49 protein-coding genes (1 of these 49 only partly in view) are annotated in these 57,671 nt (G+C 64.1%); 33 read left to right on the top strand and 16 right to left on the bottom strand.

Annotation, left to right across the window (positions count from 1 at the left end; genetic code table 11):
• The 9 genes from otnC to hpaI all read left to right on the top strand — a co-directional run.
• Positions 1-599 carry the 3' portion of a 3-oxo-tetronate 4-phosphate decarboxylase gene (gene otnC, locus IEI94_RS18340; RefSeq protein ID WP_191168691.1) on the top strand. 61 nt of this gene lie to the left of the window's left edge, so 599 of the gene's 660 nt are visible here — the last part of the coding sequence; the start codon falls outside the window, past its left edge; its stop codon occupies positions 597-599.
• A gap of 24 nt (positions 600-623) precedes the next feature.
• Positions 624-1,415 (top strand): 2-oxo-tetronate isomerase, encoded by a 792-nt coding sequence (otnI, locus tag IEI94_RS18335; RefSeq protein WP_191168690.1) that lies wholly within the window; start codon positions 624-626, stop codon positions 1,413-1,415.
• A 59-nt stretch (positions 1,416-1,474) separates the two neighbouring features.
• Positions 1,475-2,443: a D-erythronate dehydrogenase gene (gene denD / locus IEI94_RS18330; protein ID WP_318153419.1), complete on the top strand. Its 969-nt coding sequence runs from the start codon at positions 1,475-1,477 to the stop codon at positions 2,441-2,443.
• A 282-nt stretch (positions 2,444-2,725) separates the two neighbouring features.
• Positions 2,726-3,733 carry a TRAP transporter substrate-binding protein gene (locus IEI94_RS18325; RefSeq protein WP_191168689.1) on the top strand — a complete coding sequence of 336 codons (1,008 nt, stop codon included), beginning with the start codon at positions 2,726-2,728 and terminating at the stop codon, positions 3,731-3,733.
• 55 nt (positions 3,734-3,788) lie between these two features.
• Positions 3,789-4,373, top strand: a complete 585-nt coding sequence (locus IEI94_RS18320) for a TRAP transporter small permease (protein ID WP_191168688.1) — start codon at positions 3,789-3,791, stop codon at positions 4,371-4,373.
• Positions 4,370-5,647, top strand: a complete 1,278-nt coding sequence (locus IEI94_RS18315) for a TRAP transporter large permease (RefSeq protein ID WP_191168687.1) — start codon at positions 4,370-4,372, stop codon at positions 5,645-5,647. Before IEI94_RS18320 ends, IEI94_RS18315 begins: the two co-directional genes overlap by 4 nt.
• Positions 5,648-5,659: 12 nt before the next feature.
• The gene (locus tag IEI94_RS18310) at positions 5,660-7,132 is read left to right on the top strand and encodes an aldehyde dehydrogenase family protein (protein ID WP_224750193.1); all 1,473 of its coding nucleotides are present in this window, start codon (positions 5,660-5,662) and stop codon (positions 7,130-7,132) included.
• A 42-nt stretch (positions 7,133-7,174) separates the two neighbouring features.
• Positions 7,175-8,071 (top strand): NAD(P)-dependent oxidoreductase, encoded by an 897-nt coding sequence (locus IEI94_RS18305; protein ID WP_224750192.1) that lies wholly within the window; start codon positions 7,175-7,177, stop codon positions 8,069-8,071.
• A 21-nt stretch (positions 8,072-8,092) separates the two neighbouring features.
• Complete coding sequence (gene hpaI / locus IEI94_RS18300) at positions 8,093-8,857, top strand: 4-hydroxy-2-oxoheptanedioate aldolase (protein ID WP_191168686.1); 765 nt, start codon at positions 8,093-8,095, stop codon at positions 8,855-8,857.
• A gap of 33 nt (positions 8,858-8,890) precedes the next feature.
• On the opposite strand, the gene IEI94_RS18295 is transcribed toward hpaI, so the two are convergent.
• Both IEI94_RS18295 and IEI94_RS18290 read right to left on the bottom strand, forming a co-directional pair.
• Entirely contained in the window at positions 8,891-10,309 is a 1,419-nt protein-coding gene (locus IEI94_RS18295; protein ID WP_191168685.1) for an FAD-binding oxidoreductase, read from the bottom strand.
• A gap of 13 nt (positions 10,310-10,322) precedes the next feature.
• Positions 10,323-11,486 carry a fumarylacetoacetate hydrolase family protein gene (locus IEI94_RS18290; RefSeq protein WP_191168684.1) on the bottom strand — a complete coding sequence of 388 codons (1,164 nt, stop codon included), beginning with the start codon at positions 11,484-11,486 and terminating at the stop codon, positions 10,323-10,325.
• Between the two features lie 167 nt (positions 11,487-11,653).
• Here IEI94_RS18290 and IEI94_RS18285 point away from each other — a divergent pair, with 167 nt between their 5' ends.
• The 8 genes from IEI94_RS18285 to nanR all read left to right on the top strand — a co-directional run bounded on the left by IEI94_RS18285 (position 11,654) and on the right by nanR (position 19,651).
• Entirely contained in the window at positions 11,654-12,418 is a 765-nt protein-coding gene (locus IEI94_RS18285) for an SDR family NAD(P)-dependent oxidoreductase (RefSeq protein WP_191168683.1), read from the top strand.
• On the top strand, positions 12,415-13,437 hold the full coding sequence (pdxA, locus tag IEI94_RS18280) for a 4-hydroxythreonine-4-phosphate dehydrogenase PdxA (RefSeq protein WP_224750191.1): 1,023 nt from the start codon (positions 12,415-12,417) through the stop codon (positions 13,435-13,437). Before IEI94_RS18285 ends, pdxA begins: the two co-directional genes overlap by 4 nt.
• Positions 13,434-14,612: a four-carbon acid sugar kinase family protein gene (locus tag IEI94_RS18275; RefSeq protein ID WP_191168682.1), complete on the top strand. Its 1,179-nt coding sequence runs from the start codon at positions 13,434-13,436 to the stop codon at positions 14,610-14,612. The genes pdxA and IEI94_RS18275 overlap by 4 nt, the downstream gene beginning before the upstream one ends.
• A 115-nt stretch (positions 14,613-14,727) precedes the next feature.
• Positions 14,728-15,729, top strand: a complete 1,002-nt coding sequence (locus IEI94_RS18270; protein ID WP_191168681.1) for a sialic acid TRAP transporter substrate-binding protein SiaP — start codon at positions 14,728-14,730, stop codon at positions 15,727-15,729.
• A gap of 56 nt (positions 15,730-15,785) precedes the next feature.
• Positions 15,786-16,322: a TRAP transporter small permease gene (locus tag IEI94_RS18265; protein ID WP_191168680.1), complete on the top strand. Its 537-nt coding sequence runs from the start codon at positions 15,786-15,788 to the stop codon at positions 16,320-16,322.
• 12 nt (positions 16,323-16,334) lie between these two features.
• The gene (locus IEI94_RS18260) at positions 16,335-17,714 is read left to right on the top strand and encodes a TRAP transporter large permease (protein ID WP_191168679.1); all 1,380 of its coding nucleotides are present in this window, start codon (positions 16,335-16,337) and stop codon (positions 17,712-17,714) included.
• 27 nt (positions 17,715-17,741) lie between these two features.
• Positions 17,742-18,818: an Ldh family oxidoreductase gene (locus tag IEI94_RS18255; RefSeq protein ID WP_191168678.1), complete on the top strand. Its 1,077-nt coding sequence runs from the start codon at positions 17,742-17,744 to the stop codon at positions 18,816-18,818.
• 101 nt (positions 18,819-18,919) lie between these two features.
• Complete coding sequence (gene nanR, locus IEI94_RS18250; RefSeq protein ID WP_191168677.1) at positions 18,920-19,651, top strand: transcriptional regulator NanR; 732 nt, start codon at positions 18,920-18,922, stop codon at positions 19,649-19,651.
• Between the two features lie 359 nt (positions 19,652-20,010).
• Here the strand turns inward: nanR and IEI94_RS18245 are convergent, their stop codons facing one another.
• From IEI94_RS18245 to bioA, 4 genes are all read right to left on the bottom strand, one after another.
• A complete protein-coding gene (locus IEI94_RS18245) occupies positions 20,011-21,651 on the bottom strand; it encodes a UxaA family hydrolase (RefSeq protein WP_191168676.1) in 1,641 nt (546 codons plus the stop codon).
• A 14-nt stretch (positions 21,652-21,665) separates the two neighbouring features.
• Complete coding sequence (locus IEI94_RS18240; protein ID WP_191168675.1) at positions 21,666-22,520, bottom strand: fumarylacetoacetate hydrolase family protein; 855 nt, start codon at positions 22,518-22,520, stop codon at positions 21,666-21,668.
• A gap of 41 nt (positions 22,521-22,561) precedes the next feature.
• Positions 22,562-23,314, bottom strand: coding sequence for an SDR family oxidoreductase (locus tag IEI94_RS18235; protein ID WP_191168674.1), 753 nt, complete (start codon positions 23,312-23,314; stop codon positions 22,562-22,564).
• A gap of 310 nt (positions 23,315-23,624) precedes the next feature.
• The gene (gene bioA / locus IEI94_RS18230) at positions 23,625-24,896 is read right to left on the bottom strand and encodes an adenosylmethionine--8-amino-7-oxononanoate transaminase (RefSeq protein ID WP_191168673.1); all 1,272 of its coding nucleotides are present in this window, start codon (positions 24,894-24,896) and stop codon (positions 23,625-23,627) included.
• Positions 24,897-25,187: 291 nt separating this feature from the next.
• Here bioA and IEI94_RS18225 point away from each other — a divergent pair, with 291 nt between their 5' ends.
• A complete protein-coding gene (locus IEI94_RS18225) occupies positions 25,188-25,565 on the top strand; it encodes a histone-like nucleoid-structuring protein, MvaT/MvaU family (RefSeq protein WP_191168672.1) in 378 nt (125 codons plus the stop codon).
• A 121-nt stretch (positions 25,566-25,686) separates the two neighbouring features.
• Here the strand turns inward: IEI94_RS18225 and IEI94_RS18220 are convergent, their stop codons facing one another.
• From IEI94_RS18220 to speB, 4 genes are all read right to left on the bottom strand, one after another.
• Positions 25,687-27,132 carry an aldehyde dehydrogenase family protein gene (locus IEI94_RS18220; RefSeq protein ID WP_191168671.1) on the bottom strand — a complete coding sequence of 482 codons (1,446 nt, stop codon included), beginning with the start codon at positions 27,130-27,132 and terminating at the stop codon, positions 25,687-25,689.
• Between the two features lie 444 nt (positions 27,133-27,576).
• Positions 27,577-29,193, bottom strand: coding sequence for a 5-guanidino-2-oxopentanoate decarboxylase (locus IEI94_RS18215; RefSeq protein WP_224750190.1), 1,617 nt, complete (start codon positions 29,191-29,193; stop codon positions 27,577-27,579).
• A 10-nt stretch (positions 29,194-29,203) separates the two neighbouring features.
• Positions 29,204-30,583 (bottom strand): YjiH family protein, encoded by a 1,380-nt coding sequence (locus IEI94_RS18210; protein ID WP_191168670.1) that lies wholly within the window; start codon positions 30,581-30,583, stop codon positions 29,204-29,206.
• Positions 30,584-30,639: 56 nt separating this feature from the next.
• Positions 30,640-31,590 carry an agmatinase gene (gene speB / locus IEI94_RS18205; RefSeq protein ID WP_191168669.1) on the bottom strand — a complete coding sequence of 317 codons (951 nt, stop codon included), beginning with the start codon at positions 31,588-31,590 and terminating at the stop codon, positions 30,640-30,642.
• An 803-nt stretch (positions 31,591-32,393) separates the two neighbouring features.
• On the opposite strand from speB, the gene IEI94_RS18200 reads away from it, so the two are divergent.
• From IEI94_RS18200 to IEI94_RS18180, 5 genes are all read left to right on the top strand, one after another.
• The gene (locus tag IEI94_RS18200; RefSeq protein ID WP_191168668.1) at positions 32,394-33,833 is read left to right on the top strand and encodes a sigma-54 interaction domain-containing protein; all 1,440 of its coding nucleotides are present in this window, start codon (positions 32,394-32,396) and stop codon (positions 33,831-33,833) included.
• A gap of 11 nt (positions 33,834-33,844) precedes the next feature.
• The gene (locus IEI94_RS18195; protein ID WP_191168667.1) at positions 33,845-34,132 is read left to right on the top strand and encodes a hypothetical protein; all 288 of its coding nucleotides are present in this window, start codon (positions 33,845-33,847) and stop codon (positions 34,130-34,132) included.
• Between the two features lie 102 nt (positions 34,133-34,234).
• On the top strand, positions 34,235-34,714 hold the full coding sequence (locus IEI94_RS18190; protein WP_191168666.1) for a hypothetical protein: 480 nt from the start codon (positions 34,235-34,237) through the stop codon (positions 34,712-34,714).
• A gap of 164 nt (positions 34,715-34,878) precedes the next feature.
• Positions 34,879-36,330, top strand: a complete 1,452-nt coding sequence (locus tag IEI94_RS18185) for an MBL fold metallo-hydrolase RNA specificity domain-containing protein (RefSeq protein ID WP_191168665.1) — start codon at positions 34,879-34,881, stop codon at positions 36,328-36,330.
• 134 nt (positions 36,331-36,464) lie between these two features.
• Complete coding sequence (locus IEI94_RS18180; RefSeq protein WP_191168664.1) at positions 36,465-36,929, top strand: REP-associated tyrosine transposase; 465 nt, start codon at positions 36,465-36,467, stop codon at positions 36,927-36,929.
• Between the two features lie 571 nt (positions 36,930-37,500).
• Here IEI94_RS18180 and IEI94_RS18175 read toward each other — a convergent pair.
• Entirely contained in the window at positions 37,501-38,121 is a 621-nt protein-coding gene (locus IEI94_RS18175) for a hypothetical protein (RefSeq protein WP_224750189.1), read from the bottom strand.
• Positions 38,122-38,507: 386 nt separating this feature from the next.
• Between IEI94_RS18175 and IEI94_RS18170 the strand changes: the two genes are divergently transcribed.
• From IEI94_RS18170 to IEI94_RS18140, 7 genes are all read left to right on the top strand, one after another.
• Positions 38,508-39,338 (top strand): hypothetical protein, encoded by an 831-nt coding sequence (locus IEI94_RS18170; protein ID WP_191168662.1) that lies wholly within the window; start codon positions 38,508-38,510, stop codon positions 39,336-39,338.
• A gap of 82 nt (positions 39,339-39,420) precedes the next feature.
• A complete protein-coding gene (locus IEI94_RS18165) occupies positions 39,421-41,052 on the top strand; it encodes a hypothetical protein (protein WP_191168661.1) in 1,632 nt (543 codons plus the stop codon).
• A 27-nt stretch (positions 41,053-41,079) separates the two neighbouring features.
• Positions 41,080-41,421, top strand: coding sequence for a hypothetical protein (locus IEI94_RS18160; protein ID WP_191168660.1), 342 nt, complete (start codon positions 41,080-41,082; stop codon positions 41,419-41,421).
• Between the two features lie 2 nt (positions 41,422-41,423).
• Complete coding sequence (locus IEI94_RS18155) at positions 41,424-43,952, top strand: Hsp70 family protein (protein WP_191168659.1); 2,529 nt, start codon at positions 41,424-41,426, stop codon at positions 43,950-43,952.
• Between the two features lie 4 nt (positions 43,953-43,956).
• Positions 43,957-45,348 carry an AAA family ATPase gene (locus IEI94_RS18150; RefSeq protein WP_191168658.1) on the top strand — a complete coding sequence of 464 codons (1,392 nt, stop codon included), beginning with the start codon at positions 43,957-43,959 and terminating at the stop codon, positions 45,346-45,348.
• Positions 45,345-45,818 (top strand): DUF805 domain-containing protein, encoded by a 474-nt coding sequence (locus IEI94_RS18145; protein WP_191168657.1) that lies wholly within the window; start codon positions 45,345-45,347, stop codon positions 45,816-45,818. Before IEI94_RS18150 ends, IEI94_RS18145 begins: the two co-directional genes overlap by 4 nt.
• 35 nt (positions 45,819-45,853) lie before the next feature.
• Entirely contained in the window at positions 45,854-46,951 is a 1,098-nt protein-coding gene (locus tag IEI94_RS18140; RefSeq protein WP_191168656.1) for a hypothetical protein, read from the top strand.
• 729 nt (positions 46,952-47,680) lie between these two features.
• Here IEI94_RS18140 and IEI94_RS18135 read toward each other — a convergent pair.
• Genes IEI94_RS18135 through IEI94_RS18115 form a run of 5 tightly spaced genes read right to left on the bottom strand, consistent with a single transcriptional unit; the run spans position 47,681 to position 53,159 of the window.
• Positions 47,681-48,931, bottom strand: coding sequence for a Zn-dependent hydrolase (locus tag IEI94_RS18135; protein WP_191168655.1), 1,251 nt, complete (start codon positions 48,929-48,931; stop codon positions 47,681-47,683).
• A gap of 1 nt (position 48,932) precedes the next feature.
• Complete coding sequence (gene argE, locus IEI94_RS18130) at positions 48,933-50,114, bottom strand: acetylornithine deacetylase (protein ID WP_191168654.1); 1,182 nt, start codon at positions 50,112-50,114, stop codon at positions 48,933-48,935.
• A 32-nt stretch (positions 50,115-50,146) separates the two neighbouring features.
• Complete coding sequence (locus IEI94_RS18125; protein WP_191168653.1) at positions 50,147-51,619, bottom strand: tripartite tricarboxylate transporter permease; 1,473 nt, start codon at positions 51,617-51,619, stop codon at positions 50,147-50,149.
• A 27-nt stretch (positions 51,620-51,646) separates the two neighbouring features.
• Positions 51,647-52,150, bottom strand: coding sequence for a tripartite tricarboxylate transporter TctB family protein (locus IEI94_RS18120; RefSeq protein ID WP_224750188.1), 504 nt, complete (start codon positions 52,148-52,150; stop codon positions 51,647-51,649).
• A 43-nt stretch (positions 52,151-52,193) separates the two neighbouring features.
• The gene (locus IEI94_RS18115) at positions 52,194-53,159 is read right to left on the bottom strand and encodes a Bug family tripartite tricarboxylate transporter substrate binding protein (RefSeq protein WP_191168652.1); all 966 of its coding nucleotides are present in this window, start codon (positions 53,157-53,159) and stop codon (positions 52,194-52,196) included.
• A gap of 179 nt (positions 53,160-53,338) precedes the next feature.
• On the opposite strand from IEI94_RS18115, the gene IEI94_RS18110 reads away from it, so the two are divergent.
• The 3 genes from IEI94_RS18110 to cysQ all read left to right on the top strand — a co-directional run bounded on the left by IEI94_RS18110 (position 53,339) and on the right by cysQ (position 57,632).
• The gene (locus IEI94_RS18110; protein ID WP_191168651.1) at positions 53,339-54,262 is read left to right on the top strand and encodes a LysR family transcriptional regulator; all 924 of its coding nucleotides are present in this window, start codon (positions 53,339-53,341) and stop codon (positions 54,260-54,262) included.
• Between the two features lie 718 nt (positions 54,263-54,980).
• The gene (locus tag IEI94_RS18105; protein ID WP_191168650.1) at positions 54,981-56,747 is read left to right on the top strand and encodes an SLC13 family permease; all 1,767 of its coding nucleotides are present in this window, start codon (positions 54,981-54,983) and stop codon (positions 56,745-56,747) included.
• A gap of 57 nt (positions 56,748-56,804) precedes the next feature.
• Entirely contained in the window at positions 56,805-57,632 is an 828-nt protein-coding gene (gene cysQ, locus IEI94_RS18100; protein WP_224750187.1) for a 3'(2'),5'-bisphosphate nucleotidase CysQ, read from the top strand.
• The last annotated feature ends 39 nt before the right edge of the window (positions 57,633-57,671 follow it).

Below are 57,671 nucleotides of genomic sequence, written 5' to 3'. Positions count from 1 at the left end.
GCAAGTCGCTGTTCGATCGCGGCCTGACCATGGGCTCCAGCGGCAATATCAGCGTACGCCTCGACGATGGCGGCTGGCTGATGACCCCCACCAACGCCTGCCTGGGGCGGCTCGACCCGGCGCGTATCTCACGCCTCGATGTCGATGGGGGGTGGCAGGATGGCGACAAGCCCACCAAGGAGCACTTCCTGCATATGGCGATGTACGCCGAGCGGCCCCGCTCAGGCGCCATCGTGCACTTGCACTCCACCCACTCGGTGGCGGTCTCCTGTCTGCCGGATATCGACCCCTGCGACTGCATCCCGCCGCTCACCGCCTACTATGTGATGCGGGTGGGCAAGCTGCCGCTGGTGCCTTACCACGTGCCCGGCGACCCGACCCTGGGCGATGCGGTGCGCGGCCTGGCGGGCCAGCACAGCGCCGTCCTGCTCGCCAACCACGGCCCGGTGGTGGCCGGCAAGAACCTCGAGGCGGCGGTCTATGCGACCGAAGAGCTGGAAGAGACGGCCAAGCTGTTCCTGCTGCTGCGCGGCGAGAACCCGCGCTGCCTGACACCGGAGCAGGTCGCCGAACTCGAAGCGCGCTTCCCGCGCGACTGATGTGAACCGAACGGGATACCCAAGATGATTCGACTGGCCGCCAATCTCAGCATGCTGTTCAACGAGCACGACTTCCTCGATCGCTTTGCGGCCGCGGCCCAGGCGGGCTTCCGCGGCGTCGAGTACCTGTTTCCCTACGACCACGCCCCCGAGACGCTGCGCGAGTTGCTGGACGAGCACGGCCTCGAGCAGGTGCTGTTCAACCTGGCTCCCGGGGATTGGCAGGCCGGCGAGCGCGGCCTGGCCAGCCTGCCGGGGCGTGAGGCGGAGTTCCGCGACTCGGTGGTCGAGGCGCTGCACTACGCCGAAGTCCTGGGCTGCCCGCGGGTCCACGCCATGGCCGGGCTGCTGCCGGCGAATGCCGACCGCGCCGCCCACCACGCCTGCTATATCGACAACCTGCGCTTCGCTGCCCGGGAGGCCGCCAAGGTCGGGCGCGAGGTGCTGATCGAACCGATCAACACCCGCGACATGCCGGGCTTCTTTCTCTCCCGCCAGGCCCAGGCCATGGCGGTGCTGGAAGAGGTCGGCGAGCCCAACCTGCGCTTGCAGTTCGACCTCTACCACTGCCAGATCATGGACGGCGATCTGATTCGCCACCTCGAGCGGCAGTTCGCCGCCGTCGGCCACGTGCAGATCGCCGGGGTGCCGGAGCGCCATGAGCCGAATCTAGGCGAGGTGCACTATCCGGCGATGTTCGAGCGGCTCGAGGCGCTGGGCTATGGCGGCTGGATCGGCTGCGAGTATCGCCCGGCGGGCGATACTCGCCAGGGGCTGGGCTGGGGTCGCGAGTATGGCTTGCTGCCAGCGGACTGAACGCAGACACAACTGCGACACATACAAAGACGACAAAGACAACGAGGACGCCACTCTCCATGGATTCCATGCATATTCTGATCACCGGCGCCGCCGGCTTCCTCGGCCAGCGGCTACTGCACCGTCTGATCGACCGCGGCGAGCTGTGCGGTCGAACGATTACCCGCTTTACTCTGGTCGACCAGAGCGAAGCCGCGGTGCCCGAAGCAGCGGGCATCGAGTTCGATAACCAGGCGCTGGATATTACCGCCCCCGGCGCCTGGGAAGGCGTGCTCGACGGCCGGCCCGACGTCATATATCACCTGGCGGCGGTGGTCAGTTCCGCCGCCGAAGCGGATCTCGACCTCGGCATGGCGGTCAACTTCGATGCCACCCGGGCGCTGCTCGAGGGCTGCCGCGCCCGCGAGCTGACGGCGACCCGGCTGGTGATGGCCAGCTCGGTGGCCGCCTACGGCGGCGATCTGCCCGAGACCCTCGACGACATGACCGCGCTGCAGCCACAGAACTCCTACGGCGCGCAGAAGGCGATGTGCGAGCTGTTGATCAACGACTATAGCCGCCGCGGCCTGGTCGACGGCCGGGTGCTGCGCCTGCCGACCATCGTGATTCGTCCCGGGCGGCCCAACGCCGCGGCCTCCAGCTTCGCCTCCAGCATCCTGCGCGAGCCGCTGGGCGGCGAGGAGGCGATCTGTCCGGTGCCGCTGGAGCAGCTGCTGTTCGTGATGTCGCCTGGCAAGGTGATCGAGGCGCTGGTACACGGCGCCGAGGTCGATGGCGCGGCGTTGGGCAAGTTCCGCGCCTTCATGCTGCCGGGCATCACCGTCAGCGTTGCGGAGATGCTCGAGGCGCTGGGCCAGGCCGCCGGTGACGAGGCCGTGGCGCGGGTGCGCCATGAGCCCGACTCGCGCATCCAGGCCATCATCGCCAGCTGGCCGACGCGCTTCGATACCGCCAAGGCCAAGCAGCTGGGCTTTGCCGGCGACGACGACTTCAAACAGATTATCGATGCCTTCGTGGCAGAGCAGTAGCGAGCCAGTGAAACCAGTTGCTCCCAGCGAGGGACGCCGGGGGCAGGTCGGAGAGGAGGTGTCGATGCCATGGATGGCATGGGTAGCGCCCAGGGATGGTTTACAGCGCCTCATCGTCGGTCCGGCGCTCCGGGGCCTGCCGCCGGATCAGTCCCGAGCGTTGGCAGCCCAGAGCGTTAGTAGCCCATAGCGTTAGTAGCCCAGAGCAAACGACGCACTCCATGCGTCATAAACGGCACGGCGCCAGGCGCCGTATCGACAACAATAGAAGAGGAATGCCACATGACAACACGCCTAGCTCGTCGTCCCCTGGTCACCGCCATCGGCGGTGCCGTTACCCTCGGCCTGGCCAGTGTAGCCCTGCAGGCCCAGGCCGCCACCGAGATCAGCCTCGGCCATACGCTCTCCTCCACCTCCCACTATGCGGTGGGTGCCCAAGCCTTCAAGGAGACTCTCGAGGAGCTCTCCGACGGCGCCTTCACCGTCACCGAGCACACCTCCGGCTCGCTGGGCGGTGAGCGCGAGATGATCGAAGGCCTGCAGATCGGCACCGTGGACATCGTCATCACCTCCACTGGGCCGCTCGGCAACTTCGTCCCCGAGACCTACGTGCTCGACCTGCCGTTCCTGTTCGAAGACTACGACCAGGCGCGCTGCGTGCTCGACAGCGAGCTCGGCGACGAGCTGCTGGCCAAGATGAGCGACCATGATCTGGTCGGTCTGGCCTGGTCGGAGAACGGCTTCCGTCATATGACTAACAGCCGTCGCGAGATCAGCTCGCCGGCCGATGCCGATGGCCTGCGGGTGCGCACCATGGAGAACGAGGTCCACCAGGAGGCGTTCCGCCAGATGGGCGCGCGACCCACACCGATGGCCTTCCCCGAGCTGTTCACCGCTCTGCAGCAGGGCACCGTTGACGGTCAGGAGAACCCCATCACGGTGATCGTGGCGACCAACTTCTGGGAAGTGCAGGACTACCTGTCGCTGACCGGCCACGTCTATTCACCCTCCGCCGTGCTCGGTTCGCCGATCCTGCTCGACGGCCTCAGCGACGAGGAGCGTGAGTGGTTCAACGAAGCCGCCCGTGCGTCCGCCGAGGCCACCCGTGGGGAGGTCTCACGCCTCGAGGAAGAGGGCGTCGCGCTGCTCGAAGAGAACGGCATGACGGTCAAGACCGATATCGATATCGGCCCCTTCCAGGAAGCCGTGGCGCCGGCCTACGAGATCTTTACCTCCGAGCACGGCAGCGAGATGCTTGACCGCATCCAGGAAAAAGCCGCCAGCTGCTGATTCGACCCGTTAGCCCCCGGCGCATGCCGGGGGCATCTTCGCTCTTGGTGATCCTATGCTCGCAGCATTTCTGCGTGTCGAGCACCAGCTGACGCGTCTGGCCATGGCCATCGCGATCGTCATGCTAGTGATCTCGGTGACGCTCAGTTTCTATCAGGTGTTGACGCGTTTCGTGTTCAACGCCCCCTCGACCTGGACCGAAGTCGCCTCGCGCGCATCGATGATCTGGTGCGTGTTCATGGCCGCAGCGGCCACCTTCCGCGGCGGCTACATGATGGCCGTGGAGGCCATCTACAAGGTCATACCCACACGTTTTGCGCTATGGCTGGAAACCGCCATCGTGCTGTGCTGCCTGCTGGTGCTGGGGGTGCTGATCTACTTCGGCTTCCTGATGACCGGGCGGGTCGGCAACCAGACCATGTCGGGCATGAATATCTCCATGTCCTACGCCTATGCGGCGATCCCCACCGGGTCGGCGTTCGCCATCGTCGCCGTGCTGGCTCGGCTGTTTTCCCAGCTCAGCGGCCGAGAGCCGGTGGGGCCGGACAACAGTGAGGTCAGCCCCGAGGTCGAGCTGCAGGAGATACAACACACGCAGCAGGATGTCGCCGACGACGGCAGGGGAGGCCCACGCCCATGAATCTGGTCATCGGACTCTCGCTGCTGATCCTGTTCGCCTTCGGTGTGCCGATCGCCATCTCGATCATGCTGGCGTCGATCATCGGTATCGAATTCTTCACTCGGCTGCCGCTGCTACTGGTGCCGCAGCAGATGTTCATCGGCATTGACAAGTTCCCGCTGATGGCGATCCCGTTCTTTATCCTGGCTGGTAACCTGATGGCCGCCGGCGGTATCTCCCAGCGACTGGTCGACCTGGCCAAGTCCATCGTCGGTCAGGTGCAGGGCGGCCTGGCGATGTCCTGCGTGCTGACCTGCATGATGTTTGCCGCGGTCTCCGGCTCCAGCGTGGCAACCACCTTCGCCATCGGCGCGATCCTGATCCCGGCGATGGTCAAGCACGGCTACCCCAAGCCGCTGGCGGCCTCGATCCAGGCCTCCTCGGCGGAGCTCGGGGTGCTGATCCCGCCGTCGATTCCGCTGATCCTCTACGGGGTCAGCACCGACACCTCCATCGGTCAGCTGTTCCTGGCCGGGATAGGGCCGGGGTTCCTGATCGGCGGCGCACTGATCCTGTTCCTCTACCTGTTCTGCAAGGCGCGCGGTTTCGGCAAGGAGGACTACAAGGACAGCACCGGTTTCGTCTCCTCCTTCCAGCGTGCCTGGGCGGCGATGCTGATGCCGGTGGTGGTGATCGGCGGCATCTACGGCGGCGTGTTCACGCCCACCGAGGCGTCGGCGGTGGCGGTGTTCTACGCGCTGATCGTGGGCGGCTTCTATTACCGCGAATTGAAGGCGGCCGACCTGGTGCCGATCCTGCGCCAGAGCGTGATCTCCACCGCCGCGGTGATGCTGATCATCGCCGCCGCCTCGCTGTTCAGTTTCCTGCTCAGCCGTATCGGCCTGCCGGCGCAGATCGCCAATATGGTCACCGCCACCATCGACAACCCGCTGATGTTCCTGCTGGTGGTCAATGCGCTGCTGCTGGTGGTGGGCATGTTTATCGAGACCTCGGCGGCGATCCTGGTGCTGGCGCCGATTCTCACCCCGATCGCCATGCAGTTCGGTATCCACCCGGTGCACTTCGGGCTGGTGATGGTGGTCAACCTGGCGCTGGGCATGATCACCCCGCCGCTGGGGGTGAATCTGTTCGCCGCCTGTGCGGTAGCCAAGATATCCATCGATCAGATGCTGCCCTGGCTGCTGCGCTTCGTGCTGGTGGTCATGGCCTGCCTGATGCTGATCACCTACCTGCCGTGGATCTCCATGGGCCTGGTCAATCTGGTATACGGATAAAGGAGAACGACAATGACAAGCACAAGGACGCAGACGCCTGCGATGCCGCCCCAGGCGGCGCTGATCGGCGGCGAGTGGCAGGCCACCGCGGCCACCCTCGATATGGAGGCCCCGGCCAGTGGGCGCGTCACTACCTGCATCGCGCGCTGCCAGGTGCCGGAAGTGGAAGCGGCGGTGAGTGCCGCCCGGCGCGCCTTCGCCGGTGAGCTGGGCGACTGGGCGCGCTGGAGCACTCGAGAGCGCGGCGCCTGGCTGCTGGGCATGGCGGAGGCCATCGAGGCCGACCACGAGCAGCTGGCGGCCCTGGAGTGCCTGGACACCGGCAAGCCGCTGAGCCAGGCGCGCGCCGATATTTCGGCCTGTGCCCGCTACTTTCGCTTCTACGGCGGCGGTGCCGACAAGCTCCACGGCGAGACCCTGCCCTATGAGACCGGCTTCACGGTGATGACCCTGCGCGAGCCCCACGGCGTCTGCGCCCAGATCATTCCCTGGAACTACCCGGCACAGATCTTCGGCCGCTGCATCGCCGCCGCGCTGGCCACCGGCAATACGGTGGTGCTCAAGCCCGCCGAGGACGCCTGCCTGAGCGTGCTGCGCCTGGCCGAGCTGGCCATGCAGCAGGGGCTGCCGCCCGGCGTGCTCAACGTGGTGCCGGGGCTCGGCCGCGAGGCCGGTGCGGCGCTGGCCTCGCATCCGGGTATCGACCATCTCTCCTTTACCGGCTCGCCGGAGACCGGCACCCAGGTGACTCAGGCGGCCGCGGTGCACCATGTCCCGGTGACCCTGGAACTGGGCGGCAAGTCGCCACAGATCGTGTTCGCCGACGCCGACCTCGACGCGGCGTTTGACGCCGTGGTGCGCGGCATCATCCAGAACGCCGGTCAGACCTGCTCGGCGGGCAGCCGGCTGCTGGTACAGCGCGAGGTCGCCGAGGCCTTCACCGGTCGGCTGGTGGAGCGCTTTTCAGCGCTGCGCTGCAACGCCGGGGAGGCCGATGCCGACTGCGGCCCGCTGATCAACGGCCGCCAGAAGTCGCGGCTCGAGGCGCGCCTGGCCGCCGCCGAGGCCGACGGCATTCGTATCGCCGCCCGGGGCCAACTGGCTGAGGGGGCCTCGGCAGAGGGGCACTTCGTGGTGCCGCATCTGCTCACCGAGATCCCCGACGACCACGCCGTGCTGCACGAAGAGCTGTTCGGTCCGGTGCTGGCAGTGCAGGTCTTCGACGACGAAGCCGAGGCGCTACGCCTGGCCAACGCCACCGACTTCGGCCTGTGTGCCGGCGTCTGGACCCGGGATGGCGGCCGCCAGCTGCGCCTGGCCAAGGGCATCCGCAGCGGCCAGGTGTTCATCAACAACTACGGCGCCGGCGGCGGTATCGAACTGCCGTTCGGCGGGGTCGGGCGCTCCGGCCATGGCCGTGAGAAGGGCTTCGAGGGGCTGCGCAGTTATACGCGAGTTAAGACCGTTGCCATCAAACATGATTAAGTAAACCATTTTTATACCGTTATCTTGCTTTGGAGGCCCTCTATGAGTCGCTCCCCTGAATCTTCTGCCCGGCTGTTTCGCATCGGTATGGTCGGCGTCGGGCTGATGGGTCACGGCATTGCCAGGAACCTGCTTCAGGCCGGGCATTCGCTGACCTTTCTCGACCACCCCGGCAACCAGCCGGTGGACGACCTGCTGGCGGCGGGCGCCGAGCCGCGAGCCACTGCCCGAGAGGTCGCCGAAGGCGCCGAGCTGGTGCTGCTGTGTGTGACCGGCTCGCCCCAGGTCGAAGCGGTGCTGTTCGAGCCTGGTGGCGTGCTGGAGGGCCTGGCACACGAGGCGGTGGTGGTGGACTGCTCCACGGCCCTGCCCAGTTCCACTGAGAAGGTGGCCGCCAGGGTCACCCAGGCCGGCGGCCGCTTTATGGACGCCGCCATGACCCGCACCCCCAAGGAGGCCGAGGAGGGGCGCCTCAACCTGATCGTCGGCGCCCCTCAGGCGCTGTTCGATGAGCTGCGCCCGGTACTGGCGTGCTTCGCCGAGAATATCGCCCATGCCGGTGAGGTGGGCGCCGGTCACACCCTCAAGCTGCTCCACAACTTCGTCTCGCTGGGCTTCTCGGCGGTGCTCGCCGAGGCTGCGGCGGCCTCTCGACGGGCCGGCATCGACGACACTGCCCTGCTCGAGGTACTGGGCAAGGGCGGCGGCGGGGGCGTGGTCTTCGAGCGACTGCGCCCGTACATCGCCGATGGCGACCCCGGCGGTTTCCGCTTCAGCGTCGCCAACGCCAGCAAGGACCTGGGCTACTATCACACCATGACCGACGAGCTAGGCGTGGAGCGCGGTGTCGCGGCGGCGGTGAACGCGCTCTACCAGAGCATCGACGACCCGGCGCTGACGGTGCCGGAGGTTATCGGCGAGCTCGAGCGGCGCCGCTAGACACCCTCTAAGGGAAGAGTGATGAAGAATAACGATTTCAAAGCACGGCTGCTGTCAGGGGAGCCGCAGACCGGAATCTGGCTTGGGATGGCCAGCCCCTATGTCGCCGAGATGGCTGGCACGGCGGGCTTCGACTGGCTGCTGCTCGACGCCGAGCACGCCCCCAACGATGTCGCCAGCCTGCTCACTCAGCTGCAGGCCATTGCGCCCTACGTCAGCGCTCCGGTGGTGCGCCCGCCGGTGGGCGATCCGGTGCTCATCAAGCGCTATCTGGATATCGGTGTGCAGAATCTGCTGGTGCCGATGGTCGAGTCGGCGGAGCAGGCGGCGGCGCTTGTAGCGGCAATGCGCTATCCCCCCGAGGGCGTGCGCGGGGTGGGCCACGTGCTGTCGCGGGCGGCGCGCTGGGGCCAGGTGGAAGACTACCCTCACCACGCCAACCGCCAGATGTGCCTGCTGGTGCAGGTGGAAACCCTGCAGGGCCTGGAGAACCTCGATGCGATTGCCGCGGTAGAGGGCGTCGACGGGGTCTTCATCGGGCCGGCGGATCTCTCCGCGGCCATGGGCCATCTCGGTGACCTGGGCCACCCCGACGTCGTGGCGGCGGTGGATGACGGCGTGCAGCGCATCCGCGCCGCCGGCAAGGCCGCGGGGATCGTCACCACCAACGAAGAAGAGGCGCAGCGCTACCTCGATGCCGGCTGCACCTTCGTCGGCGTAGGGGTCGATACCGTACTGTTCGTCGAGGCGCTGCGCGGCCTGGCGCAGCGTTTCGAGACGCGCTGAGCGGCATGCTGCGGGCCGCCCAGCGCTGGCGGCTCAGGCGCGGGGCAGGATGCGTCCCGGGTTCAGGGCGTGCTCGGGGTCGAACAGCGTCTTGACCCCATCTGCCAGCTCGCGCTCCAGCGGCGACAGCCGCGCCAGGTAGGCGGCCTGCTTGGTGCGGCCGATGCCGTGCTCGGCGCTGATGCTGCCGCCCGCCTCATCCACCACCTCGAACAGCAGCGCCTCCAGCTTATGCAGGTGGGCGTGCTTGTCGGCCTCTGCCATGGCCCTGGGGGGCAGGACATTGACGTGCAGGTTGCCGTCACCCACGTGGCCGTAGGCGATGATCTCGCACTCCGGCGACGCCGCCATGATCGCGGTGGATGCGCGTTCGACGACATCCGGAATCCGCGAAATGGGCACCGAGACATCGGTACGCAGGTGCTCACCGTAGCGCCGCTGACCCTCCAGCATGCTCTCGCGGAACTGCCATAGCTGTTGACCCTGAGCCTCGCTGGCGGCCAGGGCGCCGTCGAGTATCAGATCGCGACTCATGCCCTGTTCGAGCAGGTGTTCGAGCATCGCGCCGAGGTCCAGCGGTCCGCTGGCGGCGACCTCCATCAGCACATACCAGGGGTAGGCCTCGTCGAGGGGATCGCTGAGACTCGGAGTGGCCTCCATGGCGAGCTCGAGACAGCGCCGCGGGATCAGCTCGAAAGCGCTGAGCAGGTCGCTGCAGTCGCGGCGTGCCAGCCCGTAGAGAGCGATCACCGCCTCCACCGAGGGCAGGCCAAGCAGGGCGGTGCGGCTCTGAGTGGCCCGCGGCGAGAGCTTGAGCACCGCGCCGGTGACGATCCCCAGGGTACCTTCGCTGCCCAGCAGCAGCTGCTGCAGCGCATAGCCGCGGTTGTCCTTGTGCAGCGCCTTGAGGCCGTGCCAGATGCGCCCGTCGGGCAGCACCACCTCGAGCCCCAGCACCAGCTCACGCATCATGCCGTAGCGCAGTACATTGAGGCCGCCGGCGTTGGTGGCGATATTGCCGCCGATCTGGCAGCTGCCCTGGGCGCCCAGTGACAGCGGGAAATCGCAGTCGTGCTCGGCCGCCGCCTGCTTGACGTTGTCGAGGATGCAGCCGGCGTCGACGCTCATGCTGAAGTTGATCGGGTCGATGTCGCGCACCCGATCCATGCGCTCCAGGCTAATCACCAGTTCGCCGCCGTCGGCCGCCGGCAGGGCGCCGGCCACCAGGCCGCTGTGGCCGCCCTGGGGCGTCATCGTCACGCCGTGCTCGCGGCACAGGCGCACCGTCTCGGCGACCTCCTCGGTGCTGGCGGGGCGGGCCACGGCCAGCGGCTGGCCGAGCCGGACGCCGGCCCAGTCAACCGTGTAGCGGGCCATGTCGTCGGGATCGCGAAGCAGGCCGCGCTGGCCGAGTCGCCGGTGCAGGGCGTCGAGCAGTGTCTCAGCGCTCATACTCGTCTCCTGTTCAGTGCTGGTTCAGATCGCGCATCAGCTGGCGGATGCCGTAGGTCCAGGGCGGCAGCTGATCGCTGCGCCCGACACGGTTGACCAGCGCACCCAGCGCCGGAGTGGCGATGGTCACGGTATCGCCCAGGTGGTGGGTGAAGCCCTGGCCCTGGCCGTCGCGATCCTGGATCGGCGAGAACATGGTGCCCAGGTAGAGCATCACGCCGTCCGGGTACTGGTGATGCGCGCCGATGGTCTGGCGCACCAGATCGAGAGGGTCGCGGCTGATCTCGGCCATATTACTCTCGCCCTGGAGCAGGAAGTCGTCGTCCTGGCCTTCGATACGCAGCGAGACCTTGGCGCGGCGCACGTCGTCGATATCGAAGCCGTCATCGAATACCCGAATGAACGGCCCGATGGCGCTCGACGCATTGTTGTCCTTGGCCTTGCCCAGCAGCAGGGCGCTGCGCCCCTCGACGTCGCGCAGGTTGACGTCGTTGCCCAGGGTCGCCCCCTTGACCTCGCCGCGGCTATCCACCGCCAGCACGATCTCCGGCTCCGGGTTGTTCCACTGCGAGGAGGGGTGCAGGCCCACGTGGCTGCCAAACCCCACCGAGGAGAGCGGCGGCGCCTTGGAAAACACCTCGGCGTCGGGGCCGATGCCGACCTCCATGTACTGCGACCAGCCGCCGCGCTGCTGTAGCTCGCGCTTGAGCGCCATGGCCTCGTCGGAGCCCGGCACGATGCGTGACAGGTCGCCGCCGATCAGCGCCTGCAGCTCGCTGCGCAGGGTGTTGGCACGCCCGGGGTCACCGCCGGCCTGCTCCTCGATGACGCGCTCCAGCAGGCTCACCGCAAAGGTCACCCCGCACGCCTTGACCGCCTGCACGTCGCAGGGCGCCAGCAGGTAGGGCGCGCGCTGGGGCTCGGCCAGGGAGTTGTCGAGCAGGACCTCCACCGTGCCCAGCGACTCGCCCTCGGCGCTGCGCAGCGCCTCGACCAGGTCGTCCCGTTCGAGCAGATCGGCCATGGTTGGCCCCAGGTGGCTGATATCGATCACCTCGCCGTGACGCACGCCGATCAGCACCGGGCGTGGGCGCGGCGATTCGCGCCAGGCGCGCCCGACCAGCAGGGCGCGGTCGAGGTCGTGGGGGAGAAGATCGGGTGTTGTTTGCGTGCTCATGGTGCCTCCCGTAGCGGCGAGCTGGTGTCTGGCCTGGTATCGCCTATCATGTTATTGATGTCGTCTTGTATGAAAGGTATGCCAAGACTATAACAGCCTAATGTATCCGATATCGATAGGGTGCCGGGCATCATCAATGATGATCGCAGGCCCCTGGGAGTGACGCCATGTTCGACGAATGGAAAGCTAAGCGCGTACTGATCACCGGCGCCAGTCGCGGGATCGGCGCGGCGGTGGCGCTGCAGCTGGGCAAGCTGGGGGCCAGGGTCGGCGTGCACTACCATGCCAGCGCCGAGGGAGCCGAGCAGGTGGCCGATGCAATCCGCGCGGCGGGCGGTGACGCGGTGACCCTGAAAGGCGACCTCAGCCGCAGCGTGGAGGCACGGCGGGTGGTCGATGAGGCCGCCGACCGACTGGGCGGGCTCGACGTGCTGATCAATAATGCCGGCGACATGTTGGGCCGGGCGGCGCTGGAGGAGATCGACGACGACCGCTATGAAGGGGTCATGGACCTCAACGTGCGCTCGGTGGTGATGGCCTCCCAGGCGGCGCTGCCGCATCTTCGCCGCGCCGGTGGCGGCACCATCATTCATACCACCTCGATCGCGGCGCGCAATGGCGGCGGCGCAGGTGCCGGCCTCTACGCCTCTGCCAAGGGCTTCGTCAGCACCTTGACCCGCAACATGGCCAAGGAGCTCGCTGCGGAAGGTATCCGCGTCAATGCCGTCGCCCCCGGCACCATCGCCACCGATTTTCATGCTCGTCACTCCAACGACGACCACTTGGCCGCCGCCCGGGCGAGCATTCCCATGGGGCGACTGGGCAGCGCCGAGGAGTGCGTGGGCGCCTATCTGTTCCTGGGCAGTGAGTCGCTGAGCGGCTATGTCACTGGTCAGGTCATCGAAGTCAACGGAGGGCAATTGATGCCATGAGTGAATCCCATACTGCGGGCGCTGCGGCGCCCCCGTTCGCTACCGCCATCACCATGGGCGACCCGGCCGGCATCGGGCCGGAGATCATCTGTCGGGCGGTAGCCGCGATGACCGAGGCGGCGCGCCGCCAGACCTTGCTGGTGGGCGACCCGGCGATCTTTGGTCGCGCCGCCGAACTGATCGGCGCGCGCTTGGCGCTGGTGCCCTGGGTCCCGGGGCAGGCGCCGCCCCATGACGGCGTGGCGGTGTCCGCCGTCGAGGCGCCGCCGGGCGTCGAGATCGCCGATGGTCAGATCAGCGCCGCCGCCGGCGACATGGCGTTTCGCTGCGTCGAACGGGCAGTCCAGCTGGTCCAGGCACGCCACGCCGGGGTGATCGTCACCGCGCCGCTCAACAAGGGCGCGCTGCACGCCGCCGGGCATGACTACGATGGCCATACCGGCATGCTGGCATCGCTCACCGGAGCGCCGTCGTCGTTCATGCTGCTGGCCTCGGAGACGCTCTCCACGCTGCATGTGTCCACCCATGTGTCGCTGCGTGATGCCATCGATCGGGTCACCCCGGAGCGCATTATCGCCACCGTGGAGGCGGGCCATGCGCACCTCAAGGCGCTGGGGCTGGCCGAGCCGCGCATCGCCGTGGCCGGGCTCAATCCGCACTGCGGCGAGGGCGGCATCTTTGGCGACGAGGATGAGCGCTGCATCGCACCGGCGGTGGCGGCACTGCGCCAGCGCGGCTTCACGGTGAGTGGGCCGATCTCCGCCGACACCGTGTTCTATCGTGCCAGCCGCGGCGAGTTCGATCTGGTGGTGGCGCAGTACCACGACCAGGGCCATATCCCGGTCAAGCTGATCGCCTTCGACACCACCGTCAACGTCAGCCTGGGGCTGCCGATTCAGCGCACCTCGGTGGATCACGGTACCGCCTTCGATATCGCCTGGAAGGGCGGCGCCGATGCCACCAACCTGGGCTCGGCGCTGGCCTATGCCCATCGCCTGGTGGCTGGGGGCATGACGTGACGCGCTGCCGGGTGGCGATCATTGCCGACGACCTGACCGGCGCGCTGGACGCCTGTGCCCCCTTCGCTGCCCGCGGTGCCGATGCCCGGGTCGTGGTCTCGCGGGATCAACTGTCCGGCGTCGTGGCCGAGTGGCGCGATGCGCCTCCCGAGGTGGTGGCGATCAATATCGAGTCCCGGCACCTCTCGGCCGACGCGGCGGCAGCGCAGCTGACGTCGGCCTTTCAGGCGCTAGCCCCGCTGGCTCCCGGGCTGTGGTTCAAGAAGGTCGACTCGACGCTACGCGGCCAGGTGATTGCCGAGTGCTGCGCGCTGCGCGACGGGGTGGGTCTGCCACTGCTGCTGGCACCCGCCGTGCCGGCCCAGGGGCGCGAAGTGCGTGGTGCCGAGGTGTGGGTCGACGGCGTGCGCCTGGCGGATAGCGACTATCGCCACGACGCCCGCTCGACGCCGCTGCTGGGGCCGCTGGACAGCGCCTTCGCAGCGGCGGGCCTGCCCCTCGAGCGCATCGTGCCACAGCCCGGCATGAACCTGCCGCACTGCGATGGCGTCGTCGATGCCACCGGCGATGGAGATCTGGCGATGCTCTATGACGCCGTGCTGCGCAGCGAGGGGGACTTCTGCCTGGCCGGCGCAGGGGGGCTTGCCCAGGCTGTCGCTCAGCGGCTGTTCGGCTGCCTTCTGGGCCGGCGCTGGGCCATCGCCTCTGACCTGCCGCGGCTCTATGTGGTCGGTTCGCGTGCCCCGCGCAGCGAGGCGCAGTGCCAGGCACTGCGGCAGGCGGTACCCGAGCTGACCGGACTCACGCCTGCCGAGCTGCAGATGGCCGCGTGGCTGCCCATGCAGCTGCTGCTCAGGCCGGCAGACGACGAGCAGCGCAGCCCGGCACAGGTCGCCGAGGCCCTGGCCAGCGCCGCCGCCGCCTGGCGCGAGGCGTATCCCTCGGGGCTGTTGTTCGCCACCGGGGGGGACACCGCGCTGGCGATTCTCGAACGTCTCGAGATTGGCTATCTGCAGGTGGTGGCGGAGTGGGCACCGGGGGTGGTGGTGAGCCACTGCGATGGCGATGCGCAGCAAACCATCATTACCAAGGCGGGTGGCTTCGGCCATGACCAGCTGCTTGTCGAGCTGCATGGCGTGCAGCACGCCGAACCGCCCTACGCCGTTAGTCGATAGCGACCTTCAGAGGTTGCAAGGGTCCTGGCAAACCGCTAGCTTTCGTCTTGGGTGGTATGATACGTATACAGCACAACACTAACGCTATCCGAAGATAACGACAGGAGCACGCACAATGCATAACAATACACGCCGTCATCACTCGCTCGCCCGCTGGTTTTCCGTGTCGCTGTTAGCGGCCGGGGTCAGCCTGGCCAGCGCCGCCTATGCCCAGGAAAACCTGCGCTTCGCCCACGTCTACGAAACCTCCGAGCCTTTCCATCAGTGGGCCGAGTGGGCCGCCGACGAGATCGAGGAGCGCACCGATGGCCGCTACAGCATCAGCGTGCACCCGGCCTCATCGCTGGGCAGCGAGGAGGACATCAACGAAGGTCTGGGGCTGGGCACGGTCGATATGATCTATACCGGCACCCAGTTCGCCGGCCACTCCTACGGGCCGATGGGCATCGCCGGGGCGCCCTATATGTTCCGCGATTTCGATCACTGGCAGGCCTACGCCGAGAGCGATCTGTTCCAGGAGATCGCCGACGGCTACCGGGACGCCACCGGTAACGTGCCGATCGCACTCAACTACTACGGCGAGCGCCATGTGACCTCCAACGACCCGATCAATGTGCCGGAAGATATGGAGCGGCTGCGCATTCGCGTACCCGGCGCGCCGCTCTACATGATGTTCCCGCGCGCGGCCGGAGCCAACCCGACGCCGATCGCCTTTAGCGAGGTATATCTGGCGCTGCAGCAGGGCGTGGTGGATGCTCAGGAGAACCCGCTACCGGCGATCCGCGCCATGGCCTTCCATGAGGTGCAGGACTACATCAACCTCACCGGTCACGTCACCGACTCGCTGATTACCATCGTCAGCGGCACGCGCTGGAACCAGCTCTCCGAAGAGGACCAGGAGATCTTCCGCGAGGTGCTGCAGGAGGCGGCGCAGAACAATACCGCCGATATCCTCCAGGCCGAGGCGGAGCTCGCCGCGTGGTTCGAGGAACAGGGCACCACCGTCAATGAAGTGGATCGCACGCCGTTCCGTGAGATCACCGTGCCTTACCACCTCGGCGACGACGCCAACTGGGACGAGGAACTCTACGAGCGTCTGCAGGCCCTCGGCCAGTAAGCGGACATTGACGGAGGAGCTCACTGCAATGCAGTGAGCTCCAGGAGGTGTGTGTCATGTCAAAACAGACCGATGGCCTCGATGATGCCGTCGATCCGATGCTCGACTTCGACTCGGCGTTCGAGGATGACGAGTTTCGGTTCAGCGACTATGCCGTCGAGGACTACTTCACCTTGGTGGTCTTCTGGGCGCTGATCCTGGTCGTCTCACTACAGTTCTTTACCCGCTATGTGCTCGGCGACTCGACCACCTGGACCGAGGAGATCGCCCGCTACCTGCTGATCATCGTCAGCTTCGCGGGGAGCGCCATGGCGGTGCGCAAGGGCACCCATATCATGGTGGAGTTCTTCTACCGCTATATGCCCAACTGGCTCGGCAGACTGGTGGCCGCAGTGGCCGAGGGCGTCAGCGTGGGCTTCTACTTTGCCATGGCCTGGGTCACCTACAAGCTTGCCGACCGCACCGGCAGCATGATGATCTCCGTCGACCTGCCCAAGAACATCATCTATTTCACCGTCTTTGCCGCCTTCGTGCTGATGGCGCTACGCGGTATTCAGCGAATCGTCCTGCGCATACGCGCGGCACGTAAGTAAGGGTGCGTCCACATGTCGAAACTCTCCATGCTGCGCTGGCGAGCACCGATCGTCACGCCGCTGCTTTCAGCCCTGGCCATACTCGGCTGCGTGGTGCTGGCCGCAACCGGTTACTACCTCTCATTCCTGTTCTTTACGCTGTTCACGCTGCTGGTGCTCGGGGTGCCGATCGCCATCAGCCTGGCCGGCGCCTGCCTGCTGTTCGTGGTGTTCTCCGGCCAGGTGCCGGACGTGGTGGTGGCCCATCGCATGATCAACGGCATCGACAGCTTTCCGCTGCTGGCCATTCCGTTCTTCATCTTCGCCGGTAGCCTGATGAACAACGCCGGTATCACCGAGCGTATCTTCGACTTCGCCAAGGCGCTGATGGGCTGGATGCGCGGCGGTCTCGGCCACGTCAACGTCGGCGCCAGTATCGTCTTCTCCGGCATGTCCGGCGCCGCAGTGGCGGATGCCGGCGGGCTTGGCACCATCGAGATCAAGGCCATGAAGGATGCCGGCTACGAGGAGGAGTTTGCGGTGGGCATTACCGCCGCCTCGTCGACCATCGGGCCAATCATCCCGCCCAGCCTGCCGATGGTGATCTACGGCGTGATGGCCTCGGCCTCGGTGGGCCAGCTATTCGCCGCAGGGTTGATTCCCGGCCTGCTGATGGGCGCCATGCTGATGGGGATGATCTTCATTATCTCGCGCCGCCGCGGCTATACCGCCGATGCGCGCTTCTCATTCCTTGTGCTAGGCAAGACCTTTAGTCGTGCAGCGCTGTCGCTGATGACGCCGGTGATCATCGTCGGCGGCATCATCAGCGGGGTTTTCACGCCCACCGAGTCGGCGGTGGCAGCGGTGGTCTATGCGCTGTTCCTGGGCGTGGTGGTCTACCGCACCCTCAACTGGCGCAAGCTGCTCAAGGTCAGCATGGAGACCATCGAGACCACGGCGATCATTCTGTTCATCGTCGCCGCGGCGTCGATCTTCGCCTGGATCATGTCCAGCAACCAGGTCACCCAGCATTTGGTGGCCGTGCTCGGCCCCTTCGCCGACAGCAAGATCGCGGTGCTGCTGTTCTCCAACGTGGTGTTGATCATCATCGGCTGCTTCATGGAGACCATCGCGGCGATCACCATTCTGGTCCCGGTGCTGCTGCCGATGGCCATTGCGGTGGGGGTCGACCCGGTGCACTTCGGCGTGATCATGGTACTCAACCTGATGATCGGTCTATTGACGCCGCCGGTGGGGATGGTGCTCTACGTGCTGTCGCGGGTCTCCAACGTCAGTTTCGAGCGCTGCATGCGCGGCACCATTCCGTTCCTGATCCCGCTGGTGCTGTGCCTGCTGCTGGTGACCTTCATTCCGGCCATCTCGATGTGGCTGCCGACCCTGATCTATCGCTGATCGCCGCAACGGAGGGTGCCCTGGACCATGAGTGATGAGTACACCGCCATTCGCGTGGCACGCCACGACCTGGAGCGCTTCATGGACGAAGCGCTGGCGCACCGCGGCGCCGATGCGGCCAGCCGTGAAGCGGTGATCCGCGCGCTGGTCACCGCCTCGCGCTGGGGCACCGACAGCCACGGCCTGCGCCTGCTGCCGCACTATCTTGAGGCGCTCGCCGGTGGCCGTATCAACCGGTGTCCGGCACCCGCGTTTACCCGACGCCTGCCCGCCACCGGCCACCTCGATGCCGATCACGCCATTGGGCATCTGGCCGGCTATACCGCCATGGCGCATGCCGTCGACATGGCGCGGGAGGTGGGGATGGGCGCCGTGGTGGTGGGTAACTCCTCCCACTACGGCGCCGCCGGCTGCTACGCCCTGGCGGCGGCGGAGCAGGGCATGCTGGGGTTGACGGTCAGCAACTCCGATCCCTTCGTGCTGCTGCATCGCAGCGAGGGGGCCTTTCACGGCACCAATCCGATCGCCTTCGCCGCGCCGGTGGCGGGCAGCCACCCCTATGTCTTCGACATGGCCACCAGTTCGATTCCCTGGAATCGCGTCCAGCAGTACGCCGCCATCGGCCGCCAGCTGCCCGATCAGGTGGCGGCAAACGCGGCCGGCGAAGTGACCCGAAGCCCCGGGGAGGTCAGCGCGCTGCTACCGCTGGGGGGCAGCGAGTTCGGCTTCAAGGGCGCCGCGCTGGGGGGCTTCGCCGAGATTCTCAGCTCGACGCTGTCGGGTATGCTCAACGGCTTCCGGCTGCTGCCGATGGTCGGTGACGATCTGGCCACGCCGCGTGGCGTCAGCCACTTCTTCCTGGCCATCAACCCGGCCGGCTTCATCGATGCCGAGACGTTCCAGCAGCGCTTGGGCGAGTACCTCGCGGATCTGCGCGACCAGCCCGCCGTGAGTGGCGCCGAAGTGCTGGCGCCGGGAGACCGCGAGTGGCGCTGCATGGCCGAGCGCGACGTCAGGGGCATCCCCCTGGACAACGCCAATCGCGACACTTACGCGAGGCTCGCCGAGCAGCTCGAGATCGCACCGCTAACGCCGCTTGTGTGACGCTCAGGGCGCTGCTGCTGGGGGGATAATGCAGTAACATAGGTGGCATGTCGGCGTCGCAGCTTATGGCGAGCGCCCAAGCAGAATCGAGAGGGTCATAGATGAGCAAGTACCGCGTAGAGCGCAAGACGCTGTCCGAGCAGGTCGCCGAGCAACTCGAGGCCGAAATTCTCGAAGGGCGGCTGAGCGAGAACGACCAGCTACCCTCCGAGCGTGAGCTGATGGAGCAGTTCGGCGTTGGGCGGCCGGCGGTGCGCGAGGCGCTGTTTCATCTGCAGCAGCTGGGGCTGATCGCGATCAACAGCGGTACCCGGGCGCGGGTCATCCGGCCCACCGCCGAAGCGGTAATGGCGCGTCTCTCCGGGGTTACCCGGCAGCTGCTCTCCAAGCCCGACGGTCAGCAGTACTTCCAGGAAGCGCGCGCCATGTTCGAGATTTCACTGGCCCGCTATGCCGCCCAGCACGCCAGCGATGACGACCTTGCCCGGCTGCGCGCCGCTCTCGACGACAATCGGGATGCCGTCGGTAACGAAGCGCGCTTCAAGCGCTCCGATAATGCCTTCCACGGCGTACTGGCGAACATCGCCCGCAACCCCATCTTCGACGCCATCCACGAGTCGCTGTCCGAGTGGCTCGACGACCGCCGCGCCCAGGTGCTGCAGCAGAAGGATGAAGACAAGGCCGCCATGGCCGCGCATATCGAGATCGTCGAGGCCATCGAGTCGCGCGACCCCGACGCCGCAGAAGCCGCCATGCGCCGCCATCTGGACCGCCACTACGGCACCTATATGCAGCTCAAGAAGCGCCTTACCGACAGCGACACTAGCGGATAACCCCATCGCGAATAAATTCGCTCCCACTTTTGCCTGGGGCGCCACTCCCCAGTGTGGGAGCGGTTTCAACCGCGATTGCAGCGCGTAGCGCTGCCGGGTAACCCCAATCGCGAATAAATTCGCTCCTACTTTTGCCTTGGCGCCATTCCCCAATGTAGGAGCGGTTTCAACCGCGATTGCAGCGCGTAGCGCTGCGGGTTGTAAGAACCCCCATCGCGACTACATTCGCTCCTACTTTTGCCTTGGCGCCACTCTCCAGTGTGGGAGCGACTTCAGTCGCGATGAGCGCGCAGCGCTGCGGGTGGTAAGAACCCCATCGCGAATACATTCGCTCCTACTCTTGCCAGGGGCACAACTCCCTACAACGATACCCCACGCTTCCAGGGGATGAAGTCGTACTGGGTCAGGCGTACCGCCTTGGGCTGGTAGCGGCCGGAGGCGGCTTCGATGCAGAGCCTGAGCAGCTCATCGGCAAGCGCGTCGATCTGCGCCTCGCCGCGGATGATCGGTCCCGCGTCGAAGTCGATGACGTCACCCATGCGCGCCGCCAGCTCGCTGTTGCTGGCGATCTTCATCACCGGCGTGACCGGATTGCCGGTGGGGGTGCCAAGCCCGGTGGTAAAGAGGATCAGGTTGGCGCCGGAGCCGGCCAGCGCGGTGGTCGACTCAACGTCGTTGCCCGGCGAGCAGAGCAGGCTCAGTCCGGCCCGGGTGCGCGGTTCGGTGTAGTCGAGGACATCGACGATGGGGCTGTCGCCGCCTTTCTTGGCGGCGCCGGCGGACTTCATGGCATCGGTGATCAGCCCGTCGCGGATATTGCCCGGCGAGGGGTTCATCGAGAAGTCGGCGCCGACCCGCGAGGCGTGGCGCTGATAGGCGCTCATCAGATCCCGGAAGCGCTTGGCCACCGTATCGTCGGTGCAGCGTGCCACCAGTTCGTGCTCGACCCCGCACAGCTCGGGAAACTCGCTCAACATGCCGCTGCCGCCCAGCGCCACCAGCCGGTCCATCACCGCGCCCACCAGCGGGTTGGCGGAGAGTCCGGAGAAGCCGTCCGAGCCACCGCACTCGGCGCCCAGGGTCAGCGCCGAGAGCGGGGCCGGGGTGCGCGGCGTGCGATTGGCCTCGGCGAGGCCGTCGAAGATGGTGGTCAGCGCCTGGCGGATCAGCGCCTCTTCGCTGAGACTGGCCTGCTGCTCGAGGTAGTGGACCGGGCGCAGCCCCTGGGGATCACGGCTCGCCACGGCCTCCTTGATCATGTCGATCTGGGCCTTCTGGCAGCCCAGGCTGAGTACGGTGGCGCCGGCCACGTTGGGATGGCAGATATAGCCGGCCAGCAGCTGGCACAGCGCCTGGGCGTCGTCGTCGGTGCCGCCGCAGCCCAGGGTATGGGTCAGAAAGCGCACGCCGTCGACGTTGGGGAACAGCTGCTCGGCGTCGGCCTGCGGTGCCGCCTTGGCAGCATCGCCGTGCAGCAGCTGGCGGGCCATATGCTTGTAGTCGCGGTAGGGGTCTTCGCCCAGGGCGTCGGCCACGCACTGGCGCAGCACTTCGATATTGCGGTTCTCGCAGAACACCAGCGGCACCACCAGCCACAGGTTGGCGGTGCCGACGCTGCCATCGGCGCGCTGGTAGCCGTCGAAGGTCAGGTCCGCGAAGGCGCTTACATCCGGCGCCTGCCATTCGCCGCGGCGCGCCTGGGCCCTGCTGGAGGCGGTGCTGTGGGCGGTGTTCTCGGTGGTGATGGCGGCACCGGCGGCGATCGGCCGGGTGGCACGCCCCACGGTGACGCCGTACATGATCACGCTATCGCCCTCGGCGAGATCCGCCAGGGCAAACTTGTGCTTGTGGCGAATCGGCTCGACCAGGCGCAGCGTCTGGCCGCTGTCGTCGATCTCGCTGCCCGCGGCGAGATCCTTGAGCGCCACCCGCACGTTGTCGGCGGCGTGAACGCGTAGGCTGGTCAGACGGCCGGCGTCGCTGGCAAGGGGAGTGGTCATGGTCGGCTTCCTGCTCATCGCGGGTCGCCTTCGGCCACCACACGCTGCCGTTGTTCGCCGAGGCCGTCGATGCCCAGGCGCATGGTCTGGCCGGGGCGCAGGTAGACCTGGGGTTGCTGGCCCATGCCGACCCCGGGCGGGGTGCCGGTGGAGATCACGTCACCGGGTTGCAGGCTCATGAAGCGACTCAGGTAGCTGATCAGGTAGGGCACCTGATAGACCATGGTGTTGCTGTTGCCGTCCTGATAACGCTTACCATCGACCTCCAGCCATAGGGCCAGCTGATGCGGGTCGTCGATCTCGTCGGGGGTGACCAGCCATGGACCCAGGGGGCCGAAGGTGTCGCAGCCCTTGCCCTTGTCCCAGCTGCCGCTGCGCTCGAGCTGGAACTCTCGCTCGGAGACGTCGTTGATTACGCAGAACCCTGCCACATGCTGCATGGCGTCGGCCTCGTCGACGTAGCGCGCGGCCTTGCCGATGACGACTCCGAGCTCGACTTCCCAGTCGGTCTTGTGCGAGTTGCGGGGAATGATCACGTCGTCATTGGGGCCGCAGATGGCGCTGGTCCACTTGTTGAAGACCACCGGCTCGGGGGGCACCTCGGCGCCGGTTTCGGCGGCGTGGTCGGAGTAGTTGAGACCGATGCAGATGAACTTGCCGACCCCGGCCACGCAGGGCCCCAGGCGGGTATCGCCGGCGACCTCGGGCAGCTGGGCGAGGTCCAGTTCGGCGAGTTCGGCCAGCGCCTGGCGGTCGAGATGGACGCCACTCAGATCGGTAACGTGGGCCGACAGGTCACGAATCTTGCCCTGGGCGTCCAGGGCACCGGGTTTCTCCTGGCCGGGTGGGCCGAAGCGCAGCAGTTTCATGGATCTCTCCTTGCGATATATGACGGGGTGACGCGTCCGGCTCAGGTCAGCCAGCCGCCGTCGATGGTGTGGGTAGTGCCGGTGGTATAGCCGGACTCATCGGCGGCCAGGTAGCAGGCCAGGGCGGCGATCTCATCGGCTTGCCCGAGACGGCCCAGCGGCTGGCGGGCCTCGAACTCGGCGAAGACGCTGGCTTCGTCGCGGCCCTGATGCTCAGCCTGGTGGCGAATGCGCTGACGCAGCGACGGCGACTCCACGGTGCCGGGGCAGATCGCGTTGCAGCGAATGCCCTGGCCAATATAGTCGGCGGCGATCGACTTGGTCAGCCCGATCACCGCCGCCTTGCTGGCGCCGTAGGCGCAGCGGTTGGGCACGCCCTTGAGGCTCGAGGCCACCGAGGCCATATTGATCACGCTGCCGCCGCCCGATGCGATCATACGCGGCAGCAGCGCGCGGGTCAGATGAAACATGGCGGTCACATTGAGATCGAAGGAGCGCTGCCAGGCGCGCTCTTCGCACTCCAGCAAATTGCCGTCGGCCACGTAGCCAGCGCAGTTGAACAGCACATTGAGCCCCTCGATATCGGCGGCCAGGGCCGCAATCTCCTCGCTATCGGTGACATCCAGGCGGCGGGTCTCGATGCCGGGTGTGGCGTCCAGTGCGGCCAGGGCGTCGGCATCGATATCGGTGGCGATCACATGGGCACCTTCGGCGGCGAAGCGCAGCGCCGCTGCGCGGCCGATACCGTTGGCCGCAGCGGTGATAAGGGCAGTCTTGTTCTCCAGTCGTCGCATCGGCGTGTCCTTGTGTTTGTGGCTGGGCGACTACAATACTCGGCACTGATCCGCCGGCAGGCCTGCGAGGAGGCGCTGTGAACCCGTCCCTGGGCGCTACCTACGCCATCCATGGCGTAGAACCTCCTCTTCGACCTGCCGCCGGCGTCCCTCGCTAACAGCAGCTGCACTAGTTCTATCACTTAACTGGTATGATAGGATGCTAGCCTGATCGTTGGTTAGTATGGAACATCTCCCCATGCTTGCCAACCTGTGGCCGCCAGGCACAAAAAAGCGGCCCGCAGGCCGCGTGATGTGGCGTGTCTGGGGGTCAGCACTGCTTGACCCACGACACCATGCTGCCGGTAATCTGGCGAAGTTCCTCGGCGCTGGTGATATAGGCGGGCATGGTGTAAAGCCAGCGGCCGAACGGGCGCAGCCACACGCCCTGGCGGCGGGCGTGAGCTTGGGCGCCGATCAGGCTGGCGGGGTCGTGGAATTCGATAGCGGCGCAGGCGCCCAGCACCCGGACGTCGTTGACCGCGGGATGCTGCGCCACCGCATCACACATCAGCTCCTCGCGCAGCACGCCATTCAGATGGGCGATCTTGCCCAGGTAGTCCTCCTCCTCGAATACCGCGATGCTCTCCAGTGCCACCCGGCAGGCCAGCGGATTACCCATGAAGGTAGGGCCATGCATAAAGGCGTGGCCGTCGTCGTCGCTGAGAAAGGTGTCGTAGACCCTGGCGGTGGCCAGGGTCGCGGCGTGGCCCAGATAGCCGCCGGTGAGGCCCTTGGAGAGCACCATGATATCCGGCGTGACAGCGGCATGTTCGGCGGCAAACAGCTTGCCGGTTCGGCCGAAGCCGGTGGCGACCTCATCGAACACCAGCAGCACATCGAACTCGTCGCACAGCTCGCGGGCCGCGCGTACATAGTGTGGCGAGGTCATGTTGAGGCCACCGGCGGCCTGCAGCAGCGGCTCCATCAGCAGGGCGGCCACCTCATGGTGGCAGGCTTCGAGGGTCTTGCGCAGGGCGGCGATATCGGCTTCGACATCCTGCGCTGGCGCATCGAAGGGCGCTGTGGGGGCCGGCGCGAAATGGTGGCGTGGCAGTAGCCCGGCAAACAGCGAGTGCATGCCCTCTTCGGGATCGCACACCGCCATGCAGCCGCTGGTATCGCCGTGATAGGCGCGCATTAAAGAGAGCATGCGGTGCTTCTCGGGATGGCCGCGCAGCACCTGATACTGCACGGCCATCTTCATGGCCACTTCCATACCTACCGAGCCGCTATCCGAAAAGAAGACGTGATCGAGCCCCGGGGGTGTGATGCGCACCAGAGTGTCGGCAAGCTCAATGGCAGGGGCATGGGAGAGCCCCCCGAGCATGACGTGGCAGAGCGTATCGGCCTGTTGCTGAATGGCCGACACCAAGCGTGGGTGGCCATAGCCATGAATCATGCACCACCAGGAGCAGGTGGCATCGAGCAGCCGCTCGCCCCCGGCGAGTTCGATAACGGCGCCCTGGCCGCCGACCACGTCGAGGGGGGCAGGCTGGGTTTGCATCTGAGCGTAGGGGTGCCAAAGGGCGTGTGAGGGCATGAGCTAACCTGGTGGAGTCTTGTAAACCTGTGATTCAAGGAAGGTTAACAAAGCGCAGGCAGTGCTTCCAGCGACGCGTCATTCGGGCTAATCATCAATAGGCGCCGACTGCAAACCGGCGTATGGCGCTTTTAAACAATAAACACTGTTATCGGCAGGAGGGAGTCGCCGGTTAGCATTAACTTGTGCATGCCCAATAATATCGCTACGATATTGAAACTTCGCGTCGATTGCGGTAATAATGCGCCTGCATCCCGCATACCTGACATCTGTTAAAGAAAAGGAAACGTAATGTCCCTGCTTAGCGCCTACATGCAGAAAGAGCAACTCCTCAAGCAGCTCACCGAAGAACTGCATAACATGGAGAGCGATCAGCGCCTCAAGGCCGAGCTTGAGTTCAAGGAAAAGCTCGAAGCGCTGATGAAAGAGTTCGACAAGTCGGCCGCCGATGTGATCGACCTGCTCGATCCCAAGCCGGCCAACAAGTCCGCCGCCAAGGCGCCGACCGCCGCCGGTGGCCGCCGCAAGCGCAAGCTCAAGATCTACAAGAACCCCAACACCGGTGAAGTCGTCGAGACTCGTGGCGGCAACCAGAAGACCCTCAAGGCGTGGAAAGACGAGTTTGGCGGCGATACCGTCGAATCTTGGCTGGTACGCATCGAAGAGTGATGCCGCACGCAGTATTGGTAGCTAGTAGTGGCAGATCTTACTGGTAGAGAGTGCTGGTAAGATTCTGTCAAGAAGGCCGCGCAAATTGCGCGGCCTTTTGCTTGATGGGTCTTGCAGTGCTCTATTCGGGGCCGACAATGTGCTTGACTTCAAGGTAGGCGGCTAGCCCCCAGGGGCCGAGTTCACGACCGATACCGCTACGTTTGAAACCTCCCCAGCCGGTTTGTGGCAATACCAACTGTTCGCTATTGAACCAGATGCTACCGGCGCGAAGTTGACGTCCTACGCGCTTGGCGCGTGCCGGATCATCGCTGATTACCGTGGCGGCCAGGCCGAAGTCGCTGGCGTTGGCCAGCTCGATGGCCTCGGCTTCGCTTGTCGCCGAGCGGCCACAGAGCACCGGTCCGAAGATCTCCTCCTGCCACAGGTGACTGCAGGTGGGCACGTCGCGATAGAGCGTCGGCGCCAGGAAGTACCCCTGGGTGGGCAGCTCGCGGTGCCGCGCATCGCGTACCACCGTGAGCCCCTCGCGTTCGGCTATCGTCAGGTAGGTCTCTACGGCCTCGCGCTGGCGGGCGCTGGTCAGCGGTCCCATGTCGCTGTTTTCATCGAGCGGGTCGCCGAGCCGGAGGGCGTCGATACGGCTGGCCAGGGCAGCGTAGACCGCATCGGCCAGCGAGGCGTCAACGATCAACCGCGACGTCGCCGAGCAGATCTGTCCGGCGTTGAAGTAGATGCCTGCCATGATCCAGTCGGCGGCCTGTTCGGGGTCGGCGTCGTCGAGTACCAGGATCGGCGATTTGCCGCCGAGCTCCAGGGATACGCCGCGGGAGCCCTCGCTGGCGGCGCGCATCACCGCCTCACCGACCCGGTTGCTGCCGGTGAACGAGACCTTGTCGATCCCGGTGTGGGCGGCGAGGGGCGCGCCGATACCCTGGCCATCGCCGTGCAGCAGGTTGAGCACGCCGGCGGGCAGGTCGATCTCGGTGGCGATCTCGGCCAGCGCCTGCTCCGGCAACGGCGTGACCTCGGAGGGCTTGAGCACCGCGGTGCAGCCGGCGGCCAGGGCCGGGGCCAGCTTCCAGGCGCTGGTCACCAGCGGAAAATTCCACGGCGTGATCAGGCCGACCACACCGGTCGCGTCGAAGTAGCAGCGTGCCTCGACACCCTCCATCTCCAGTGCGACCAGCTGGCCCTGGCGCTCGTCAAGCGCGCGTGCCTGGTCGGCGTAGTAGCGGTAGCAGGCGATGGCGTCGTCGAGGTCGATGCCGGCCTCGGCCAGCACCTTGCCGTTATTGGTGCAAGAGAGCCGAATCAGCTCCTCGCGGCGCCGGGTCAGAGCATCGGCAAAGCCGTCCAGATAGGCGCCGCGCTGGGCACCGCTCAGCGCCTGCCAGGCGGGCAGGGCGCGCCTGGCCGCCGCCACTGCGTCGTCGACATCCGCCGGGTCACCGGCGGTGACCTCGGCGATAACCTGCTCGCGGTAGGGGTCGCTCACCGGCAGCCAGCGGGTGCCACGGCTGGCCACCCAGCGCCCATCGATATAGTGCTGGTCGAGTCGTTGCACGTAAAAATCTCCTGTATTTGCCTTGGCGCCACTCCCAGTGTGGGAGCGGTTTCAACCGCGATTGCAGCGCGCAGCGCTGCCAGATAACCCATCGCGAATAAATTCGCTCCTGCATTGGCCTTGGCGCCGCACCCAGTGTGGGAGCGGTTTTAACCGCGATTGCAGCGCGCAGCGCTGCTGGATACCCCATCGCGAATAAATTCGCTCCTACATTGGCCTTGGTGCCGCACCCAGTGTGGGAGCGGTTTCAACCGCGATGCAGCGCGCAGCGCTGCCGGTTAACCCCATCGCGAATAAATTCGCTCCTACTTTTGCCTTGGCGCCGCCCCTAGTGTGGGAGCGGTTTCAACCGCGATTGCAGCGCGCAGCGCTGCTTGGTAACCCCATCGCGAATAAATTCGCTCCTACATTGGCCTTGGCGCCACTCCCATTGTGGGGGCGGCGTCAGTTGCAATGGGTGTGCCAAGCCTCGGCGCCAATTTCGATCAGGAAAGGCCCGTCCAGCGGCCGCGACGCCAATGCCTCATTGAGGCTCGCGGGGTCGTCGACGTGGGTAGCTACGCAGCCGAAGCCGCGTGCCAGGGCCAGGAAGTCCGGCGGCAGGATGTCCACGCCGAGCCGCTCCACGCCGTGGGCGTCCATATAGCGGCGAATCTCTTCGTAGCCGGCGTTATGCCACAGCAGGACGATCACCGGCAGGCGCTCCTCCACGGCGGTGGCCAGTTCCGACAGAGTGAACATCACCCCACCGTCGCCGACCAGTGCCACCACCGGCAGGTCGGGGCGCGCCAGCTGCGCGCCGAGCGCCGCCGGTAGGCCATAGCCGAGGGTGCCATAGCCGGTGGAGGCGTTGAAGTAGCGCCGAGGTGCCGGCTGCGAGACCAGATGATTGCCGGCATAGACCGGGGCCGTGGAGTCGCCGACCAGGATCGCTTCTGGCAGCTGCTCGGCCAGGGTGGCATAGAAGGGCACGAAGTCGACGAAGGCCGGATCCTGGGCCAGGCCGAGTGCGGCATGCGCAGCCGCCGTGCGTGCCGCGCCGTCGCGGAACATGGGGGCCGGAAAGTGCTCGAGCAGCAGCGCCAGGCTGCGTCCGGCGTCTGCAACCAGCCCCAGCGACAGGCGCTGATTGCGCACCAGCTGCTCGGGATCGAGGTCGATGCGAATCAAGGTGCCGGCCAGCGCGAAGCCGTCGTCGAACACCACGTCGTAGTCGGTCTCGCCGAGCTCGGTGCCCACCGCCAGGATCACATCGGCGTTGCGGGCCAGCTCACGCACCGCCGGCAGGGCGGCATTGGCGCCCAGGTCCAGCGGGTGGTGGCGCCCCAGCAGCCCCTTGGCGTTGATGGTGGTCACGGTGGGGGCATCGAGGCGCTCGACCAGAGCGCGGGCTGCCTCGGGGGCATCCACGCAGCCGCCGCCGAGCAGCACCAGTGGCCGCTCGGCGCTGCGCAGCCAGCTGGCCGCCTGGGCCAGGCCCTCGGGGTCGGGTGCCGCGCGGTAGAAGGCCGGCGGCTGCCAGGACACAGGCGTCGTCACTGGCGCCTTGAACAGGTCGATGGGGATCTCGATATGCACCGGCCCTGGCCGCGACCCGCGGAACACCGCAAAGGCCCGCGCCAGCACTTCCGGCAGCGCCTCGGGATCCAGCAGGGTGTGGCTGAAACGCGCCACGCCGCTGATCATCTGCTGCTGGCTAGGCAGCTCATGCAGCCGACCCTGGCCGCGACCCAGGGTGTCGCGGCGGTTGACGCTGGAGATCACCAGCATCGGTACCGAGTCGGCCAGCGCCTGGCCCATGGCGGTGGCGATATTGGTCATACCCGGCCCGGTGATGATCAGGCACACCCCGGGCTTGCCGCTGGCGCGGGCGTAGCCATCGGCCATGAAGCCGGCACCCTGCTCGTGGCGCGGCGTGACGTGCTGCACGCCGCTGCCCTCGAGGCCGCGGTAGAGCTCCACGGTGTGCACGCCGGGGATCCCGAACAGGGTATCGACCCCGTAGGTATCGCGGAGCAGGCGAATCAGCAGCTCGGCGCAGGTCATGGAGGTGTCGCTCATTGCGTATGCCTCAGAAGAAGAAGGTGTGGGCCATGAAGGCGATGATCGGCAGGGTGATCGCGGTGCGCAGCAGGAAGATCACCAGCAGTTCCCACAGCTTGAGCGGGATCTTCGACTTGAGGATCAGCGCGCCGATCTCCGACATGTAGATCAGCTGGGTCAGCGACAGGCAGGCGATCACGAAGCGGGTCAGCTCGCTCTCGATATTGGTCGCCAGTACCGCCGGCAGGAACATGTCGGCGAAGCCCACCAGGGTCGCCGGCGCGGCGGCCTCGGCCTCAGGAATGCGCAGCAGTTCGAGCACCGGCACCATCGGATAGGAGAGCCAGGTGAACAGCGGCGTGAACTCGGCAAGGATCAGTGCCACGGTGCCGATCGCCATCACCAGCGGCAGCAGCGCCAGGAAGATATCGGCGACGTTGAACAGCGCGTTACGCACCAGCTCGCGGGGGCCGGGTGCGGTCTCGGCGCGCTTCACCGCCATGGTCAGGCTATAGCGGAACACGCCCATGTCCTCGGTGCGCTTCTCCTTCAGCTGGCAGCCCACCGGCTCGTAGTAGGTGTCCGGCTTGCGCGACAGCGGCGGCAGGCGCGGCACCACGACGGCGGCGATCAGCCCCGAGACCACCACCGTGAAGTAGAACTGCACGAACATGTGGTTGAGGTCGACGAAGCTGGTGATCAGCAGGCTGAAGGCGATCGAGACGATGGAGAAGTTGGTGGCGATCACCGCCGCCTCGCGGCGGTTATAGAAGCCTTTTTCATACTGCTGGGTGGTGATCAGCACGCCCACCGTGCCGGAGCCCATCCACGAGGCGGTGGCATCGATGGCGCTGCGCCCGGGCAGGCGGAAGATGACCCGGAATGGCTTGCGCACCAGGCTACCGATGAACTCCATGAAACCGAAGTCGACCAGAAACGGCAGCAGGATGGCGGCGAAGAAGAAGAAGGTCAGCAGCACCGGCGCCAGGTCATTGAGCATTACCCCGCCGGTGAAAGAGGCGGTAACGAACTCGGGACCGAACTGAAACAGCACCATCAGCGCGAAGGCCGCGCCCAGGATGCGCATGCCGAACCACACCGGGCCGACATCGAACATCTCCTTGAACACGCCCTCGGCGGCGAAGGCCGGCTTGGCGACCTTGACCCAGGCCGTCAGCACCACCGACAGACACAGCACCACGGTGGCGATGGCCGGCAGTGATCCGCCCAGCAGCGTCTGCAGGCTTTCGGCCATCAGGCCCATGCCGATATTGATGGTATCGCCGACCTGGAAAGGGATCAGGAACAGACTGACGCCGATCAGCGAGGGGATCAGGAATTTCAGCAGGTTGCCACGGTCAAGCGGCGCGCGTGGCGCCACCTCTTGCGTCGTGTCGGAAGAGGGCATGAGGTCATCCTCGTTGTTGTCGTCGGGGAGTGGTTATCGGGGATAGAAGGACGTGATCAGTCCTGATGCTTGACGCCGGGTAATGCACACAGCATCTCATAGAGTAGCGTGGCGCCCATCAGCGCGGTGTTGCCGCTGGTGTCGTAGGGCGGTGATACCTCGACCAGGTCGCCGCCGACGATATTCAGGCCGGCTGCGCCGCGCACCAGCTCCAGGCCCTGGGTGGAGGTCAGGCCGCCCATCTCCACGGTGCCGGTGCCGGGGGCCACCGAAGGGTCGAGACCGTCGATATCGAAAGTGATGTAGACCGGGGTATCGCCCATCTGTTCGCGCACCTCCGCCATCAGCGGGGCCAGCGATTTGTACCAGCACTCCTCGGCGGTCACCACGCGGAAGCCCTGGTCGCGGCACCAGTCGAAGTCCTCGGCGGCATAGCCGGTACCGCGCAGACCGATCTGCGCGACCTTGCCATGGGCCAGCAGGCCCTCCTCCTGGGCGCGGCGGAAGGGGGTGCCGTGGGCGATGGGCTCGCCGAACATATGCTCGTTGACGTCGGCATGGGCGTCGATATGGATCAGCCCCACTGGGCCATGCTTCTTGGCCATGGCGCGCAGGATCGGCAGGGTGATGACATGATCGCCGCCCAGCGTCAGCGGCTTGCAGTCGTGGCTCAGCACCTCGTCGTAGAATGCGGTGATGATGTCGACGCTCTTGGGCAGGTGGAAGGTGTTGATCGGCACGTCGCCGATATCGGCCACCTGCAGGCTGTCGAAGGGCGCGGCGCGGGTGGCCATGTTGTAGGGGCGCAGCATGCGCGACTCATCGCGGATCTGGCGTGGACCCAGGCGCGTGCCAGGGCGGTTGGAGGTGGCGATATCTAGCGGCACGCCGACGAAGGCCACATCGAGACCGGCGGCAGTGTCCTGAGTGGGCAGGCGCATCATGGTGGCCGGGCCGGCGAAGCGCGGCATCTCGTTGCCGCCCAGCGGCTGGTTGAACTCGCTCATCGTGCTCTCCTTATTTGTTTGTCCTGCCCCTATGGGAGCAACCCTATGTATGAGTGGCTCCTGTGGGAGCGACTTCAGTCGCGATGCAGCGCGCAGCGCTGCCGGATAACCCCATCGCGAATAAATTCGCTCCCACTTTTGCCTTGGCGCTGCTCTCACTGTGGGAGCGGTTTCAACCGCGATGCAGCGCGCAGCGCTGCCGGGAACCCCCATCGCGAATAAATTCGCTCCTACATTGGCCTTGGCGCTGCTCTCACTGTGGGAGCGACTTCAGTCGCGATTGCAGCGCGCAGCGCTGCCGGATACCCCATCGCGAATAAATTCGCTCCTACATTGGCCTTGGCGCTGCTCTCACTGTGGGAGCGACTTCAGTCGCGATGCAGCGCGCAGCGCTGCCGGGAACCCACATCGCTAATAAATTCGCTCCTACATTGGCCTTGGCGCTGCTCTCACTGTGGGAGCGACTTCAGTCGCGATTGCAGCGCGCAGCGCTGCCGAATAACCCCATCGCGAATAAATTCGCTCCTACATTGGCCTTGGCGCCAGCGTTACTCCTGTGGGAGCGACTTCAGTCGCGATTGCAGCGCGCAGCGCTGCCAGATAACCCATCGCGAATAAATTCGCTCCTACCCCATACCTCTGCACATTGCGTGCCAAGTTTACGCGGCTGTTTTATAGGTCGTTTCCGGCATCGTGATGCGTTTTTACATCATTGCGCCGCCGAAACGATTTATTAATGCATCAATGATGCGATAATGTATCGCCATGACCACCATGCCCTTGGCAACATGGAAGCCTGACCCATGAGCGATATCGACAGCCGGGTGCTGGCCACTATCGTCGAGACAGCCAGCGACCACTTCTTCATCGTAGACGGTGAGGGACAGGTGCTGGACGTCAGTCCCGGTGCAGCGGCGGTGTATGGCATGAGCCGCGAGGCGTTGTGCCGCACAACGGTTCAGACGCTGGAGGCCGAGGGCGTACTCAAGCCGTCGGTAAGCCTCGAGGTCATGCGCACCGGCGAGCCCGCCCAGCTGATGCAGCAGACCGCGACCGGGCGGCGGGTGATCGCCCAGGCGCACCCGGTATATCTCGGCGGCAAGCTGGCGCGGGTGGTCAGCCGCTCCATGGATCTCACCGACCTGCAGCTGCTCCAGGACGAATATACGCTGCTGCAGCAGCGCTTCAGCGACCATCTCAAGCGCAGCGGCGGCGGCTCGATCGGCGACGACCTGGAGCTCGATAGTCTCGAGGTGCGCAGCGGCGTGATGCGCGAGATCGCCACGCTGCTCAAGCGCGTGGCGCCCACCGATGCCACCGTGCTACTGCTCGGCGAGTCGGGAGTCGGCAAGACCGCCTTCGCGCGCCAGCTGCACCGCTGGAGCCAGCGCGGCGACGGCCCCTTCATCGACGTCAACTGCGCCTCCATTCCCGAGAGCCTGTTCGAGTCCGAGATGTTCGGCTATCAGCCCGGCGCCTTCAGTGGTGCCACCCGGCAGGGCCGCGCCGGTCTGCTGGAACAGGCCGACGGCGGCACGCTGTTTCTCGACGAGATCGGCGAACTGCCGCTGGCCATGCAGACCAAGCTGCTCAAGGTGATCCAGGACGGCAGCCTGACGCGGCTCGGCGACACCCGGCCGCGGCGGGTAGACTTCCGGTTGGTGGTGGCCACCAACCAGGACCTCGCTCAGCGAGTGGAGCGGGGCGGCTTTCGTCTCGATCTCTACTACCGCGTCAATGTGATCCCAGTCACGCTGCCGCCGCTGCGCGAGCGGCGAGAGGACATCCGCGTACTCGCCGAACTGCAGCTTTCACGACTCAATCAGCGCTACGGCGGTAACAAGTTGCTGCATGCCAGCCTGTGGTCGCAGTTGATGGCGCGCGACTGGCCGGGTAACGTACGTGAGCTCGAGAACACCCTGGAGCGTGCCTGGCTCTCGTCGCCCGGTGACTTGATCGAGGCCGAGGCCGCACATCTCGGGCCGGAGAGGTTCGCCGCCGGCCAGGAACGCGGTATACTGGTTGGTGATCGCTCACCCGGTACGCCTGCAACTGGCGACACGTTGTTGCCCGAGGGGCAGACCCTCAAGCAGGCACTGGCAACGGTCGAGCGCGATATGCTTGCGTCTCTTTGCCGCCACTATCCGAGTACCTATGCCATGGCCAGACGGTTGGGCATCAGCCAACCCAGTGTCGTGCGCAAGCTCAACAAGTATGGTTTGACGATCAATAACGAGAGATAAGTCACTCACGAATGCGATACGAAAAACGCCCCAAACAGATGGACGAGCGCGACAAGCTTCGCAAGTTTCGCGAACTCGACGACGCCTTTGCCGATGCCCTGGCCGCCCTGGACAAGGGCGAGGTGCCCCGCGACATGCCCAGGGTAATGAGCGCCGAAGCCCGCCGCGAAGCGCAGCAGCGCGACGAGCAGGAGCTCTTCGAACGGCGCGTCAGTGCCCTGATGGAGGAGTATCAGCAGTCCAGCGAATCGGTCAGCCTGCTGATGCGCACCATGCTGGCGTTAGGCAAGATCGCCTGATCTTGCCGGAAATCCAAGTTACATAACGAAACATTGCCCGGTTCCCAAGCGGGGGGAAAACGCGTTAGGGTCGCTATATCACTGTATTCACACGGAGATTATATGACCTTTGCAAAGCGCCTCGCCGTTCCGATGTTTGCTGCCCTGGTAGCAACACCGGCCATCGCACAGGACATGGGGCAGGGAATGGCGCCACAGCAAGCGGCACCGACCCCGGAAGAGCAGGTCGCTCAGCTGGATGAAATGGTGGGTCTGGATCAGGCGCAGCAGGATCAGATCGTCGGTTACCTCACCGAGCTTCAGGAGGGTGTGGGTCAGCGCCAGGAAGAGGTTCAGGCACTGGAGCAGCAGCTACTGGAACACTCCGGCCCCGACTACGATGAGAACGCCATCCGTCAGACCGCCACGCAGCTCGGCGACGCCACTGCCGAGATCGCCGCTGACAGCGTCATTCTGCAATCGCAGATTGAATCAGCTCTGACCCAGGAACAGCGTGACGCTCTCGACGACGCAGCGCGCCAGCAGGAAGAGCAGATGCGTCAGATGCAGGAGCAGATGCAGCAAGAGCAAGCTCCGCAATAAGCAACGGCGACAGTGCAGCCGTGACCGTTTGACGGGATCACGGCAAGCGCCACGAGGCGGCTTCCCTTATCGGAAGCCGCCTTTCTTTTGTGCGCAGACGGCCTGGCGGCAGACGGTGAGATTGAGTAGGCTCAAAATAATAAGCATATAAAGGATGCAGGGACATGGATGACTACCCGCAGATTCGCCACCATGGCGGTGCCGATGGGGTGACCGGGAGCTGCCATCGGCTGCAACTGGCGGCGGATCGCGCTCTGCTGGTCGACTGCGGCCTGTTTCAGGGCCAGGACGCCGATGGCGACAGCAGCTTCGAACAGCATCAAGTCGCCTTTTCCGTCGATGACGTGCTGGCGCTGCTGGTGACCCACGTGCATATCGACCATATCGGCCGGTTGCCCTACCTGCTGGCGGCGGGCTACCAAGGCCCCATTATCTGCTCGGTGCCCTCGGCGCGGCTGCTGCCGCTGGTGATCGAAGACGCGCTACGGATCGGGTTCACACGCGACACAAGGCTGATAGAGCGCTTTCTCGCCGAAGTCGACGAGCGTCTGGTGGCGCTGGAGTACAACACCTGGCACACCCTGGTCGACGATCAACGCCAGCGCATCAGGGTCAGGCTGCAGCGCGCCGGGCATATTCTGGGCTCGGCGTATATCGAGGTCGACAGCCTCGACCATGCCAACGGCAAGCAGCAGCGCACCCTGTTCTCCGGGGACCTGGGCGCCCCCTATGCGCCGCTGCTGCCTGCGCCCAAGCCGCCCTATGGCTGCGATGTGCTGGTGCTCGAGTCGACCTACGGCGACAGGGTGCACGAGCAGCGCCGCACCCGGCGTGGGCGTTTGAAGGCCGCCATCGAACGAGCTCTCGAGAACGGCGGTACGGTGATCATCCCCGCCTTCAGCATCGGCCGTACGCAGGAACTGCTCTACGAGCTGGAAGGCCTGACCCACGCCGCCAAGGATAGTCGCTGGCGCGACCTGGAGATCATCGTCGATTCACCGCTGGCGGCGCGCTTCAATCAGCTGTATCGCGAGCTGAAACCCTACTGGGACGCCGAAGCCCACCGCCTGCTGCGCGGCGGCCGCCACCCGCTGAGATTCGACAACCTCACCACGGTGGACAGTCACGCTGCACATGAACGCACCGTGGCCTACCTGGCCAGCAGCGGCCGCCCCGCAGTGGTCATAGCCGCCAGCGGCATGGCCAGCGGTGGGCGAGTGGTCAACTACCTCGCCCAGATGCTCGGCGACCCGCGCCACGCCGTGCTGTTCGTTGGCTATCAGGCGCCGGGTACCCTGGGTAACGATATTCGTCGTTTCGGCCCGCGGGGCGGCTGGGTCGAGATCGACGGCCAGCGCATCGACATTCGCGCCCGGGTCGACAGCCTCAGCGGCTACTCGGCCCACGCCGACCAGCACGACCTGCTCAACTTTATCCGCCGCATGCGAAAGCCTCCCCGAGAGATACGTCTGGTACATGGCGAGGCTCACGCCAAAGAGGCACTCAAGGCTGAGATAGACGCATGGGCCGAACAGGCAGGGCACGAGATCCAGTGTAGGAGCGACGTCAGTCAAGATGCAGCGCGCAGCGGTGCCGGATACCCCCATCGCGAATAAATTCGCTCCCACACTTGCCAAGGGCGCCACTCCCCAGTGTGGGAGCGGTTTCAACCGCGATGCAGCGCGCAGCGGTGCTGCCATTGGCGTAAAACCGTCTATGCTAATAAAAAAGGGAACAGGGATGTTTCAACATGGACACCACACCCCAGCCTCACAGTCAGGCGCTGCGTCGCGGTCGTGTCTCGCTGCAGCATCAGGCCTATCTCATCACGACCTGTACTCACGAGCGACTGCCGTTGTTGAGCGCCTGGTCGCCAGCAAGATGCGTGGTGAAAGAAATGCAGGCACTGGATCAAGATGGTTGGGTGTCTTCGCTTTCTTATGTGGTCATGCCCGACCATCTCCACTGGCTGCTTGTGCTCGACGACGCCGAACTCGGTGGGGTGGTGAAGCGCTTGAAAGGGCGTTCGGCGATAACCATTAATGCCAGTCTCAATCGACGCGGGCCGGTGTGGCAGCCGGGCTATCACGATCGAGCGTTACGTCGGGAAGAGGATCTGCGCAGCATTGCACGCTATATCGTGGCTAATCCATTAAGGGCAGGGCTGGTGGATACTATTGGCCAATACCCGTTCTGGGATGCCAAGTGGCTATAACCCCATCGCGAATAAATTCGCTCCTACATTGGCTTTGGCGCCGCCCCTAGTGTGGGAGCGGTTTCAACCGCGATTGCAGCGCGTAGCGCTGCGGGTGGGAAGAACCCCCATCGCGAATAAATTCGCTCCTACATTGGCTTTGGCGCCGCCCCTAGTGTGGGAGCGGTTTCAACCGCGATTGCAGCGCGCAGCGCTGCGGGTGGGAAGAACCCCCATCGCGAATAAATTCGCTCCTACATTGGCCTTGGCGCCGCCCCTAGTGTGGGAGCGGTTTCAACCGCGATGCAGCGCGCAGCGGTGCTGGGTAGGTCAAACCCATCGCGAATAAATTCGCTCCTACATTGGCCTTGGCGCCGCCCCCAGTGTGGGAGCGGTTTCAACCGCGATTGCAGCGCGCAGCGCTGCTGGGTAGGTCAAACCTATCGCGAATAAATTCGCTCCTACATTTGCCAGGGGCGCCACTCCCCAGTGTGGGAGCGGCTTCAGCCGCGATTGCAGCGCGCAGCGCTGCTGGGTAGGTCAAACCCATCGCGAATAAATTCGCTCCCACGTTTGCCAGGGGCGCCACTCCCTACTCTGCCACGCTCGTGGCTGGGTCGCCCTGGTTGAGCAGGCGCTGGAGCTTGCGCTGGCCGAAGGTCGATATCATGGGCAGTACCAGCAGGCTGGCAGGCGCCGTGGGAAGTGCCCCGATAGCAAGTACGATGATCGCGGGCAGTGACCACTTGTGCTGATCGGGCTTGTATGCATGAGACAGCATGGTGAGGCCGATTATAGTGATGGCGAGGCAAGTCAGCAGCAGCATATAGAGCATCGGCGCCTCGTTGTTGTTGGCGTATATCAGCCCAACGATGGATATCAGCGCTATATATATACCGGTACAGGCAATGGCCAGATCGCTCTTGACCGGTTGCTGGGCGACCTGTCGCTCTCTGAGGAAGGCGAGTAGCGGCTCTTGCAGGCTGCCGGCTTTATCGTAGTGGAGGATGCCTTCCTTGTGATTCATCGCGAACAGCGCCTTGTTGTTCGCATTGCGAATCTCGCCTATGCACGCCTTGTCACTGTTCTCTGTCTTGCGGCCGTTTTTGGTGCGAAGAATCAGCGTGATGGTATCGTCATGTTGCTGGAGTCGCTGGTACAGATCGGTAACGAAGTCGAGATCGAATGGCTGTTTGAATGTCAGGGGTAACACGCAAGGCTCCAGATGGCGGAAAGGGGATGACAACATCGGCTCTGTTGCTGATGCAGTGGATGCTATCGAAATGGAGCGGCAATGGTAGATGTTCTGCTTGGCGTATTGAATAGCTCCTCGCTTACATAAGGTGTAGCCAATGTCCTACACGGCCAGATCGCATCTGTATGCCAGCATTGCTCGATTTGCGCCCAGGGCGTATCCCCTGGTAGCGCTGAAAAATCCTCTCTGATGTAAGACATAGCCTACAAGCCGTGTACGATATTGCTGTCACTGCAGGTCGGCACATTCCATCCTATGTGCCTTTGTCGTAGTCTGTGCCGCTTATCATCGAGCAGCTGATAACGAGCTGACAGTGGAGTTGGCGTACGCAAGGGATTGACAGGATGAAACAGAAGATTGTGCTGGCATGTATCGCCGTGTGCTTGGCGGGTTGCGGTCGTGAGATGGAGGTTTCCTTCAAGAACAGTGTCGGCGATCGTGAACTGGCAGAAGAGCAAGTCAGTACTGCGATCGATGATGCTGGCGACTACTCATATGACATGAGCTGGTCTGAAGGTCGGTTGTCAGTAAAGCTGCCATCGGACAATGACCTGTCCCGGGAGCAGGTCGAGGCGCTAGCGGAAAGTGTCGAGTCATGGCTTATGCCAGAAGCTGACATGCGCCCCGTGCTAGAGATCGAGATTACAGAAACCGATGAAGATGCACTGGAGGTACTAGGCATCGAGCATGGTGCTCATTATAGCATCCCGCTGGTTTGGGAGAGTGCCAATGCCGATGTTTATTACTCGGAAAATGTTCAAGATTATGGTGGGAGCATTGGCGAGAATAGAAGTCGTAGATTCATGTGCGTGATTCGTGTCAGCACGGCCGAGCCACCACCCCCACTGGTAGTCAGCTTGTCACTGCTTGGCTTCGAGATACCTTTTCCGATAGGGCATAAGAAGTCGATATCCCACTTCGATCAAGACTTCTTCGATCAGACGCGTATCGAAACCGGTGGCAGGCATGTCGATATCATCGTCGGCGATATGGGTAGCCGATCTGTCAACCAGACCGAAAGGCAGCTTGAATTCGTGCAGGGAACCAGTCGTCCTGCCGGCGCAAGTCGATCTGCGTGCCAGAAAATGATAGCAGAGAAGGTGACCGGCGACTTGAATGGACTGCTGCCTAACCGAGCGGCAAAGTATAACGTTTCGAGTATCACGGCGCGCTGATACGCCATGCTTGGCAGACAAGTATTTGGTCATTTTCAATCGGTTCCTTAAGGAATCCTGAGATAAGTAAGGGTGGAAGGAAATGAGTGAGCTGGCGGAGAGAGTGTCGTCGAAAAATGTATATGCCGAGCAGTCACACGCTGGCCATTTCCTGAAAGCAAATCCATTTTACGTTCTCGGCTCCGCGCCTTGCGAGGACCTGGAGACACTGACTGAGCGCTACGAGGATGCCATTGATGACCACCTTGTGGATGAGCGTGAAGCCTTACAGCTATACCAACTGCTGAGTAGTTCATTACCACGCCTGCAAGCGGAGGTTAGCTGGCTGCCGGGTGTCGAGGCCAGTGAAGCCCTGCAGGCCATCGAAACTCCGCAGGCCGGTTCAGCCTCGGAGTGGTCGCCACTCGCCGCCGCCAATTTCCGCTTCGCCATGTTGGCTGCCGCAGGCGAGCCCCTGACATCCTCCGAGCTGCAATCGATGACCCAGCGGTGGGCCACGGTGGAGGCGGAGAGTGTGACTGAGGCCATCAATCGTCAACGGGAGGCTAGCGGCTTCCCTCTGGTCAATAGTGAACAGGTCGCCAGCGAACTAAGTCGTTGCATGCAGGCCCATGTGGAAGGGGTGTTTGCCCTGCTGTCCAAGAGTGAGGAGGCGCTTCCTTCGGTCGTCTCTAAAGCACTGGAGGGCGATCAGGAAACCTCGACATCGAGCGCTTTTGCTAACCAGCTGCTCGTGACATACCAGCGCTGGGTCGAGCGTCATCTGGATCTGTTGGCGGATGGGATAGACGCTGAACTGCCGGCCTTGAAGGAGCTGCTCGATGAAGAGCTCGAAGGCGAGCGAGACATCGATGCCGATGAGTATCGCGTCATTGAAGAAGCGCTCACTGAGAAATTGCGCGACTGGGCCGAACTGTCCAAGCCGCTCCGATTGAGCAGCTACCGCAAGGGGGTGGATGAGCCTCGAAGCGCTGCAGTGGTGGGGTCTTACCTCAATAACGCCTTGGCGCTCAATAGCTATGCCCCCGAATCGGCGATGAATATGGCCAACGCCGCTTATGAAATGACCCACTTGATGCCGCGTATCCAAGGGAAAGCAGAGGATGTCGTGGGCGTCTTGCAAGAACTCCGTGACCTTAATGCCCTGGAAGAGAGCGAACCGGATTTTTGTCACTGGGCTGGAACGCTGGAAGAGAAAAACGACAAGCTTGAATGGAATCTCGTCAAGCATAAAAGCCGAGGTCATGAGCCAGGCCTGGAGAATAATTTCTTCCAAGAGCTCATTGCACTACTGCAGCGTGCTAGTGATGAAGAAACGAGGCGTGGCGCCTGGGTGAGAATATCAGAGGTGCTGACCAAGCTCGAAAAGCCGGAGCTCATCATATATGCCGTTCATCAACTGGTAGAGGTAGAGAAGCATTACCCTTTTGGAGGTGTTTCAGGAAAACGTCTCAAGGCGCGCTGGGACAATGTCTTGTGGCTTGAAATCCAAGCGGGTATGCAAAATAGCATGCTGAGAGGTGCGAAAGCCGAGTTCTCCAGATGGGTGGAAAAGGGCTATGAAAGGTATCGAGAGGATAAAGAGAAGCGACTTTATCTTGATGCCCAGCAAGAGATTATGAATAAAATGCCAGACGACTCGTTGGTTGGTATCGTCGTATGGGGCCTTATAATATTCATGTTCGTGATGTTTCTTATTTCATTTTCGCTTTAATTTATATGCCAGGCCAACGAGGTTGAAATGGATGTAGAGTTTTCCAAAGGCATGGTTCTAGAGTATTGGCGTGTCGAAAAAATCTGCGAATCACTGCTTACTGCTCTCCCGGCGAACCAGTTCAAGCAGCAGGCAGCACAGCTGCGTTATTCGGTACGTCAGGTAGAGCGTATGCTCGCACCGCTGGGGCTGGAAGTGGTGGACTATACGCACCAGCGCTATGAACCCAATCTGCCGGTGCAAGTGATCAATAACGAAGAGGTGGCCGGCGAGCGCGACCTGATCGTGACTCAGACCATCGAGCCCACCATCGTACAGCGTGGCGAGGTGGTGCACCTCGGCCGGGTTATCGTCGCAGAGAGAGATTGAACATGTACATTGGCATCGACCTCGGTACCTCCAATAGCGCGGTATCCTGCTACCACCGTGGCCAAGTGGACGTCGTGACCATGGAGGGCGGCGACAACATTCTCCCTAGCGTTATCTATATGGATGCGCAAGGAAGCAAGCTCTATGGCCAGCGCGCCTTCGAGCAGATGGTGTTGTCGCCCGAGAACGTGGCATCGGGCTTCAAGCGTCTCATGGGCACGTCGACCGAGCTGACGCTGGGTAATGGTCATGCGATGACCCCCGAACAGGCCAGCTCGGATATCGTTCGCCAACTGCTGGGCCAGGTCTTCAAGGCATTTCCCGATGAGCAGGTCGAGGGCTGCATCGTCACCATCCCCGCGGCGTTCAACCAGATGCAGAGCGAGGCTACGCTGCGGGCGACCCGCGACGCAGGCATCGAGTCCGTAGGCCTCCTGCAGGAGCCTATCGCTGCCTCCATGGCGGCGATTGCCGATGGTGAGCTCGATACGGGGCTATTCCTGGTCTATGACCTGGGGGGCGGCACCTTCGATGTCGCCTTGGTGCAGAGTGTCGGTGGCGCCGTCAACGTCCTCGATAACCTGGGGATCAACATGTTGGGGGGGCGTGACTTCGACCGCGAGATCCTCCACAGCCTGGTGGTGCCCTGGCTCCAGGAGCACTTCGCGCTGCCCGATGATTTTCTCAAGGGCGCGGACTACCAGCGCTTGCTGCGTATCGCCCGATTGGCCACCGAGCGGGCCAAGATAGCGCTATCGAGAAGCGAGAGCGAAACCATTTTCGTCTCCAGCGACGAGATCGGCACCCGCGACCAGCGCGGAGAGCCTGTCTATCTGGACGTCCCGGTGACGCGGCAACAGCTACGTCAGCTGGTCGAGCCACACGTAGACGAGACCATCGAGCTATGTCGCCGGATACTCGCCAAGAATGGCTATCAGGCGAGTGACGTGGACCGTGTGCTGTTCATCGGTGGGCCCACCAAGACGCCCTGGTTGTCGGAACGGGTGGCCGACCAGTTGGGGATCGTGGCCGATATCACCATCGATCCGATGGTGGCAGTCAGCTACGGTGCCGCGATCTATGCCGAGAGCCGTGAGTGGGGCGACGACGGAACGGCTCGCAAGTCGTCCCGGGAGAGTGTGGAGATCGCCGAATATGCGCTGCGCTACGACTTCCCCTCGCGTACTTCGCGAGACACCGCGCGGCTCAAGATCTCATGCGCTGCCACGCAACGCGATGCGCTCGAGGTACAGGTCGACTGCGCACAGGGCTGGACCTCCGGGCGGCAGCCGCTGGAGGGTAATACGGCGATGCGACTGCCGGTTGCCCAGCAGGGGGAGAACCACTTCCGTATCAGTGTGTTCACCAGCGATGGGCGGCCGCTGACCGAGGCCAGCAAGCAGATCGTCATTCTCAGGACCCACGCCAGTGCGGCGGGCATACCGGCGACACAGACCATCTCGGCCAAGGTCGTGGAGATGGATGGCCACATCGCCTCGAATGCCCTCGAGCCGATGGTCGACAAGGGCACCTTGCTGCCGGCGGAGGGGACCAAGTCGTTTCGCGCCGCGCGGGACGTGAAATCGGGCAGCAACGACTACATCGCGTTAGAGCTGTATCAGCATGCCGAGAACGTCAACGACCCCGAGCAGAACCTGAGCGTCGGTGCCTTCCGTATCTCCAGCAGCGATCTACTGCCCGGCATGGCGATCAACAAGGGTGACGAGATCATCTGCCAGTGGCGGATGAATGACAGCGGGATCCTGCGCGTCGTCATCGATGTTCCCGCCGTGGGACAGACGTTCGATACGGGCCACCTCTACGCCGACACCGATGGCCATCGCAACTTTGCCGACCATGACGGCGAGGCCTTGCTGACGGGGCTGCTCGATGAAGCCAACGACGAGCTCAAGCAGGCCGATACGGTATTGGGCAAGATGGCGCGCAGCGACATCCGTCACATCGGGGCGGCGCTCCAGGATCAGCGGCGTGCCGCCGAGCGCGCCGATGATCCCGAGGTACGCCGCGGTATCAGCGAGCGGGTGCGTGCCTTGCGTCAGGACCTTTCGAAGCTGGTCAACTCACCGGAGCATCGCGCCACCGTGCTGCGTGGGCGCCATACCGAACTCGTCAGGGCGTATGACCGCGAGATAGAGGGCGGCAACATGCCGCTGGATAGCGAACGTTTCAGGCGCATGGCGGATAGCGCCCTGGAGGAGCTCAAGCGCGGCGACGAGCAGGCGCTGAACGATGCCGAGCAGATTCTCAACGACATGGACGCGACCGTCTACGACCTGATGACCGAACGCCCCGAGGTGGTGGTCAGCGTCTTCCGCAACCTGTCGGAGAAGGGCGCGTCGGCGGTGGACGCCGAACGCCATGCCCGGCTGGTCAAGGAGGGCCAGGAGGCCGTTCAGAATAACGACATCACCGGACTGAAGGGCATCAACAACCAGCTGTTCAATAACCAGGCACAGCATCAGGTCCACGCGGTGACGGCCAGTGAGGTCGCCGGCCTGATGCGAGGATAGCGATATGGCGACATTCCCCTGGTTTCCGCTGATGACGGCGCTGGGCAAGGAGCATCGGGTGGCTGGGCTGAAGCAGGAAGGCCCGGGTTATCAACTACTCGACCTTCAGCCAGCCGATCGCGTCGCCCTGGTGTTATCGCGCTCCCACGCCATGGCCAGCACCTGGGAGCAGGTGCTGGCGCCAAAACTCGAGGACGCTAGCTGCTGGAGCGAAGCATACGGGCCCGATGACTACTGGGTGTGCCTGTTTCAGAAGCAGCATCAGCCGCTAGCCGTCGAGGACATCCCCCAGCGCACGGATTTCATGGCGCCTCGTGAGCTGATGCGGCTGGCATATGCCCTCAAGGCGATGCCGGAATGTCACTGGGGCAAGGCGCTCTACTGGCCAAGAGAGCAGCTGTGCCTGCCCACCCGGCGCGATCCGGAGAGCCCCAGCCAGCGTCGTGACCTAGTGACGGCGCTGCTCACGGGAGGGATCGCTGACGGTAGCCTCTCGCCGCAAGAGATCCTGCGCTTCAACGACTGGCTGAACGTGCAGGACGTGACCAGCATCATGCAAGTGCTCGGCATTGGGCAAACGGTGGCCGAAGGGAGCCGTCAGGTACTGCCTGCCTCACCGTTCCGACTGCCCGGTCAGGCGCGGCTCGAAGCCTTCTTCAACGAATACATCGTCGATTACTACCGCCGAAAGGAGGCTTATGACGCCATGCAGATAAGCCCTCCCAACGGTGTGCTGCTCTACGGTCCGCCCGGGTCAGGCAAGACCTATGCGGTTCGTCAGCTGGCTGAGTATCTCGACTGGCCGGTCAGAGAAATCGACCTGGGCAGTGTCGGTAGCACCTATATCCACCAGACCAGTCTGCGTCTCAGGCAGGAGTTCGAGCAGGCCGCCCGTGACGCGCCGAGCATGATCATCATGGACGAGCTCGATGCCATGGGCGCCAATCGCCAGAACGTTCGCGATGACCACAAGATCGAGGAAGTCTCGGAGCTGCTAAGACTCATCGACTCCGCCGGGCAGCGCAACGTCATCGTGTTCGGCATGACCAACCGCCCCGAGGCGCTGGATAGTGCCCTGCGTCGGCGAGGGCGTTTCGACTTCATGCTCGAAGTCGGCTACGCCGGCCAGCAGGCCGTCGCCGAGATGCTCGCCAATGAGCTGGACAAGCGGCCGAGCGAGCCGGGTATCGCACTGGAGGGACTGGCTGCCCGGCTCACCGACCGGCCACTCAGCGATGTCGCCTGGGTCATCAATGAAGCCGGCAGGCTGGCCGTGCGCAGCCAGCGGAGCAGTATCGATCAATGGTGTCTCGAACAAGCCGTCACGGCGCTGACGGCAGGCGAAGAGGTACGCCACGCAACGTTAGACTCAGAGCGCCAGGGATCGATTCAATGACTGCTTCTGAACCCTGCAAGGCAGCCGGCGAGCGGGAGTCCGGAAGCGTCTGGCGAGGCTTTTTCCAAAGTCGGGGGCGGCTGGGAAGGGGGCGCTTTCTGCTCTTCTCGTTGACGCTGCTGCTGTTCTGGGTGCTATCGGGCACGCTCTCCAATTGGCTTTGGAGTCGTTACTATCTGCTCTATGGCGAGATGCTGAGCCTGACGATGATAGCCATTTCGCTCATGGTGATCGTCATCGGCATGTTTCATGGCGCTCGGCGTTTCAATGACTTCGGTGCATCGGGCTGGTGGATGTTGCTCTACCTGGTCTTTCCCATCCTGTTTCTCGCCCTGGTGCTTGTCCCGGGATCATCCGGCGATAATCGCTTTGGCCGTGCCCCGGCCGATAACCCCATGAAGGTGGCTGCCATGATGCTCCTGGTTACCCTGGGTACGGCGTTCCTCCTCCTGCTATTGGTGCTCGTGTAATGGGGCGGCGGGGTGTCCGGACGGGGGTAATTGCCTTGTTGGCGATATTCGCCATAGGACTGATTGCCTATGCACACTATCGCCATGGCGAGATCGGAGAACGAATTTACCTGGATGCAGAGGGAAATGTAGTAGAAAGGTCCAGTGAGGCACGCAGCTACATGACTCCCTTCGAGCAGGAAGGCGAGCGTTGGGCATTTAATCAATATTACCTGAATGGTAATAAAATGTTCGAGGGGTACTATACTGCGCCATCCTTGAAAGACGGCCATCTGGTTGGAGAAACCACGAGATATCATGAGAATGGCAATACCATGATGTTGGCGACGGGAGATGAAAGCAGCCGACTACATGGCATGGTCATTGTCTATCATGAGAGTGGCGGGCTGTCACATGTGTATTTTTCGTTTGCCGGTGTCATCCATGGGCCATTTTCCACGTACCATGAAAATGGTCAGTTGAAGGAGCAAGGCTACTATCTCAATGGCACCAGGCAAGGTGAGAGTCTTATATACGACGAAGAGGGCCGGTTAAGAGCCAAGTATCATTACCACAACGGATTGCGTGATGGTGTGGCGCGCCGTTATCGTGCTGATGGCAGCTTGCGCGTAGATGACTACTACAAGAATGATGAGTTGATCGTACACAAGCGTTTCTCCACCAAGGGCAACCTGGTTGAATTGACCTACAATGACGAGGACGGTCAACGGATCGTCGGCCTCCGTTACTATAGTGATGGCGGCATTCAAGTACGCACGACGCGCAGGCAGACGCCTCATGGGCCCGGCACGTTGAGGGAGAGTCTGGCGAGAAACGATCAGAGTCTGAGGGAGCGCACCTGGCGAGTGAATAATGAGAATATCGACTGGTCATTGGAGGAGAAATTTAGCCATAGTGGTAGAGTGGTGCGTAGCAGAAGAGAGAGACTGGACGGCAGGCTTCACGGGCCCTACGTCGATAACGCCGTGTTGGTATACAGAAAGGATGGTCGTGAGCTCGCTACGGTAGGCGATCTGGTGAGGAAGGGTGTTTATCACCACGGTATCAAGGTGGGGACCTGGGTCAGGATGTTCAGAAACGGTAGTGTGGTGAGAAATCACCATGATGAGAATGGCGAGCTACAACCGTTATGAATATTCAAAGGATGCCGCTCTGATCAGTTTTCTTCAACACCGCCATGGTGTATGCCAATATTTCCGATCTTTATCGCTACACTGAATATCTCGGTGCTGAGATGTATTGCAGTATCCGCTACCAAGATGGCGAACAGCTTGGCCGTACCCTTTACTTCATGGATCAGCGGGATACGGAGTGCGGCAGCATGGCCGACGCTCACTAATCCTTTCAACCGCGATTTGTGGGAGCGGCTTCAGTCGCGATGCAGCGCGCAGCGGTGCCGGTTAACCCCATCGCGAATAAATTCGCTCCTACATTTGCCTGGGGCGCCACTCCCCAATGTAGGAGCGGTTTCAACCGCGATGCAGCGCGCAGCGGTGCCGGGTAGGCCCCATCGCGAATAAATTTGCTCCTACATTGGCCTGGGCGTCGAGCCCAGTGTGGGAGCGGTTTCAACCGCGATGCAGCGCGCAGCGCTGCCGGGTAACCCATCGCGAATAAATTCGCTCCTACATTGGCCTTGGCGCCATTCCCAGTGTGGGAGCGGCTTCAGCCGCGATTGCAGCGCGCAGCGCTGCCGGGTAACCCCATCGCGAATAAATTCGCTCCTACATTGGCCTTGGCGCCATTCCCAGTGTGGGAGCGGCTTCAGCCGAGATTGCAGCGCGCAGCGCTGCTGGGTAACCCATCGCGAATAAATTCGCTCCTACATTGGCCTTGGCGCCGCACCCAGTGTGGGAGCGGTTTCAACCGCGATCCAGCCGCCGCAGTGTCTCTGCCAGGACGTGGCAGCCGTCGGCGGCTTGCTGGCGGGTGATGGACTCTTGCGGGCAGTGGCTGCGGCCGTCGAGGCAGGGGACGAACAGCATGCCGGTGGGGGCGAGCATGGCCATGTAGACGGCGTCGTGGCCGGCGCCGCTGGGCATGGTCAGGGCGCTGAGTCCCAGCGAGTCGGCGGCTGCGGCAATCTGCGCTTGAACCTCGTCGGCGCACTGAGTCGGCAGGCCCTCGCTGAGCGAGGTGGCCGCGATGCTCACCCCGGTATCTTCGGCCTGGCGCTGAGCGGCGTCCAGCAGCGGCGGGAAGAATCCTTCGAGCAGTGCGGCGTCGTTGCTGCGCACCTCCAGCACCATCTCGACGCGCTCGGGAATCGCGTTGCTTGCGTTGGGCGATACCGTCAGGCGGCCCACGGTGGCCACCAGGTAGGCGCTGCCTTCGGCCTGGCGTCGCGCCTCTTGCTGAACGGTCTTGATCAGCCCGCTGGCCTCGGCCAGGGCGTCGCGGCGCAGTTCCATGGGCGTGGTGCCGGCGTGATCGGCCTGGCCGCTGACCACGATGTCATAGCGGTGGATGCCGACGATATCGCTGACCACCCCGATCGGCAGCTGGCGGGATTCCAGCACGCGTCCCTGCTCGATATGCAGCTCGATGAAGGCGGCCAGGGCGCCGGGCTGGCGCAGCGGCTGGCTCAACGCCTCGGGCACGCCGCCCATGCGGCGGATGGCGTCGAACAGGCGCTCGCCGCCGGGCTCCTCAAAGTCGAGCATCGCCGGGCTGAGCTTGCCGACCATGGCACGGCTGCCGATGCACGACACGCCATACTCGCTGGGCTCCTCGGAGAGGAAGTCGATCACCTCCAGGCTATGGCGCAGGCGTATGCCCGCTTCCTGCAGGCTGCGTACCGCCTCGAGCCCGGCCAGCACCCCGAGAACCCCGTCGTAGCGCCCGCCGCTGGGCACCGTATCGATATGGCTGCCGGTGGCCAGCGGCGCAAGCGCCGGCTCGCTGCCGGGCAGGGTGCCGATCAGATTGCCGGCGTCGTCGAGCCGAGTGGTCATGCCGGCCTCGTGCATGCGCTCGCGCAGCCAGGCGCGCCCCTCCAGGTAGCGCTGGGTGAAGGCGCGCCGCGTCCAGGGTGCATCGGGGTCGGTTATCTGCGCCAGCTCTTCGAGCTGCTGCCAGAGGCGTTCGGCATTGACGGTCAGGGGGCTTGGCATATCAGCGCCTCATCCAGGCATCGAGCTCATCGAAGAACGCCAGGCACTGGCCGAGCTGGTCGATCTCGATAAACTCGTCGGGCTTGTGGGCCTGGCGGATCGAGCCGGGCCCGATGATGATCGACGGGATGTCACCGACGATCTCGAACACCCCGCCCTCGGAGCCGTAGGAGACCTTGCCGCCGCGCGGGGGGAGGATGGGTTCCAGCTGCTTGAACATCTCGCAACCGGTGGCATCGCCCATGGCCGGGTAGGAGAACATCTCCTGCCACTCGATCTGGGCGTCGGGGGCGATGGCGCGCATCTCGGGCAGCAGGGTGGCTTCGACATCGCTGATCAGTGCCTGCATGTCGGGCTGGGCGGCGTCCTGATCGATGCTGCGCAGCTCGAAGATAAAGCGGCAGGAATCTGGCGTTACGTTGGTGGCCACGCCGCCTTCGACGATGGTGGCCAGGGTAGTGGCATGGGGCACGCTGAAATCGGTGTCGTAAGGGCCTTCTCGCTCATATCGTCGCGATCGGTCGCCGATCATGGCGATGATGCGCGAGGCATACTCCACCGCATTGACGTGCTGCGGGGCAAAGGAGGAGTGGCCGCCGTCGCCGTGCACCGTCACTTCCATGGCGATCTTGCCCTTCTGGCCGTTGATCAGCTGCATCTCGCTGGGCTCGCCGATGATCGCCAGCGCCGGCGGCACCTCGAGGGCGGCCAGGTGCCTGGCGATCGCCGGTGCCCCCAGACAGCCCACCTCCTCGTCGTGGGAGAAACAGAAGTAGACGGGGCGCGTCAGCTTGCCGTTGGCAAAGGCCGGTGCCGCCGCCATCACGCAGGCGGCGAAGCCCTTCATGTCGCAGGTGCCGCGACCGAACAGCCGGCTGCCGCGCCGCTCCATGCGGAACGGATCGCTCTGCCAGCTCCCGGGGTTCGCCGGCACCACATCGGTATGCCCCGAGAGCACGATGCCGGGCACGTCAGCCGGGCCGAGCCGCGCCACAAGGTTGGCCTTCTCGCCGCTGGCGTCCGGCAGCACCGTGACATCGGCACCCAGCTCGGCGAAGAAGCGCCGCAGGTGCTCGATGATCGCCAGGTTGGAGTAGGCGCTGGTGGTGTCGAAGCCGATCAGGTCGGCGAGGTGCGAGATGGCGGCATCGAGTCGCGGATGGTCCTGGGCGCTGGCATGCATGATGTCGAGTCCTTGGCAAAGAGTGAGAAAGATCAGGCCTTGGCTTTCTTGAGCTGCTGGCGAATGGTGATCACCACCACGAATACGGCCAGCGAGGCGAATAGCCAGGTAATGGGCGATGACACCAGAATGCTCGGGTCACCGCGGGAGATGGCGAGGGCGCGGCGCAGGTTCTCCTCCAGCATCGGCCCCAGGATGAAGGCGATCAGGAAGGGCGCGGCGGGGATCGCGAACAGGAACATGAAGAACCCGAACACCCCCATGGCCAGCAGCACGATCACGTCGTACATGCTGTTGGAGATCGAGAAGATGCCGAACAGGCACAGGATCAGCACGATGGGCGCCATCAGCCCCGGCGGAATGCGCGCGATATGCGAGAAGAAGCGCATCGTCGCCTTGCCGGCGCCGAACAGCAGCACCGACGAGAACAGCATGCCGATGAACAGCATGTAGACCTCGTTGAGGTTGTTCTCGAACAGCATCGGGCCGGGCGTCATGCCGTGGATCATGAAGGCGCCGAGCATCACCCCGGTGATCACGTCGCCGGGCACGCCCAGGGCCAGCAGCGGAATCATGGTCGAGCCGCAGCAGCCGTTGTTGGCCGACTCCGAGGCGGCGATGCCCTCGACCTCGCCCTTGCCGAAGTTGTCGCGGTTCCTGGAGCTGCGCTGCGCCTCGCCGTAGGAGGAGAACGCCGCCGCCGAGGGCCCGATACCCGGGATCGCCCCCATCACCACGCCGATCATGCTGCCTTTGAGCATCGACTTCAGCGAGCGGCGCAGCTCGGCGCGGGTCACCTTGTTGTCGCCCAGCTGCATCGGCTTGTGGGACTCGGTATTGCGGAACACCACGATCTTGAGCAGCTCGGGGATGGCGAACAGGCCGATCAGCACCGGTGCCACCGCCAGGCCGCTCTGCATGTCCACGGTCAGATCGAAGCGGAACGAGCCGTACATGTCCTCGCCGACGGTGGCCAGCAGCAGCCCCATGCACGCCGATACCAGCCCCAGCAGCAGCGAGCGCCCCGAGACCCCGGCCACGGTGGTCAAGGCGAATACCATCAGCATGAAGTACTCGGGCGGGCCGATGCGCAGCGCCAGCAGGGCCAGCGGCGCGGCAATGAAGATCAGCGAGATATTGGAGATGAAGTCGCCGGTACACGACGAGTAGAGCGCCATGTTCAGCGCCTTGCCGGCCTTGCCCTGGCGCGCCAGCGGGTAACCATCCAGGGTCGTGCAGGCCGCCGAGGCGGTGCCCGGCGTCTTGATCAGGATCGCCGACACCGAGCCGCCATAGGTGGAGCCCTTGTAGAGCGCCACCAGCAGCAGGATGCTGGGAATCGGCTGCATATAGAAGGTGAACGGCAGCGCCAGGGTCACCGCCATGGTCCCGGTCATGCCGGGAATGGCACCGATGATCACGCCGCCCCAGATGCCCGCGGCCATGATCAGAAAATTCTCGAGCGTCGCGACGGCCTGGAAGGCAATCAGCAGGTCATTGAGCATGATGTCGTTCCTGTAATACGCGGTGCGTTATACGCCCAGGGCCCTTAACAGGCTGCCGGTGGGAAAGCGCGTATTAAGTGCGCTGGAAAAGAACAGATAGAGGAGCAGTGGCAGGGCAACGGCCACCATCAAGGAGACCCACTTGTGCCGCCAATAGCCGGTGAGCACCAGCATGACAATCAGCAGCAGCATGCTGGCGAGCAGGAAGCCCAGCAGCATCACCGCGCCGACGAACAGAGCGAAGGCCAGCACCGACCAGCCGAAGCGCAGCAGCAGGGTGGGCAGCGGTGTATCACCGCGTATTTCGCTGGCATCCTCCGGGTCGGCAATGGCCTGGGTTTTCTTCGACAGCGACAGCCCCAGCAACAGCAGGCCGAGCACCATGCCGAGGATCGAGATCGCCCGCGGCCACATGTCGGGTGGTGGGGCGAACCCGGGAATGAAGCTGGGGCGAGGCACATAGACCGGAATCAGTACGAATAGCACGACCCCGAACAACGCCGTGATGAGAAAACCGCGCGTCATGCCCATGTGCACTCTCCCAGGTTAATCAACGATGGCGACTCGCTGTCGCTCAGTCCAGATAGCCAAACTCTTCGGCCAGGCCGCGATAGAAGGCGTACTGCTCCTCGGCGTAGGTGGCCATGTCGAGGGTGCCGATGGTCGAGATCGAGCCACGGTCATCGGCCCGGCTCAGCCAGCCATCATCCTCGGCGACCTGTTCCATCACCTGGTTCCAGGTGTCGACGACCTCATCCGGCAGGTCGGGCGGACCATACAGGGCGCTCCAACCGATCACCTGACCGGCCAGCTCATACTCCAGCTCCTCGGCGGTGGGCACATCCGGCAGGGCGTCCATACGCTCCGGTGAATAGACCATCAGCGGGCGCATGTCGCCGCTCTCGATGTGCGGCATCAATGAGCCGGCGGCGATCGCCAGAAAGTCCACGTGGCCGCCGAGCAGCGCCGTGGCCAGCTCGCCGCCGCCGCGGTAGGGCACCAGCGTGGCCGCGGTGAGCGGATCGAGATCCACATCGGCCAGCAGCGTCTGCACGGTGAACCCATCGATGGCGGTCGCCCCGGATGCCGCGTAACTCAGGGCGCCTGGATCGCTGTCGATGCTCTCGAGCAGCTCCTCGACGCTCTCGTAGGGCGAGTCCTCGGCCACGGCGAGAATCATCGGCGTGGCTTCCAGCGGGCTGAGGAAGGTGTACTCATCCCAGTCGACGCTGCTGTTGGCGTTGACGGCAGGGGACAGCGCCATGCCCACTCGTGCCAGCAGCAGGGTGTAGCCGTCGGGGTCGGAGCGCGACACGTCGCGGGCACCGGTCATGCCGCCTGAGCCAGCCTGGTTGACGACGGTGATGGGCTCGCCGAGGAAGTCGCGGGCGGATTCCGCCAGGGCGCGGCCGGCGAGGTCGGACGCACCGCCGGGGCCGTAGGGCACCACCAGGGTGACCGACTCCGACGGGTAGCTCTGGGCATTGGCGGCGCAGGTCACCATCAGGGTGGCTGCGGCCAGGCTCAAGGCACGTTTCATGTTCGTCTCCTTCCTATTGTTGTGGCAGTCGCTCACCGATAGAGCGAGTTATTCGAGCCGTTTCAGCATAGACGGCTATGAAAAGTATTGCAAAAAAAGCCTTTAGTATGCATAAAGGTACTAGCAGGGGCGCAATAGTGCATGCCCCGCCCACAACGAGAAGCGCGAAGAGGGCATATATGAAACTCAAGGAAATCGAAGCCTTCGATGCCTTCATGAGGCACGGCACCACCCAGGCAGCGGCGGATGCCCTGGCGATCAGCCAGTCGATGGTCAGCCGCCTGCTCAGCGGCCTGGAGGAGGAGTTGGGGTTTGCGCTCTTCAAGCGCAGCAGGAACCAGCTGGCGCCCACGGAAGAGGCGTTTCTCTACCACGCCTCGGTGCTGCGGCTGATGGCCAGCATTCGCGATACCCAGAAGGACGCCGAAGCGATCTCCAACAATCAGCTGGGCAGCGTGGTGGTGGCCGCCCAGCCGATCTTCTGCGACACCTTCCTGCTCGACGTGATCCAGCGCTTCAAACTGCGCCACCCCAAGGTCGGCGTGCGGGTGGTGGATGCCGGCCTGCAGGAGCTGCTCAAGATGATCGACAACAACACCTGTGACGTGGCGCTGGGTATCACCCTCGAGGCCGACACCTACGGCGCCAGCGTCACACGGCTGGCCCGCTGCAGCGCCCGCTGCATCATGCATCGTGATCACGAACTGGCCGCCGACCCGGTGGTGCCCATCGCCAACCTGCAGAACCAGACCTTCGTCGAGCTGATGGCCGACAGCCCGCTGCGCGCCCGGGTCGACTACATCATGCAGACCATCGACATCAAACGGCACATCGCCGCCGAGCTGCGTCATATGCGCGGCGTCTGCGCCCTGGTGGATCGCGGCGTGGGCATCGCCGTCATCGACCCCATTGCCGAGCTGCTGCTTCAAGGTACCGCGGTGGTATCCAAACCGCTGGAGCCCGCCATCGAGTGGGAGATGGCGCTACTCAAGTCCAAGAGCCGCCCCCTCAGCAAGGTCGCCGACGCCTTCTGCGACGAGATCCATGAAGAGATCGACACCCTTAAGGAAATGGGGATCCTCAAATCCTTGCATCGCGAATAAATTCGCTCCCACTTTTGCCAGTGGCGCCACTCCCCGTGTGGGAGCGGCTTCAGTCGCGATGTGTAAGAGAGGTTTCAACTTTGTACAAAATAAACATTCCGCGACGGATGTATAAGTGACTGATAGGCGTGGCTTTGCCTCCACTGATGCAGCCTGTATCCTTGCGGGCACAATTAAAATTAGGTACCCAACAAAATGCTACGGTGGGTAGCTGGAGCCGACTCGCGGCACTCCTTAGAATAGTGACGCATCAGGTACTGGCCGGCTGAGCGCCGCGGTTGAGTCATCCAGCGACAAGCTGGCAGCAAAGGAAGGCACCAAGGGCCGAGGAGTGGCTCTCAGGAAGCTACGCTAACACTGGGGGCCCGTAGGCTCCTGCTGTGACGCCTTTCCGGACTGCCGGCGCACTGCTATCACAGGGCCCGGGAATGCGTCCGTAACAATCCCCGGGCGGTAGCGTGCCCGCGCGGATAGCCCGCCGCAGCCGCTCCCTCTTTGCCAATGGCGCCACTGCAATGTGGGAGCGACGTCAGTCGCGATCGCAGCGCGCAGCGCTACCGGGTAACCCCATCGCGAATAAATTCACTCCTACATTGGCCTTCGCGCCACTCCCCAGTGTGGGAACGACGTCAGTCGCGATTGCAGCGCGTAGCGCTGCCCCCAATAAAAGACCACCTGCCTACATCAGGACATGACAGACCGCATGGCGACCCACTGAATGGAAATTTCTGCAGTCATCACCCTCGTCACTGTGGTAGCGGTGCTCGGCACCCTGGCCTTAACCCGCATTGCCCCCGACATCATCCTGATGGCCGCGCTCGGCTTTCTGATCATTTCTGGCATTCTGGCGCCTGGCGACGCGCTGGTGGGGTTCTCGAACCCCGGCGTGATGACCATCGCCGTGCTCTATGTGGTCGCCGCTGGCCTCAAGGAAACCGGCGCCATCCAGTGGATCGCCCACCGCCTGCTGGGCCAGCCCACCCGGCTGCGCCAAGCCCAGCTACGGGTACTGCTGCCCACGGCGGGGCTAAGCGCCTTCATGAACAACACCACCGTGGTGGCGATGTTCATCCCCGCCATTCAGGAGTGGGCGGCGCGCCTCAAGCTTCCGCCCTCCAAGCTGCTGTTGCCCCTCAGCTACGCCGCCATTATTGGCGGTACCTGCACGCTGATCGGAACCAGCACCAACCTGGTGGTGGATGGCTTACTGCAGAGCCAGAAGGGTATTGGCCTGTCGATGTTTTCCTTAGCCTGGGTAGGGGTGCCACTGGTGTTGGTGGGCGGCATCTTTCTCTATCTGTTCGCCGACCGCCTGCTGCCTAGCCGAGAGGGGGCGCTGGAGCAGCTCGAACAGGCCCGCGAGTACGCCGTCGAAGTGGTCGTTGCCGAGAAGGGCCCGCTGGTGGGCAAGACCATTGCCGACGCTGGGCTGCGCAGCCTGACCCACGGCTACCTGGCCGACATCGAACGTCATGGCCGGCTGCTTACCGCGGTACCGCCGGACACCGAGCTGATGGCCGGCGATATCCTGGTCTTCATCGGCGCCCCGGAGTGCGCCCGCGAGCTGCGCCGCGTCAACGGCCTGCAGCCCGCCAGCGGTGACGTGCACAAACTCGATATCGCCCACCACAAGCGCTGCCTGGTTGAAGCGGTGATCGGCCCCGATTTTGGCGGCCTCGGCCAGACGGTCAAGGCGTCGCGTTTCCGCTCGCGCTATCAAGCGGTGATCATCTCTATCTCCCGGCACGGCAAGCGCATCCCCGGCAAGCTGGGTACCGTGACGCTGCAGGTGGGCGACACCCTGCTTCTCGAGACCACCCAGGACTTCGTCGACCAGTACCGCTACCGCAAGGACTTCCTGCTGGTCAGTGCCCTCAACGACTCCACGCCGCCGGATTTTCGCAAGGCGCCGCTGGCGCTGGGCATACTGGCCAGCATGGTCATCGCCAGTGCCAGCGGGCTGCTGAGCATTCTCGAGGCCGCCTTGCTAGCCGGCGGGGCGATGCTTGCCACCCGCTGCATTACCGCCAGCAAGGCGCGCCGCTACGTCGATCTCTCGGTGCTGGTGGTGATTGCCGCCTCCTTCGCGTTGGGCGTGGCCATGACCCAGACCGGCGCCGCCGCCCAGATCGCCCAGTGGCTGTTGTTGATCGATGGCCTGGCCCCCTGGGCTGCGCTGGCGCTGGTGTATGTCATGACGGTCGTATTTACCGAGCTGATCACCAACAACGCGGCGGCGGTGCTGATGTTCCCCATTGCCGTGGCGGTGGCGGAGCAGCTCGGCGTCAGCTTCATGCCGTTCATCATTGCCATCATGTTTGCCGCCTCGGCCAGCTTCATGACTCCGCTTGGCTACCAGACCAACCTCATGGTGCTCGGTCCCGGCGGCTACCGTTTTACCGACTACCTGCGCCTTGGCGCGCCGCTGAGCCTGATCGTCGGTGCCACGGCCATTGGCCTGATTCCCCTGGTGTGGGGGTTTTAAGTTAAAAGATGCCGCTGAGCGGCCCTCATCTATTCTTGACCCCGTTTAGGAGTTCCCTTGACCGCTTTCGTAACCAATGAAATACGCGCCCGCCTGATGGAGGGCGTTCACGCCGCTGGGCGTGAGGTGATGGCGATTTATCAGCGTGATTTCTCGGTCGAGACCAAGGACGACCAGAGCCCGCTGACCGAAGCCGATATGGCCTCGCACCACGCGCTGGTGGCACTGCTGGAGGAGCTTACCCCTGACGTGCCGGTGCTCTCCGAAGAGTCGGCCGAGATACCGTTTAGCACTCGCCAGGCATGGCAGCGCTACTGGCTGATCGACCCGTTGGACGGCACCAAGGAGTTCATCAACAAAAACGGCGAATTCACTCTCAATGTGGCACTGGTTGAAGAGGGCGTACCGGTATTCGGTATCGTCCACGCGCCGGTACTGCAGACCACCTGGGTAGGGCAGGTCGGCGGCGAGGCCTTCAAGATCGTGCAGGGCATCTACGCCAATATTCAGGTGCGTGAATTGCCGGACCCTGAGACGGCTCCCTGGAAGGTGGTCGGCAGCCGCCGTCACGGCGCCGAAACTTTCGAGGCCTTCTGCAGCGCCTTGCCTGCCTACGAGTGCGTCTCCATGGGGAGTTCGCTCAAACTGTGCCTGGTCGCGGAAGGCAATGCCGACCTCTACCCGCGACTGGCCCCCACCAGCGAGTGGGACACCGCTGCCGCCCAGGCCGTGGTGACCGCTTCCGGAGGGGAGGTGCTCAATGCCGAGACTCTGGAGCCGCTGCGCTGCAATCAGCAGGAGAGCGTGCTTAATCCGTTCTTCATCGTTTGTGGCCAGCGTGATGAGCGCTGGACGGAAGCCCTGAGCACGGCGCTGCGCGCCTAATCCCATCATTGCCCAAGGTCTATTTGATGTCTGAGATCA

Source organism: Halomonas sp. ML-15, assembly GCF_014779595.1.
Classification (GTDB): Bacteria; Pseudomonadota; Gammaproteobacteria; order Pseudomonadales; family Halomonadaceae; genus Franzmannia.
Note: the sequence above shows the minus strand (reverse complement) of the source record. Positions and strands in the feature narration are given on the sequence as shown.

Bases quoted from the DNA above. Each gene is read 5' to 3' on its own strand.
- IEI94_RS18125 (WP_191168653.1), bottom strand. From the start codon at position 51,619: ATGCTCAATGACCTGCTGATTGCCTTCCAGGCCGTCGCGACGCTCGAG.
- IEI94_RS18190 (WP_191168666.1), top strand. From the start codon at position 34,235: ATGACCTTTGCAAAGCGCCTCGCCGTTCCGATGTTTGCTGCCCTGGTA.
- IEI94_RS18135 (WP_191168655.1), bottom strand. From the start codon at position 48,931: ATGCCAAGCCCCCTGACCGTCAATGCCGAACGCCTCTGGCAGCAGCTC.
- IEI94_RS18285 (WP_191168683.1), top strand. From the start codon at position 11,654: ATGTTCGACGAATGGAAAGCTAAGCGCGTACTGATCACCGGCGCCAGT.
- IEI94_RS18260 (WP_191168679.1), top strand. From the start codon at position 16,335: ATGTCGAAACTCTCCATGCTGCGCTGGCGAGCACCGATCGTCACGCCG.
- IEI94_RS18210 (WP_191168670.1), bottom strand. From the start codon at position 30,583: ATGCCCTCTTCCGACACGACGCAAGAGGTGGCGCCACGCGCGCCGCTT.
- speB (WP_191168669.1), bottom strand. From the start codon at position 31,590: ATGAGCGAGTTCAACCAGCCGCTGGGCGGCAACGAGATGCCGCGCTTC.
- IEI94_RS18120 (WP_224750188.1), bottom strand. From the start codon at position 52,150: ATGGGCATGACGCGCGGTTTTCTCATCACGGCGTTGTTCGGGGTCGTG.
- IEI94_RS18265 (WP_191168680.1), top strand. From the start codon at position 15,786: ATGTCAAAACAGACCGATGGCCTCGATGATGCCGTCGATCCGATGCTC.
- IEI94_RS18185 (WP_191168665.1), top strand. From the start codon at position 34,879: ATGGATGACTACCCGCAGATTCGCCACCATGGCGGTGCCGATGGGGTG.
- denD (WP_318153419.1), top strand. From the start codon at position 1,475: ATGGATTCCATGCATATTCTGATCACCGGCGCCGCCGGCTTCCTCGGC.
- IEI94_RS18310 (WP_224750193.1), top strand. From the start codon at position 5,660: ATGACAAGCACAAGGACGCAGACGCCTGCGATGCCGCCCCAGGCGGCG.
- IEI94_RS18215 (WP_224750190.1), bottom strand. From the start codon at position 29,193: ATGAGCGACACCTCCATGACCTGCGCCGAGCTGCTGATTCGCCTGCTC.
- IEI94_RS18110 (WP_191168651.1), top strand. From the start codon at position 53,339: ATGAAACTCAAGGAAATCGAAGCCTTCGATGCCTTCATGAGGCACGGC.
- bioA (WP_191168673.1), bottom strand. From the start codon at position 24,896: ATGCCCTCACACGCCCTTTGGCACCCCTACGCTCAGATGCAAACCCAG.
- IEI94_RS18150 (WP_191168658.1), top strand. From the start codon at position 43,957: ATGGCGACATTCCCCTGGTTTCCGCTGATGACGGCGCTGGGCAAGGAG.
- IEI94_RS18115 (WP_191168652.1), bottom strand. From the start codon at position 53,159: ATGAAACGTGCCTTGAGCCTGGCCGCAGCCACCCTGATGGTGACCTGC.
- IEI94_RS18270 (WP_191168681.1), top strand. From the start codon at position 14,728: ATGCATAACAATACACGCCGTCATCACTCGCTCGCCCGCTGGTTTTCC.
- IEI94_RS18315 (WP_191168687.1), top strand. From the start codon at position 4,370: ATGAATCTGGTCATCGGACTCTCGCTGCTGATCCTGTTCGCCTTCGGT.
- IEI94_RS18180 (WP_191168664.1), top strand. From the start codon at position 36,465: ATGGACACCACACCCCAGCCTCACAGTCAGGCGCTGCGTCGCGGTCGT.
- IEI94_RS18165 (WP_191168661.1), top strand. From the start codon at position 39,421: ATGAGTGAGCTGGCGGAGAGAGTGTCGTCGAAAAATGTATATGCCGAG.
- IEI94_RS18160 (WP_191168660.1), top strand. From the start codon at position 41,080: ATGGATGTAGAGTTTTCCAAAGGCATGGTTCTAGAGTATTGGCGTGTC.
- IEI94_RS18145 (WP_191168657.1), top strand. From the start codon at position 45,345: ATGACTGCTTCTGAACCCTGCAAGGCAGCCGGCGAGCGGGAGTCCGGA.
- IEI94_RS18240 (WP_191168675.1), bottom strand. From the start codon at position 22,520: ATGAAACTGCTGCGCTTCGGCCCACCCGGCCAGGAGAAACCCGGTGCC.
- IEI94_RS18225 (WP_191168672.1), top strand. From the start codon at position 25,188: ATGTCCCTGCTTAGCGCCTACATGCAGAAAGAGCAACTCCTCAAGCAG.
- pdxA (WP_224750191.1), top strand. From the start codon at position 12,415: ATGAGTGAATCCCATACTGCGGGCGCTGCGGCGCCCCCGTTCGCTACC.
- IEI94_RS18325 (WP_191168689.1), top strand. From the start codon at position 2,726: ATGACAACACGCCTAGCTCGTCGTCCCCTGGTCACCGCCATCGGCGGT.
- IEI94_RS18295 (WP_191168685.1), bottom strand. From the start codon at position 10,309: ATGAGCGCTGAGACACTGCTCGACGCCCTGCACCGGCGACTCGGCCAG.
- IEI94_RS18195 (WP_191168667.1), top strand. From the start codon at position 33,845: ATGCGATACGAAAAACGCCCCAAACAGATGGACGAGCGCGACAAGCTT.
- otnI (WP_191168690.1), top strand. From the start codon at position 624: ATGATTCGACTGGCCGCCAATCTCAGCATGCTGTTCAACGAGCACGAC.
- IEI94_RS18235 (WP_191168674.1), bottom strand. From the start codon at position 23,314: ATGCGACGACTGGAGAACAAGACTGCCCTTATCACCGCTGCGGCCAAC.
- IEI94_RS18255 (WP_191168678.1), top strand. From the start codon at position 17,742: ATGAGTGATGAGTACACCGCCATTCGCGTGGCACGCCACGACCTGGAG.
- IEI94_RS18105 (WP_191168650.1), top strand. From the start codon at position 54,981: ATGGAAATTTCTGCAGTCATCACCCTCGTCACTGTGGTAGCGGTGCTC.
- IEI94_RS18290 (WP_191168684.1), bottom strand. From the start codon at position 11,486: ATGAGCACGCAAACAACACCCGATCTTCTCCCCCACGACCTCGACCGC.
- IEI94_RS18155 (WP_191168659.1), top strand. From the start codon at position 41,424: ATGTACATTGGCATCGACCTCGGTACCTCCAATAGCGCGGTATCCTGC.
- argE (WP_191168654.1), bottom strand. From the start codon at position 50,114: ATGCATGCCAGCGCCCAGGACCATCCGCGACTCGATGCCGCCATCTCG.
- IEI94_RS18305 (WP_224750192.1), top strand. From the start codon at position 7,175: ATGAGTCGCTCCCCTGAATCTTCTGCCCGGCTGTTTCGCATCGGTATG.
- IEI94_RS18170 (WP_191168662.1), top strand. From the start codon at position 38,508: ATGAAACAGAAGATTGTGCTGGCATGTATCGCCGTGTGCTTGGCGGGT.
- IEI94_RS18200 (WP_191168668.1), top strand. From the start codon at position 32,394: ATGAGCGATATCGACAGCCGGGTGCTGGCCACTATCGTCGAGACAGCC.
- hpaI (WP_191168686.1), top strand. From the start codon at position 8,093: ATGAAGAATAACGATTTCAAAGCACGGCTGCTGTCAGGGGAGCCGCAG.
- IEI94_RS18245 (WP_191168676.1), bottom strand. From the start codon at position 21,651: ATGACCACTCCCCTTGCCAGCGACGCCGGCCGTCTGACCAGCCTACGC.
- IEI94_RS18320 (WP_191168688.1), top strand. From the start codon at position 3,789: ATGCTCGCAGCATTTCTGCGTGTCGAGCACCAGCTGACGCGTCTGGCC.
- nanR (WP_191168677.1), top strand. From the start codon at position 18,920: ATGAGCAAGTACCGCGTAGAGCGCAAGACGCTGTCCGAGCAGGTCGCC.